Annotated in this window: 59 protein-coding genes and 1 pseudogene (1 of these 60 cut by a window edge); 14 read left to right on the top strand and 46 right to left on the bottom strand. The window is 60.5% G+C overall.

Annotated elements, in window-relative coordinates:
- Window positions 1-310, top strand: partial view of an alcohol dehydrogenase catalytic domain-containing protein gene (locus tag QQS38_RS23835; RefSeq protein ID WP_479647815.1) — the 3' portion only. 800 nt of this gene lie to the left of the window's left edge; the window shows 310 of its 1,110 coding nt (coding positions 801-1,110); its start codon lies off the left edge, out of view; its stop codon occupies window positions 308-310.
- A gap of 315 nt (window positions 311-625) precedes the next feature.
- Window positions 626-970: a DUF4148 domain-containing protein gene (locus QQS38_RS23830; protein ID WP_479647814.1), complete on the top strand. Its 345-nt coding sequence runs from the start codon at window positions 626-628 to the stop codon at window positions 968-970.
- A gap of 45 nt (window positions 971-1,015) precedes the next feature.
- Here the strand turns inward: QQS38_RS23830 and QQS38_RS23825 are convergent, their stop codons facing one another.
- From QQS38_RS23825 to QQS38_RS23815, 3 genes are all read right to left on the bottom strand, one after another.
- Window positions 1,016-1,966 (bottom strand): LysR family transcriptional regulator, encoded by a 951-nt coding sequence (locus QQS38_RS23825; RefSeq protein ID WP_479647813.1) that lies wholly within the window; start codon window positions 1,964-1,966, stop codon window positions 1,016-1,018.
- A 70-nt stretch (window positions 1,967-2,036) separates the two neighbouring features.
- Window positions 2,037-2,597 (bottom strand): NADPH-dependent FMN reductase, encoded by a 561-nt coding sequence (locus QQS38_RS23820; protein WP_479647812.1) that lies wholly within the window; start codon window positions 2,595-2,597, stop codon window positions 2,037-2,039.
- A gap of 109 nt (window positions 2,598-2,706) precedes the next feature.
- Entirely contained in the window at window positions 2,707-3,693 is a 987-nt protein-coding gene (locus QQS38_RS23815; protein ID WP_479647811.1) for a glycerophosphodiester phosphodiesterase family protein, read from the bottom strand.
- A 97-nt stretch (window positions 3,694-3,790) separates the two neighbouring features.
- Between QQS38_RS23815 and QQS38_RS23810 the strand changes: the two genes are divergently transcribed.
- Entirely contained in the window at window positions 3,791-4,621 is an 831-nt protein-coding gene (locus QQS38_RS23810) for a helix-turn-helix domain-containing protein (RefSeq protein ID WP_479647810.1), read from the top strand.
- A gap of 206 nt (window positions 4,622-4,827) precedes the next feature.
- A complete protein-coding gene (locus QQS38_RS23805) occupies window positions 4,828-5,352 on the top strand; it encodes a P-loop nucleotide/nucleoside kinase family protein (RefSeq protein WP_479647809.1) in 525 nt (174 codons plus the stop codon).
- 124 nt (window positions 5,353-5,476) lie between these two features.
- On the opposite strand, the pseudogene QQS38_RS23800 reads toward QQS38_RS23805, so the two are convergent.
- The 9 genes and pseudogenes from QQS38_RS23800 to QQS38_RS23760 form a co-directional block, all read right to left on the bottom strand.
- A pseudogene (locus tag QQS38_RS23800) lies at window positions 5,477-6,100 on the bottom strand (transposase); the annotation flags it as partial.
- Window positions 6,101-6,369: 269 nt separating this feature from the next.
- On the bottom strand, window positions 6,370-7,158 hold the full coding sequence (locus tag QQS38_RS23795) for a cytochrome b561 domain-containing protein (RefSeq protein WP_479647808.1): 789 nt from the start codon (window positions 7,156-7,158) through the stop codon (window positions 6,370-6,372).
- A complete protein-coding gene (locus QQS38_RS23790; protein WP_479647807.1) occupies window positions 7,155-8,093 on the bottom strand; it encodes a YncE family protein in 939 nt (312 codons plus the stop codon). The genes QQS38_RS23795 and QQS38_RS23790 overlap by 4 nt, the downstream gene beginning before the upstream one ends.
- Complete coding sequence (locus QQS38_RS23785; RefSeq protein WP_479647806.1) at window positions 8,090-9,022, bottom strand: SMP-30/gluconolactonase/LRE family protein; 933 nt, start codon at window positions 9,020-9,022, stop codon at window positions 8,090-8,092. Before QQS38_RS23785 ends, QQS38_RS23790 begins: the two co-directional genes overlap by 4 nt.
- A 53-nt stretch (window positions 9,023-9,075) precedes the next feature.
- On the bottom strand, window positions 9,076-10,206 hold the full coding sequence (locus QQS38_RS23780) for an ABC transporter substrate-binding protein (RefSeq protein ID WP_479647805.1): 1,131 nt from the start codon (window positions 10,204-10,206) through the stop codon (window positions 9,076-9,078).
- A gap of 60 nt (window positions 10,207-10,266) precedes the next feature.
- On the bottom strand, window positions 10,267-11,331 hold the full coding sequence (locus tag QQS38_RS23775) for an ABC transporter permease (RefSeq protein WP_479647804.1): 1,065 nt from the start codon (window positions 11,329-11,331) through the stop codon (window positions 10,267-10,269).
- A 27-nt stretch (window positions 11,332-11,358) separates the two neighbouring features.
- A complete protein-coding gene (locus tag QQS38_RS23770; RefSeq protein WP_479647803.1) occupies window positions 11,359-12,846 on the bottom strand; it encodes a sugar ABC transporter ATP-binding protein in 1,488 nt (495 codons plus the stop codon).
- A gap of 39 nt (window positions 12,847-12,885) precedes the next feature.
- Window positions 12,886-13,989 (bottom strand): porin, encoded by a 1,104-nt coding sequence (locus tag QQS38_RS23765; RefSeq protein WP_479647802.1) that lies wholly within the window; start codon window positions 13,987-13,989, stop codon window positions 12,886-12,888.
- Window positions 13,990-14,178: 189 nt separating this feature from the next.
- Window positions 14,179-15,120: a LysR family transcriptional regulator gene (locus QQS38_RS23760; protein ID WP_479647801.1), complete on the bottom strand. Its 942-nt coding sequence runs from the start codon at window positions 15,118-15,120 to the stop codon at window positions 14,179-14,181.
- Window positions 15,121-15,292: 172 nt separating this feature from the next.
- Between QQS38_RS23760 and QQS38_RS23755 the strand changes: the two genes are divergently transcribed.
- From QQS38_RS23755 to QQS38_RS23730, 6 genes are all read left to right on the top strand, one after another.
- On the top strand, window positions 15,293-16,345 hold the full coding sequence (locus QQS38_RS23755; RefSeq protein WP_479647800.1) for a 4-hydroxythreonine-4-phosphate dehydrogenase PdxA: 1,053 nt from the start codon (window positions 15,293-15,295) through the stop codon (window positions 16,343-16,345).
- A 49-nt stretch (window positions 16,346-16,394) separates the two neighbouring features.
- Window positions 16,395-17,567, top strand: a complete 1,173-nt coding sequence (locus QQS38_RS23750; RefSeq protein ID WP_479647799.1) for an L-rhamnonate dehydratase — start codon at window positions 16,395-16,397, stop codon at window positions 17,565-17,567.
- Window positions 17,568-17,569: 2 nt separating this feature from the next.
- Window positions 17,570-18,487: a dihydrodipicolinate synthase family protein gene (locus QQS38_RS23745; protein WP_479647798.1), complete on the top strand. Its 918-nt coding sequence runs from the start codon at window positions 17,570-17,572 to the stop codon at window positions 18,485-18,487.
- Window positions 18,488-18,574: 87 nt separating this feature from the next.
- Window positions 18,575-19,867, top strand: a complete 1,293-nt coding sequence (locus QQS38_RS23740; RefSeq protein ID WP_479647797.1) for an MFS transporter — start codon at window positions 18,575-18,577, stop codon at window positions 19,865-19,867.
- Between the two features lie 93 nt (window positions 19,868-19,960).
- Window positions 19,961-20,908 carry a YncE family protein gene (locus tag QQS38_RS23735; RefSeq protein WP_479647796.1) on the top strand — a complete coding sequence of 316 codons (948 nt, stop codon included), beginning with the start codon at window positions 19,961-19,963 and terminating at the stop codon, window positions 20,906-20,908.
- Window positions 20,886-21,887 (top strand): amidohydrolase family protein, encoded by a 1,002-nt coding sequence (locus QQS38_RS23730; protein WP_479647795.1) that lies wholly within the window; start codon window positions 20,886-20,888, stop codon window positions 21,885-21,887. Before QQS38_RS23735 ends, QQS38_RS23730 begins: the two co-directional genes overlap by 23 nt.
- Window position 21,888: 1 nt before the next feature.
- Here QQS38_RS23730 and QQS38_RS23725 read toward each other — a convergent pair whose 3' ends face one another.
- The 12 genes from QQS38_RS23725 to QQS38_RS23670 form a co-directional block, all read right to left on the bottom strand.
- A complete protein-coding gene (locus QQS38_RS23725) occupies window positions 21,889-22,383 on the bottom strand; it encodes an Ohr family peroxiredoxin (protein WP_479647794.1) in 495 nt (164 codons plus the stop codon).
- Window positions 22,384-22,533: 150 nt separating this feature from the next.
- Window positions 22,534-23,613 (bottom strand): porin, encoded by a 1,080-nt coding sequence (locus QQS38_RS23720; RefSeq protein ID WP_479647793.1) that lies wholly within the window; start codon window positions 23,611-23,613, stop codon window positions 22,534-22,536.
- Window positions 23,614-23,708: 95 nt separating this feature from the next.
- The gene (locus QQS38_RS23715; protein WP_479647792.1) at window positions 23,709-24,533 is read right to left on the bottom strand and encodes a carbohydrate ABC transporter permease; all 825 of its coding nucleotides are present in this window, start codon (window positions 24,531-24,533) and stop codon (window positions 23,709-23,711) included.
- Window positions 24,533-25,411 (bottom strand): carbohydrate ABC transporter permease, encoded by an 879-nt coding sequence (locus QQS38_RS23710; protein ID WP_479647791.1) that lies wholly within the window; start codon window positions 25,409-25,411, stop codon window positions 24,533-24,535. Before QQS38_RS23710 ends, QQS38_RS23715 begins: the two co-directional genes overlap by 1 nt.
- 74 nt (window positions 25,412-25,485) lie before the next feature.
- Window positions 25,486-26,826, bottom strand: a complete 1,341-nt coding sequence (locus QQS38_RS23705; protein WP_479647790.1) for an ABC transporter substrate-binding protein — start codon at window positions 26,824-26,826, stop codon at window positions 25,486-25,488.
- Window positions 26,827-26,855: 29 nt separating this feature from the next.
- On the bottom strand, window positions 26,856-27,953 hold the full coding sequence (locus tag QQS38_RS23700) for an ABC transporter ATP-binding protein (protein WP_479647789.1): 1,098 nt from the start codon (window positions 27,951-27,953) through the stop codon (window positions 26,856-26,858).
- A 402-nt stretch (window positions 27,954-28,355) separates the two neighbouring features.
- On the bottom strand, window positions 28,356-28,592 hold the full coding sequence (locus QQS38_RS23695; RefSeq protein ID WP_479647788.1) for a helix-turn-helix transcriptional regulator: 237 nt from the start codon (window positions 28,590-28,592) through the stop codon (window positions 28,356-28,358).
- Entirely contained in the window at window positions 28,589-28,726 is a 138-nt protein-coding gene (locus tag QQS38_RS23690; protein ID WP_479647787.1) for a hypothetical protein, read from the bottom strand. Before QQS38_RS23690 ends, QQS38_RS23695 begins: the two co-directional genes overlap by 4 nt.
- Window positions 28,669-28,956 (bottom strand): Arm DNA-binding domain-containing protein, encoded by a 288-nt coding sequence (locus tag QQS38_RS23685; protein WP_479647786.1) that lies wholly within the window; start codon window positions 28,954-28,956, stop codon window positions 28,669-28,671. Before QQS38_RS23685 ends, QQS38_RS23690 begins: the two co-directional genes overlap by 58 nt.
- Before the next feature lie 470 nt (window positions 28,957-29,426).
- Window positions 29,427-30,056 (bottom strand): hypothetical protein, encoded by a 630-nt coding sequence (locus QQS38_RS23680; RefSeq protein ID WP_479647785.1) that lies wholly within the window; start codon window positions 30,054-30,056, stop codon window positions 29,427-29,429.
- A gap of 143 nt (window positions 30,057-30,199) precedes the next feature.
- On the bottom strand, window positions 30,200-30,724 hold the full coding sequence (locus QQS38_RS23675) for a hypothetical protein (protein ID WP_479647784.1): 525 nt from the start codon (window positions 30,722-30,724) through the stop codon (window positions 30,200-30,202).
- Window positions 30,721-33,438: a glycoside hydrolase family 19 protein gene (locus QQS38_RS23670; protein ID WP_479647783.1), complete on the bottom strand. Its 2,718-nt coding sequence runs from the start codon at window positions 33,436-33,438 to the stop codon at window positions 30,721-30,723. Before QQS38_RS23670 ends, QQS38_RS23675 begins: the two co-directional genes overlap by 4 nt.
- Before the next feature lie 287 nt (window positions 33,439-33,725).
- On the opposite strand from QQS38_RS23670, the gene QQS38_RS23665 reads away from it, so the two are divergent.
- On the top strand, window positions 33,726-34,829 hold the full coding sequence (locus QQS38_RS23665; protein WP_479647782.1) for a hypothetical protein: 1,104 nt from the start codon (window positions 33,726-33,728) through the stop codon (window positions 34,827-34,829).
- 128 nt (window positions 34,830-34,957) lie between these two features.
- Here the strand turns inward: QQS38_RS23665 and QQS38_RS23660 are convergent, their stop codons facing one another.
- Both QQS38_RS23660 and QQS38_RS23655 read right to left on the bottom strand, forming a co-directional pair.
- Entirely contained in the window at window positions 34,958-35,194 is a 237-nt protein-coding gene (locus QQS38_RS23660) for a helix-turn-helix transcriptional regulator (RefSeq protein ID WP_479647781.1), read from the bottom strand.
- Window positions 35,191-35,721 carry a DUF1643 domain-containing protein gene (locus QQS38_RS23655; protein ID WP_479647780.1) on the bottom strand — a complete coding sequence of 177 codons (531 nt, stop codon included), beginning with the start codon at window positions 35,719-35,721 and terminating at the stop codon, window positions 35,191-35,193. Before QQS38_RS23655 ends, QQS38_RS23660 begins: the two co-directional genes overlap by 4 nt.
- 98 nt (window positions 35,722-35,819) lie before the next feature.
- Here QQS38_RS23655 and QQS38_RS23650 point away from each other — a divergent pair, with 98 nt between their 5' ends.
- On the top strand, window positions 35,820-36,029 hold the full coding sequence (locus tag QQS38_RS23650) for a hypothetical protein (RefSeq protein ID WP_479647779.1): 210 nt from the start codon (window positions 35,820-35,822) through the stop codon (window positions 36,027-36,029).
- Between the two features lie 86 nt (window positions 36,030-36,115).
- Here the strand turns inward: QQS38_RS23650 and QQS38_RS23645 are convergent, their stop codons facing one another.
- The 10 genes from QQS38_RS23645 to QQS38_RS23600 form a co-directional block, all read right to left on the bottom strand.
- A complete protein-coding gene (locus QQS38_RS23645) occupies window positions 36,116-36,628 on the bottom strand; it encodes a hypothetical protein (RefSeq protein WP_479647778.1) in 513 nt (170 codons plus the stop codon).
- Between the two features lie 9 nt (window positions 36,629-36,637).
- Window positions 36,638-36,898 (bottom strand): hypothetical protein, encoded by a 261-nt coding sequence (locus tag QQS38_RS23640; RefSeq protein ID WP_479647777.1) that lies wholly within the window; start codon window positions 36,896-36,898, stop codon window positions 36,638-36,640.
- A gap of 128 nt (window positions 36,899-37,026) precedes the next feature.
- The gene (locus tag QQS38_RS23635; protein WP_479647776.1) at window positions 37,027-37,548 is read right to left on the bottom strand and encodes a single-stranded DNA-binding protein; all 522 of its coding nucleotides are present in this window, start codon (window positions 37,546-37,548) and stop codon (window positions 37,027-37,029) included.
- A gap of 1,024 nt (window positions 37,549-38,572) precedes the next feature.
- On the bottom strand, window positions 38,573-39,607 hold the full coding sequence (locus tag QQS38_RS23630) for a PFL_4669 family integrating conjugative element protein (RefSeq protein WP_479647775.1): 1,035 nt from the start codon (window positions 39,605-39,607) through the stop codon (window positions 38,573-38,575).
- Between the two features lie 16 nt (window positions 39,608-39,623).
- Window positions 39,624-41,483 carry a hypothetical protein gene (locus tag QQS38_RS23625; protein ID WP_479647774.1) on the bottom strand — a complete coding sequence of 620 codons (1,860 nt, stop codon included), beginning with the start codon at window positions 41,481-41,483 and terminating at the stop codon, window positions 39,624-39,626.
- Between the two features lie 34 nt (window positions 41,484-41,517).
- Window positions 41,518-41,979 (bottom strand): hypothetical protein, encoded by a 462-nt coding sequence (locus QQS38_RS23620; RefSeq protein WP_479647773.1) that lies wholly within the window; start codon window positions 41,977-41,979, stop codon window positions 41,518-41,520.
- Between the two features lie 329 nt (window positions 41,980-42,308).
- Window positions 42,309-42,929 carry a hypothetical protein gene (locus QQS38_RS23615; RefSeq protein WP_479647772.1) on the bottom strand — a complete coding sequence of 207 codons (621 nt, stop codon included), beginning with the start codon at window positions 42,927-42,929 and terminating at the stop codon, window positions 42,309-42,311.
- Between the two features lies 1 nt (window position 42,930).
- The gene (locus tag QQS38_RS23610; protein WP_479647771.1) at window positions 42,931-44,739 is read right to left on the bottom strand and encodes a chromosome partitioning protein ParB; all 1,809 of its coding nucleotides are present in this window, start codon (window positions 44,737-44,739) and stop codon (window positions 42,931-42,933) included.
- Between the two features lie 20 nt (window positions 44,740-44,759).
- Window positions 44,760-45,662 (bottom strand): ParA family protein, encoded by a 903-nt coding sequence (locus tag QQS38_RS23605; RefSeq protein WP_479647770.1) that lies wholly within the window; start codon window positions 45,660-45,662, stop codon window positions 44,760-44,762.
- A 243-nt stretch (window positions 45,663-45,905) separates the two neighbouring features.
- A complete protein-coding gene (locus QQS38_RS23600) occupies window positions 45,906-46,100 on the bottom strand; it encodes a hypothetical protein (protein ID WP_479647769.1) in 195 nt (64 codons plus the stop codon).
- Window positions 46,101-46,177: 77 nt separating this feature from the next.
- Between QQS38_RS23600 and QQS38_RS23595 the strand changes: the two genes are divergently transcribed.
- On the top strand, window positions 46,178-46,450 hold the full coding sequence (locus QQS38_RS23595; protein ID WP_479647768.1) for an Arc family DNA-binding protein: 273 nt from the start codon (window positions 46,178-46,180) through the stop codon (window positions 46,448-46,450).
- A gap of 486 nt (window positions 46,451-46,936) precedes the next feature.
- Here the strand turns inward: QQS38_RS23595 and QQS38_RS23590 are convergent, their stop codons facing one another.
- Complete coding sequence (locus QQS38_RS23590; protein WP_479647767.1) at window positions 46,937-48,454, bottom strand: M81 family metallopeptidase; 1,518 nt, start codon at window positions 48,452-48,454, stop codon at window positions 46,937-46,939.
- Window positions 48,451-49,755: an MFS transporter gene (locus QQS38_RS23585; protein WP_479647841.1), complete on the bottom strand. Its 1,305-nt coding sequence runs from the start codon at window positions 49,753-49,755 to the stop codon at window positions 48,451-48,453. Before QQS38_RS23585 ends, QQS38_RS23590 begins: the two co-directional genes overlap by 4 nt.
- Window positions 49,756-49,909: 154 nt before the next feature.
- On the opposite strand from QQS38_RS23585, the gene QQS38_RS23580 reads away from it, so the two are divergent.
- Window positions 49,910-50,839: a LysR family transcriptional regulator gene (locus tag QQS38_RS23580; RefSeq protein WP_479647766.1), complete on the top strand. Its 930-nt coding sequence runs from the start codon at window positions 49,910-49,912 to the stop codon at window positions 50,837-50,839.
- Between the two features lie 209 nt (window positions 50,840-51,048).
- On the opposite strand, the gene QQS38_RS23575 is transcribed toward QQS38_RS23580, so the two are convergent.
- The 8 genes from QQS38_RS23575 to QQS38_RS23540 all read right to left on the bottom strand — a co-directional run bounded on the left by QQS38_RS23575 (window position 51,049) and on the right by QQS38_RS23540 (window position 55,843).
- On the bottom strand, window positions 51,049-51,258 hold the full coding sequence (locus tag QQS38_RS23575; RefSeq protein WP_479647765.1) for a hypothetical protein: 210 nt from the start codon (window positions 51,256-51,258) through the stop codon (window positions 51,049-51,051).
- 14 nt (window positions 51,259-51,272) lie between these two features.
- Window positions 51,273-51,707 carry a hypothetical protein gene (locus QQS38_RS23570; RefSeq protein WP_479647764.1) on the bottom strand — a complete coding sequence of 145 codons (435 nt, stop codon included), beginning with the start codon at window positions 51,705-51,707 and terminating at the stop codon, window positions 51,273-51,275.
- Window positions 51,697-52,272 carry a hypothetical protein gene (locus tag QQS38_RS23565; RefSeq protein ID WP_479647763.1) on the bottom strand — a complete coding sequence of 192 codons (576 nt, stop codon included), beginning with the start codon at window positions 52,270-52,272 and terminating at the stop codon, window positions 51,697-51,699. The genes QQS38_RS23570 and QQS38_RS23565 overlap by 11 nt, the downstream gene beginning before the upstream one ends.
- Before the next feature lie 12 nt (window positions 52,273-52,284).
- A complete protein-coding gene (locus tag QQS38_RS23560; protein ID WP_479647762.1) occupies window positions 52,285-52,872 on the bottom strand; it encodes a hypothetical protein in 588 nt (195 codons plus the stop codon).
- 214 nt (window positions 52,873-53,086) lie between these two features.
- Complete coding sequence (locus QQS38_RS23555; RefSeq protein WP_479647761.1) at window positions 53,087-53,344, bottom strand: hypothetical protein; 258 nt, start codon at window positions 53,342-53,344, stop codon at window positions 53,087-53,089.
- A gap of 326 nt (window positions 53,345-53,670) precedes the next feature.
- Entirely contained in the window at window positions 53,671-54,399 is a 729-nt protein-coding gene (locus tag QQS38_RS23550; RefSeq protein WP_479647760.1) for a DUF6602 domain-containing protein, read from the bottom strand.
- Entirely contained in the window at window positions 54,396-55,331 is a 936-nt protein-coding gene (locus QQS38_RS23545) for an AAA family ATPase (RefSeq protein ID WP_479647759.1), read from the bottom strand. The genes QQS38_RS23550 and QQS38_RS23545 overlap by 4 nt, the downstream gene beginning before the upstream one ends.
- A complete protein-coding gene (locus QQS38_RS23540; protein ID WP_479647758.1) occupies window positions 55,331-55,843 on the bottom strand; it encodes an HORMA-1 domain-containing protein in 513 nt (170 codons plus the stop codon). The genes QQS38_RS23545 and QQS38_RS23540 overlap by 1 nt, the downstream gene beginning before the upstream one ends.
- Window positions 55,844-56,020 lie beyond the last annotated feature (177 nt).

Genomic DNA, 56,020 nt, shown 5'->3' with positions numbered 1-56,020 from the left:
GGCCCCGGCGGCCACCATGCTCGATTCGATGAAAGGCGTGCGTCGCGGCGGCAAAGTCGTGAACGTAGGCGGCGTTGCGGAGGATCTGCCCATCGACGTCAAGTGGCTGATGGACGAGCAGGTTCACTTGATCGGCTCGAACTGGTTCACGACCGCGCAAGGGCAAGAGATGGCCGACATGGTCGGCACGGGTGCGCTCGATTTGTCCTACCTCGAGCATCGCCGATTCCCGCTGGCGCGCGTCAACGAAGCAATCTCCGGCCTCAAGGATCGTGATGGCGGCTTCAGCAACTATGTCGTCATGCCCTGATTGAATCCGGCGTGCGCTACGCACGGGCGCAGCGACTTTGCTCCGGGTGTCCATGCCCCTGTTGGCCAGCCGCACGGCTGGCTTTTTTTATGTTCCGGAGCGATGCGCCTCGTTCATGCAACATCGACACCGACATCGATAGGCGCTGTTGCATCGAATGGAACGCGATTACCGCTGCGGCCTGCAACAGTGCGTTCCCTGACATAGGTATTCACCCTGATCACTCGCCTCAGTACACTGCAGACATCGGCTCGGCAAATGGGCCGACAACGATAACGCGACAATGAATGTCGCAGTCAAACGCAGAGGCTGGTTATGAAGAAATCGCTGATCCAGGGCATCGTCGTCGCAGCCGTCGTGATGGCGCCTGTCGTCTCGTTTGCGCAAAAAAACGCGCCAGTCACGCGGGCTCAGCTCAAGAGCGAAATCGTCCGGCTCGAAAAATCCGGCTACTCTCCCGCCGGCAGCGACATCGACTATCCCGCCAATCTGCAGGCTGCCGAAGCGCGCACGGATGACGACGAGCGCACCGCCGTAAAGACGACCTACGGCGGCGAGGTCGTGGGAGCGACCGAAGCGGGTTCGCGGGCCTCGGCTTCGCATCGCGCAGCGTCGCCCTACCTCGACAACGCCGCCAACGCGCTTTATGTCGGCGACTGAACTGCGCGCCGACCCTATGCGCTCGACGCGCGGATCAACCAGGCGTCATCCTCGCGGTGCAGCCCCTTCGATGCCGGCTAGCGCTTGGCGATCCGCCTCGAAGGTCGCGGTCAAGTCCTCGCGAAGAAACGAGATCCAGGTGCGAATCTTCGCGTCGACGAATTGCCGCGATTGGTACAGCGCGTGAACCACAACGGGCTGTACATCGTAGCCACACAGAACCCGGGCGAGCGATCGCGAAGTCAGTCCCGGCAAGGCAATACCAGCGGGCAGAATGCCGATTCCAAGACCGGTTCTGATCGCAGGCTCGAGCGCTTCGATGACATTCACGGCATAGCGAGGTGCACCGATGTCAACGGCGAACGGCACCTCTGCACCATCGAACATCCATTTGTTGAACGGAAACACCGGGGTCGCAAGTTGAAGACAACGGTGATCGCGCAAATCCTCGGGTTTCTTCGGCTCGCCGTGCTTCGCCAGGTATTGCGGAGACGCGCAGACGATGCCCGGAATGCTGCCGAGCCTGACGCTGATCAGTCCCGAGTCGGGCAACGTGGGGGCAACAACGATCGACACGTCATACCCGTCCTCCAAGATGTCCGGCACCGCCCCCGATAACGTCAGCTCGACTCTGAGGGCAGTGAACTGCTCTTGGTATCGCAGCACAGCCGGCACGACGAGGTGATGGCCGAAGCTCGACAGCGCATGCACGCGCAAGCAGCCAGTCGGATGTTGTCGCGCTGAACCGGCCTCCGCTTCCGCCTCGTCGATGCTGGCTAAAATCTGGCGGCATCGATGCAGATAACGCTCGCCCGCTTCGGTCAGAGCAATGTTCCTCGTAGTTCTGTATAGCAGGCGGGACCCCAGGTGATTTTCAAGCGCCGATACGGCACGCGATGTCACGGATGTCGTCAGATTGAGCTTGCGCGCAGCCGCCGCGAAGCCGCCCTCCGCAACGACCTTCGCAAAAACGCGCATACAGTGAAGTGTATCCATAACCATTTGCTGGCAGCGTTCGGCGAGTGACGCCATAGCTCTCGCCGGCGCCGCAACGCAGCGGCATCCTCTAGTGCGCCGAAAGTCTTTCAATCCAAGTGGAGAACGCGATTGCGAACCGCGTCAAAAATTCGATCGTGCCCGCATGAGTCAAGGCGCCGGCATGGTCAAACAGCGCAGCCACGTTGCCGACATAGACTTCTGGACTCGACATGACGTTGACGCCCATCGACACCAACGATTGCCTGAGGTGATGACTCGCTCCGAATCCACCCATCGCGCCGGGCGATGCGCTCACGATCGCGGCCGGCTTTCCGCTGAGAACGCTGGCACCGAACGGCCTCGAGAGAACGTCCACTGCGTTCTTCAGGACGGCGGGGACCGAGCGGTTGTATTCAGGCGTGACGAATAGAACCGCATCGGCGGTAACGATGCACTGACGAACCTCGCGCCAAGCATCAGGCGCATGTGCTTCCAAGTCATCGTTGTAGAAAGGCAGCGCGCCGATCTCCACGATCTCAAGCGAGACCGCGGGGGGCGCGAGTTCCGAGAGCGCATGAGCCAGCATGCGACTGAACGAGTTCTGACGCAGGCTGCCGACCAATACAGCGACCTGATACGGCGGGGGCATAGAGGCTCCTTTTCACGAATCGAATGCTATCGTTAGCATAGCATAAACGATCCTTAGGACGAGACCCTGGCACGCAGGCCGCTCCCTCAAGGGAAGGAAAGCCGGGGTGTTACCGACCTCGACGGTTGAGCGCGTGAGCGACTATCCCGATCTCATTTGTCAATACGCCACCGGAGTAACCACTTGGGAGGCGGGAAAGTTCCGCTGGCGTGTCGATGCCCGTTGAGAAATCACCGCCGTAATAGGGACCGATAACAAAGACGCCGCTATTGACCGATCCCATACGATTCAGGAAACGATCCGGCCATCCCCATAGCCACGGAGCGAAGTTGATCGGCACAAAAACAACCATGTTAGAGCAACCATGCGGAACACTGCCAATCCAGCCATACGCGAGATAGCGGACGAGACAGGCCTCTAGCGACGCGCGCGACATCGTCCTGAGGTCCGGTACCAGGCGCCTCAAGGTGCCGATGGGCTTATCGCCTCCATAGACCATGAGTTGGGCGCGTGCTTTTGGCGTGAGATGACCAAGGGCAACGGCTAGCTTTGCCCCTTCCGAAGAGTCGTTGCTCTTGACGTTGATCAGAAAGGCGCGGTCAGGAAAGGTCTGCAGCACGTCCTCCAGCGAGGGCATCAGGCCGATGCCTTTTCCACGAAACGGAAAAGTCTTCCCTCCGTCAGCCGTGTAGCCATAGCCGATGTCTAGCTGCCTCAGTTCCGCCATCGAATGCTCGCGCGTAACGCCATGTCCATCGGTGCGGCAATCGAGCGTCCAGTCGTGAAAGACCGCGAATTGGCCATCGGTAGTCGGATGGACGTCGAACTCGACTATGTCGGCGCCCGCAGCGAAGGCAGCCCGCATGGAGGCAATCGTGTTTTCCAGGTAGGTATGCGTTGGCGGTAATATACGGGAGGCGGTACACGTATCGTTCTTGATTCCATTTGCGTAAAAACGCTTCGCAATACCGCGGTGGGCGAGCAATATTGGTCGGCTTGGCGACCGCTTCTCGAACAGGTTAGCATTATTCAAATAGATGAAGGCTGCAAGCAACAACACAGTGAAAGCGGCTGAATGCCGCAGCAATCTTCGCATTGTCCCTCCATGACTAAACGTACGCGTTGTCCATCGATATAGGTCTTAACAACCTGGTGAGGCCCAGGCGCGCGAAATAATGATAGGAAACGAGAGCATGACTGGCTTGGAAAAACGCGACCGGACACACTCCATAGATCGTCTGCCCAGGGGGATCATTGACCCGCGCAAATCGGCAACGCGCGTTCGCGTCAACTACTACACGCCCTCAGCAGCCGTTGCCCCATTCATTGACCGTCACTGGATTGTCGAATGGGATCTGACCGGACGACTACCGGAGCAGCAGCGTGCCCTCCTATCTCCGAATGCACACCTGGTGATCTGCCCCGGCCAGTCTGGCCTGTTCGGAGTCGTGCGTGGCGCCTATTGTCGCACTTTGGCTGGTTCGGGCTGTGTGCTGGGGCTACGTTTTCGTACGGGCGGTTTACGCCCGTTCCTGGACGGTCCCGTAGCAAAGCTGACTGATAGGACACTTCCCGTCTCCGTTATTACGGGAGTTGATGGCACGTCTTTGGAACGCCAGGTACTAGGTGCGTGCGGAAACGAAGCGATGATCCATGCGGCCAACTCGCTTCTCGAGCATCGGCTGCCCCCGCCCGATCCGACGATAGACGAGGTGTGTGTCATCGTCGCATGTGCGCGCCGCGACGGGGGTCCTCTGCGGGTTGAAGCACTCGCCGACGAGGCCCGCCTGAGCGTCAGGACACTTCAGCGATTGTTTCACGAGTATGTAGGCATCTCGCCGAAATGGGTGATCCGCCGCTATCGTCTGCAGGAGGTGGCCCAACGGCTCACGACCGGACACAATGTTAAGCTCGCCGACCTCGCTGCCGAGCTCGGCTATTTTGATCAAGCCCATCTCGCGCGCGATTTCACCCGGCTGTTCGGCTGCTCGCCGTCGAATTACCGCCGAACGCAGATCAATTAATTCTGAGTGATCGCATCGTTAGTTAGTAGATGTATTGCGTTTCGAACGCTCTGTCGCTGTCTGTTCAGCAGGGCCAAACAGTGCGGTCGACGCGCTCACTACCGCAGGACAATAGAACGACCGCGCGGATATCAGTGAGTGCGATCGTCTGGTCGTAATGCGACACCAACGGGTGTATCTTCGCTTATTTTCGACCTCGCTGAAATATGTCACGAAAACCCTTTGTCATCGTCAGCGGCCTACCTGCCAGTGGAAAATCAACTTTGGCTCGCAAAATCGCGAGCGTGTTGGACCTACCTTGCATCGACAAGGATGATCTTCTCGAAAGGCTTTTCTTGACCAATGCAGTCAGTGAGCCGGCTCAACGCAGATCGCTTAGCCGGTTGGCTGATATCGAGTTAATGGAAAGTGCAAGACGATCAAGAGCAGCAGTCCTTGTGTCTTGGTGGCGGCATCCCAAGTCGAATGCAGATTCGGGTACGTCCGTTAGGTGGCTGAGCGAGCTTCATGAGCCAGTGGTCGAGGTTCACTGCGTTTGCACGCCTGAGGTAGCGGTGGAGCGCTTTCTCGCGCGCGAGCGACATCCTGGCCATTTAGACTCGCGATGGTCCCGCGGCCAACTGCTGGATATGTTTCACGATGAGGCAGCATACGGGCCCATATACGCGGACAGAGCAATCTGCATTCCAACCGATCATCAGATGGACGTCGGTCCAATGACCGACGAGTGATTGCTGTGCGTGATAGCGCGCTACGCGCGCTGCCGCAATTCAGGCCGCTTGCCGCGGTTCGTCGGACGACACCGCAAGGGTGCCCTTGTGTCGAGGCGCCGTTTCGGTTGGGGCGTTAGTGGCAGATGCGCCACGCCCGTTCCAGCCACACTCGCAACGACGTTTGCTGCTCATGCGACAGATCAGACATCTTGCGTTCGATGTCGCGCAGCACTCGGCTCAGCACCGTGCGCTGGCGTTTGAGCGTGCGACGCAGACGTTTGAACTGCTTGGCGTGCGCGTAACCACCAGCGCGGCGGCGTAGCCGCTTACCTTCGCGTTCATAGGATTGCTTCAGCGCCAAGCCCGCGCGCTGCGGTAAACCCACCAGTTTGATCCGCGCCACCTCGAGCAACCGGCTGTCGGTCGGATAGGCGATGGCCTTCTCGTGAACCGTGCTGTCGACGATCTCGCACTCGAATTCGGCCGGTGTGATCCCCTTCATCTGCATCGCCGCGGCAATCGTCGTCGCCAGCAACTCCTCGACGCCGGCCTCGCCCAATGCTTGTCGAAAGCGCACAAGGTTGGTCGGATCGCACGGCATGCGCGCCTGAAAATACTCCTCGCCACAGAAGAACTGGAAGTACACGTCTTGCGCCCAGCGCTCACACACCGACTCGTCGCTTTCGTTGTACGCGTGCTTCAGATACAGCAGCCCCGCCATTAAGCGGTTCGGCAACCGAGGGCGGCCCGCAGCGCTCGCACCGGCGCCGGCCAGCACTGCCGTCGTACCGAACAGATCGATGCCTTCCCCTCAGTACACAAACCTGAACACCATTTTTCAGCGATTGCTCCCCATCAACTGCGCGGGGTCACCCGCACGCATATCCAACGCGTGGGCCGTAGCGCAAGCGCGGGTATGTATATAACTCGCTCATGGGTGCAGTCGTGTCCGTCTGACCATCACCAATAGTGGCTGGCCCCTTTGCGTTAAGGATTCGATCGAAGACAATCGGGCAGGAGTGCTTCGACTCGTACTTAACGTCGCACGGTGCGCGGTTTGTGCTTTCGATCGGTGCGCCGCAACCAGCTCTCGCGCGAATAGCGGCGTATTCCCCACCCGACTGCGGAAATACGATTTCCGGGGTGCGAGAGATCCGGCCCCCAGATAGCTTGATAGGTGTCGATGCATCGTCCTGCCCGTTGCCAGTGTCGCGTCAGCAAAGCGAGGGCAATCCACCATAAAGCGAGGACGATAGCCATCCATCGTGGTGCGTCGGCGAGCACAAGGCCCATACCGATAGCGACGATTGCTAGCAAGATCGCAACCGTGCCGACGACTTTGTGGACCCACTCGAACAGCCGCCGTCGTCGCGTCATATCGTAGTGATCGCCGCGCACCGCATCCCTGTTATCCGCATGCACCGCGGCCGTTGCACCGCCTTTGCTGCCTCCTCTCCATATGCCGCCGATCACTTGGAGCCAGCCGGCGGCCACCAGCGACCACCCGAGCCAACGGTGAACCTCCGCCAGTGCGCGGACGCCATGCACGCGGCCCATGGCGAGCCAACAGCCCACGGTCATCAACAGCACGCCGGCCGTCTGAAGAAAGCGATGCCAATGCCACCATGTCTTATTGTCGAGTTCGTCGGGCCACGCCTGCGCAGACATCACCTTGAAGTAGCGAGCCACCAAGACGCCGATCGGCAGCGAGATGGCCCATGCGGCCACCATGAGTCTGCCATGCCATGCCGTCCACAACGGCAGTTCATGGTGCGCACTGCCCGACAGCGGCGTAAGCAGCCACCTTTCGAGAGCCCCTGTCATCCGCGCGCCCCGATCACCTTCGAAACGTCCGGCTCGCGCTGCGTGGCGATGTAGCTTTCAAATCGGCGCGTTCGAACATCGAAGACCCCGACGCGATCGTCGTCTTGCGATACGAACGCAACACCACGCTCACGATCGAAAGACAGCGCGATTGCGCGGGCCTGCATCGCAATGTGATCGATTTCCTCGAGCGTATGCGGATCGACGAGCGACACACTGCGTTCGCCATAATTGGTGACGAACAGCAGGTCGTCGCTCCAGCGATAAATGCGCGTGGGATCGTCGCGCGAGGGCGCGCGCTTGCGCACCGTCATGCTTTCCGTGTCGATCGCGGCCAGCGTCCCGCTCCAGCGGTTGCTCACGAACAGCGTGCGCTCATCGCCGCTCAAACAATATCCCTCCGGCTTGTCACCGGGATGGCAAGCGACCGGCGCCGCCAGCGGATCCCACGGTTTGACTTTCGTCACGGTGTGGGAAAGCAGATTCATGCAGAAGGCGGTGCGACCGTCCCGCGTCAAAGCGAACAAATGGCTCTTGATGCCGCCCGAGGGCACCGCGCGGCGCGGCGCGTCGTCGCTCGACGGCCGATCGAGCACGAGCAGCGTGGCCTTTTCCTCGCTCAGCGCATAGAGACGATCCTGCTCGTCCATCTGCAAGCCATGGATCCGATTGAACGGCGCGAGGTCGATCGTTCTCACCAATACGCCTGCCGCGATGTCGATCTGCAATAGCGAGTGTCCGCCCGCGCCCGCATGGCCCGACGTCTCCACGCCGTAGTGTCCAACCCAGGCGTATCGATCCGCACGGTCCGTCACAAACTCGTGCGGGTACGACGGCAAGGCGACGCTATGAACGCGCTTGCCCGATTCGACGTCGTACCAGCTGATGCAATGGCTGCATTTTTCCACCAGCAGCAGCGTGCCGCGCGCGCTCATGTTGCACCTCGCGTGTTGAGTCGGATGCGATAGAGGGAAGTCGACGCACAGATATAAAGCTCATCGCCGTCTCGCCCGCCGAACGTGAGGTTGGCCACCGTCTCCGGCACGCCGATTCGTGCGAGGCGCGTTCCGTCAGGGTGATACACCTGCACGCTATCGGCGCTGCTCGTGAAAATCCAGCCTTCGCGGTCCACGCGGAAGCCATCCGCCAAACCCGGTTCGATCACCGCGAAGACGCGCGGGTTCGTCAGCTCCCTCCCAGCGACAACGTCAAACGCGACGATGTGGTGATGACCGCCGCCGTCGGAGCGCAGCGCGGCCGACGTATCGGACACGTAAAGCACCGATTCGTCCGGCGAAAACGCGAGGCCGTTGGGCTCTTCCACGAAATCCGATACGACAGTCAGCGTACGCGTGCGCGGATCGTAGCGAAATACGTAGTTGTCGCCCAGTTCTGATTCGGCGGCATGGCCTTCCCGATCCGACACGATCCCATAGGGCGGATCGGTAAACCATATCGTGTCGTCGCTTTTGACGATGATGTCGTTGGGCGAATTGAGACGCTTGCCTTCGATACGGTCCACGACGACCTCGTCCTGCGTCGAGTCCAGCCCATCGCGCAACCGCGTTCGAACGATCGCGCGCTGTCCATGCGAGCAATGAAGAATCGATCCGTCTCGCTCTCGGGTGTGGCCGTTCGTGAACTCCACGCCGTCACGCCAAACCGTCATGCCGTCGTGTTCGGACCAGCGCAGCATCCGGTTGTTCGGAATGTCGCTCCATAGCAGCGCCGCCTCTTCGTCGATCCACACGGGACCCTCGCCCCATTGCGCACCCGCACACAGCCGCTCGAGCGCCGCGCCGGCGGGGAACAACGCACTTGCCCGCGGGTGGTAGACGGTGATTTGTGTTTCGACGGTATCCATGTCGCTCAGCATGTTCCCTATTCACCCATGACGTCGTTTAACGTTCGGTTCATTCATTTGCCCCAAATATGCCGGTACGCCTCGCGGTAATGATTGGCCGGGTCGTAGATATTGTTCGCCCCAACATCGGACGCGATGTTTTCGGGCGTCACGAGATGCACAGGCGTGCTGTAGCCGCTCGCCGGAGCGCCCGCGAACGCACGATTCAGTTCGTCGACGAGCTGCCAGCCGTGCAGCATGAGTGGCTCGGGAATCGTGCCCACCTGATAGCGGTTGCCGCGAATGCGCTCGTACGCCGATTGACTACCGTCCCCTGCCGATACGTTGAAAGGGGGGCCGGCCGGCTTTTCACCCGCGCTCGCGAGCGAAGGACCCATGAAATCGAAGTACAGATCGTTGATGCCGAGCGAGTAATTCCATTTGCTGCCGTAGCGCTGCAGCAGCGCGGTGGACAGTTGCGGAATTCTCGTCGATGTCTCCGACAGCGGCGTATCTTCGACCGCCAGCAACGCGCAGCCCTTGCATTGCTTGATGACATTCGCCATGGCGCTCGACTTCGCCACAGCCACTTTGTAGAGGGAATCGGTAAACACCACGACGCCGGCCGTGCCGTTGGACTTCACGACGGCGTAGTCGGCCGCCACCCTCGCCACGGCGATCGGATCTGTGCTCACGTTGGTGAAGAGCCCGGTCGCCGGATCGGGGCCCGCCTTCGAGCCGGCATGCCAGCCCACGACGGGGATTTTCAAGCTGTGAGCCTTCTGAATGACGACCGCCTGTTCGGCGGGATCGAAACCGCCGAGGATGATGCCTGCAGGGTTCAGCGCCATCGCCTGGTTCATCGCCGCCGTGCGGCCGGAAACAGTGCCCTGCCCGTCGAGAATACGCACCTTCCAACCGATCACATGGACAGCCTGGGCAACGCCGTCGCTGACCCCGAGCACGCCGCCGTTGCGCAAATCGGAGGCCACGTAGACGATCGTCTTGTCGGCCTGGGCAGTCGGCCCCGTAGTCGGTCCGTCCCAGGGCGGAGAGGGTTGAACCGCGGCCGCAACGACCTTTTGCGCCTTGGCAAGATACTCGTCCGCTGCCGCGGCGTGGGTCGCGAAAGTCGTCAATGTCGCCGCGGCAAGGGTCGCCGCGATCAGATTGAACGGACGGCAAATCGACTGCATGTGCTTCATGGTCCTGTCTCCATGGTTATGCATTGTTCGTGCCGATGAGGCACGCAGTGATGATCACGGCTACCGCTTCGCGGCGGCGGCATTCGCACTCGTATTCGAGGTCGTGCTCGAAGCGGGGCGCCTAGGGCCACGCGAGCGCCGGCGGCTTCCGTAACCGGCGATACCGATGGCGATCAGCAACGTCGCGCCGTTGAACAGCGGCTCGACGAAGAACGCGCCGCCCAATTGCTGAATGCCCGAAATTCCCACGGCGAGGACGCCCACGCCGACGAGCGTGCCCCATACGTTCACGCGGCCGGGCCGGATCGTCGTCGAACCGAGGAACGCACCAACGAGCGCAGGCAGCAGGTATTCCAAGCCCACGCTGGCCTGCCCGATGCCGAGCTTCGAGGCGAGCACGACGCCGGCGAACGCGGTCAGCAGCCCCGACGACATGAACGCGCCGACGACATAGCGCCGGACCGGAATGCCGTTGAGCTGCGCCGCGCGAGGATTGGCGCCGATCGCGTACAAGAAACGCCCGACGGGCAGGTATTCGGTGGCGACCCAGAGCAGCAGCGCGATCGCGACCACGTACCACGTCGAGATCGGCAGCCCCAGCAGCATGGCGCCGTTGATCCGATAAAAGGCGTCCGGCAGCGTGCCGACCACCTGCCGCCCACCGGTATGCCAAAGCGCGATCGCATAGACGATCGTGCCGCTGCCGAGCGTCGCAATGAACGAATCGATCTTCGCCATTTCCACGAGCAGCCCGTTGAGCAGGCCGAACCCGAGCCCGAGCAGCAGCACGATCGCAACCGCCGCCGGCCAAGGCAGGCCGAACCGCGTTTGCAACGTGATGACCAAGATGTGCCAGAGCACGATGCCGTACCCGACCGTCAAATCGATCTTGTTGGTCAGCATCGGAATCATCGCGGCCAATGCCAGCATCGCGATGATCGCCTTGTCCGACAGAATCGAATTCAGGTTCATTCGCGTCGGAAACGTCTCGGGCAGGACGATCGAAAACAGCACGATCAGCGCCACCATCAAAATCGGCAACCCATACACGGGCAGGATCGTCGAAAGGCCCTGCGAGAGCACGCGGGGCGACGGCCTTTCGTTGATTTGGGGAACGGAACTCATGATGTGTCCTTTCAAAATACGTATCGATCAGGCGAGTGCGCATTCGTTGGCGGATGCGCGCTGTAGCAGCGTTTCGATCGTCAACGCCGCGCGTGGGACGCTGTCGATCACGCGTCCGCGATTGAAAATCAAGGCGCGGTGAGCGATGTTCGCGACCTCCTCGAAATCGGTCGAGACGAGCAGCACGGCAAGACCGCGTTCGAGCGCCCCGTTGACCAGTGCGTAGATATCCGCCCGCGCCCCCACGTCGACGCCCGCGGTCGGCTCCTCGAGGATGAGCAGCTTCGTGGCGATCTGAAGCCAGCGCGCCATGACGACCTTCTGCTGATTGCCGCCGCTCAGGTTTTCGATGGCCTTGGCCGGGTCGTTCGGGCGCACGCCGAATTGCGTCGTCAAGGCGTACGCGTCCCGATGTTCCCGGCGCGCGCTCATCAAGTCGAAGAAACCGCGCCCCGACGCGAGCGGGTTGAGGAACATGTTCTCGCGCACGGAGAGCGGCATCGCAAGCGATTCGCCGGTCCGGTCTCCCGCAACGAAACCGATGCCCTGCTTGATCGCCTCTCGAGCGCTGCGTACGTCGAGCGCCGCACCGCCGAGCCGGATTTCCCCCGCATCGAGGTCGGTCTGCCCGAACAACGCGCGCCCCACCGTATCCTGTCCGGCGCCGCGCAGCCCCGCGAGCGCCACCATTTCGCCCGCGGCCAGCTCGAACGACACGGGGCCCACGTCGCCAAACACTGCTTCGCGCAGTTCGAGCACGATGTCCTTGCGGCCGCACGCCTGCGGCACGCGGATGGGCTGCGGCTTGCGCCCGACGATCATGGCAACGAGATCCTCGGGGTTCGTTTCTTCGATACTTTTTTGCCCGACGAGCCGGCCGTCGCGCATCACGGCCACGCGATCCGCGATTCGGAAAATCTCGTCGAGCCGATGCGAGACATAGATCATCCCCACACCGCGCGCACGCAGCGAGGACAGCACCGTGAACAAGCGCTCGACGTCGTCCTGCGGCAAGCTGGCCGTCGGCTCGTCCAGCACGATCAGCCGCGCATCGGTGGCGAGCGCGCGCGCGATCGCCAAGAGCGACTTCTCGGTGCGCGTCAGTTTGCTGACCGGGGCGTCGGGGTCGATGTCGGCGTCGACCGACGCCAGCGCCTCGACGGCTCGCCGGCGCACGGCGCGCCAATCGATGAGCCCGGCCCGCCGGGCGAACCCGCAGCCGAACGCGACGTTCTCGGCGGCGCTCATCCAATCGATGAGGCCCAGGTCCTGGTGAATGAACGCTATCGCGTCGCGCGACCGCTCGCCGGACAGCGACACGCCGCGAAACGTGATCGATCCCGAATCGATGGGGTAAACACCGGCAAGCAGCTTGATGAGCGTCGACTTGCCGGCGCCGTTCTCGCCGAGCAGCGCGACCACGGAACCTTCATCGATATCGAGACTGACGTGGTCGACGGCGAGCGTGCCGCCGAAGCGCTTCGTCACATTGTCGAAGGACAATAGGGATGACATCCATACCTCCGTGTCTTGCGTCGATCGATCTCGACGCGCTTAGAACGTATGGCGCAGGCCAGCACGAACGCCAAGCTGATTGCGCCCGCTCGATGCGGTAAATCCCGTGATCTGCGCTTGCGTCGCGTCGCCCGCGGCATGCTGATAGACAGTCATCACGTAGGTGTCGGTGCGCTTTGAGAGGAAGTAGTCGGCGATCAGATTGAACTGGTGGTACTTCGGCTTAGCTCCGTTCGCATCGTCCTTGCCGGTCAGAAAATCATAGGAGCCCGACAGAAAGAATGCGGGCGAAAACTGGTAGCTCGCACCGAGTTCGACATTGTTGAACGACACGTTCCGGCCTGCGTCGCCCGAGGCGAAGACCGTATGCGAAAGATTGAGCAACGCTTTCAGATTGCCGAACGCATACGAGCCGGCCAGAGCCGCCACGCGTTGGCTAGATGCCTGAGCGAGGTAGTTGCCGTAGATGACGTTCGTGAATGTCGCCGTATTCGTGTAGCCATCGACTGCGACGGCCGGATTCTTCACATTCAAATAGGCGGCCGCGAGTTGAAGCGGGTCGCGCGCGTAGCCCGCGCCAATGCTCCACACGCTGTTTTGCGAAAACTTTCCGGGCACGCCGCCGAAGCTGGAAAGGCCGCCGAACGTGAAGCCGCCGTAGTTCGCGCTCGAATACTTCACGCTGTTGTTCACACGGAAGCCGCTGCCGGTGTTGTCGATGTCTTCCGGGTGCGAGAAATACCAGCCGCCCCAGCGGCCGTTGGAAGAAATCGGCTGAATATAGTCCACGACGAGGTCGTACTGACGGCCCATCGTTAACGTGCCGTACGGCGTCGAAAGGCCGGCGAAGGCCTGCCGTCCGAATTCGCGCCCGCCGGGACCGGCTTGCCCGGAAAATCCGTCGAAGCCGTTTTCGAGGGTGAAGATCGCTTTCATCCCGCCGCCGAGATCCTCGGCTCCAGTGAAGCCCCAGCGGCTGCCGGCCACGACGCCGCTGACCGCCTGCCAACTATGGGCACCACCTTGATTGGTGGCGTATGTCACGCCGTTGTCGATGATGCCGTACAGCGTGACGCTGCTTTGCGCCATTGCCAGCGGTGCGAAAAGCGAAACGGGAATGGCGAACAGGGCAGCACTTCTCATGACGTCTCCTTGCTTCTTGTCGGTGAATCGAAATTTTTTGCAAGTGTGGACGCCCGACAGTTGCCGCGCTAATCAAAAGATTTCAGCGAACGATAACCTCCGTTTATCAATTGCCCGGTATGGCGATGTCCTGCATCGGCGCGAGCGACGAGCCTAGCCCGGCTGCGACAGGACAAATTCGCTCCGGCTTCACTGCGCATCGCCCTCGCCGTGAAACAGCTCGAGGAAGTGCCGGGCGGGCGTGCTCAGCGGGCGGTCGCGCCGCACGATGCTGCCGTACGACGGCAGCTTGTGACGGAACGCGTAATCGATCATGGCGACGAGTTCGTGCTCGGCATTGCACCGCGCGACAGTGGCCGGGATGGCGCCGATCATTTGCGACCGCGCGACCAGACTCATCGTGGTCAGGATTGAGCCGGTCTCGATCAGCCCGCGGGGCATCGGCCGGTGGTGTTCGCCGAATTCGCGTTCGACCACGTCGCGCGCCGGACTGCCGGTGGGCTGCAAGATCCACGGGTACTCGGCCAACATGCCGAAATCGACCTCGCGCCGTTGCGCAAGCGGATGATCACGGCCCGCGACGATGGCGAGCGATTCGTCGTCAACGGTGCGAAACAGGCATTCGCTCAGTTCGTGCGAGTCGCGGCCGATGACCACTTCGAGCACGCCCTCGTGTAACTGCGGCATCAGTTGATCGCTCGTATCCACGGCGATCTCGATCGATAGCAGCGGGAAGCGCTCCTTCAATTGTACGAGCGCCTCAGTCAGCCGTCCCGGCGTGGCGGCCATGATGCTCCCGATCGCCAGCCGCCCGGCGCTGCCCAGCTGCAACTCCGAGAGCTCGCGGTTCAGCGCTTCCATGCTGCCGCGAATGCCGCGGAAGTAGCCCATCACGCGCTCGCCCGCCGGATTCAAACGCAGACTGCGTCCCGTGCGCTCGAACAGCGGTTGCCCGAGCGCGCTTTCGAGTTCGTGAAGCATCTTGGTCGCGGCCGGCTGCGTGAGGCCGAGCTGTGCCGCGGCGCCGCGCAGCGTCGAACAATCCTCCACGGCGAGCAGTAATGCGATCTGCCGCATCCGTAGCCGGTTGAGCAACTGCGGCGTGGAATCCCTTCTGTCTATTGAGCCCAAGCTGATTACCTACGGTTATCGATTCATCAAGAGTTTTCAATTTACGGAAGCAGTGCGTCTACCTAGGATCAACCCTGAATCACGTCGGCCGATGAACGGCCGCTTCAAGGAGATCACAGATGACCATCGAACGTCAGGCCGCGCTGCATCGGTCGAATTTCGCGGAGGCTGCATGACCAGCGCATCGTCCCTTCCCGTCGTCGCGCTTACGCTGGGCGACCCGGCCGGCGTCGGCCCCGAGCTGATTGCGAAGTTGCTCGCGCGGCCGGATGCGACGACGCACGCGAATATCGTGTTGATCGGGGACCCCTGGCTTTGGGAAGAAGGTCAGCGGCTCGCGAACGTATCCATCGAAGTCGAGCCGATCGGTTCGCTCGCCGATGCGCGCCACCGCCGCTGGACGGCCCGCCCGGCCTTCTTCGCCGTCGACACGGTCGAACAGACCGACGTCGTGTACGGTGAAGCGCGCGCGGCCGGCGGCAGATCGGTGCTGCAAGTGCTCGACCGCTGCATGGATGCGACGATCGAAGGCGACGTCGACGCGATCTGCTTCGCCCCTCTCAACAAGCACGCCATGAAGCTGGCGGGCCTTGCTCACGAAGACGAGCTGCATCATTTCGCCGAATATCTTGGCGTGAAGCACTACTTCTGCGAGTTCAACACGCTGGGGGACCTCTGGACGGCGCGCATTTCGTCGCACGTTCCGCTGAAAGAAGCCGCCGGCTACTTGAACGTCGAGCGGATCGTGCAGGCCGCCGAATTGATCTACCGCTCGCTGCTCGATAACGGCGTCGAAGCCCCGAAAGTCGCGATCGCCGCGTTCAACCCCCACGGCGGCGACGGCGGCATGTGCGGCCGCGAGGAGATCGAGGTCATCGCGCCGGCCGTGGCCGCACTGCAAGCGCGCGAGTGGCCGACCGCCGCGCCGTTCCACGGTCCCTTCCCCGCCGACACCATCTTTCTGAAGGCGCAGGCCGGCGAGTATCAAGCAATCGTCACCATGTATCACGACCAAGGACAAATCGCGATCAAACTCATGGGCTTTTCGCGCGGCGTAACCGTGCAAGGCGGGCTGCCTGTGCCGATCACCACGCCCGCGCACGGCACCGCTTACGACATCGCGGGGCTCGGCCATGCCGATGTTGGGGCAACTTGGCAAGCGTTCCGGATCGCGTGCCGCATGGGCGCCGCACACCGGCGCGCCCTCGCTGCGATTCGCGCATGACGGCGCCGTTCCTTCATCCCATCGATCACGAAACAACGGAGACATCCGAATGAAAATCAAGTCCGTGCGCGCACGCCTGTTTCAATGGAAAGGCAAGACCGTGCCGCCGCAAGGCAACTTCTGCTCGAATGCGATGGACTTGCTCTACGCTCCGCAAGAGACGATGAGCACGTTCCGCTTCCACTCATGGACCGTGGTCGAGGTCGAAACCGACTCGGGCATCGTCGGCCTGGGCAACGTCGCGCTCGCGCCGCAAGTCGCGAAGGTCATCATCGACGAATACCTCGCCCCACTCGTCGTCGGCCAGGATCCCTGGGACTACGAGTATCTGAACCAGCGCATGTACCGCGCCACCCACGCATGGGGGCGCAAGGGTATCGGCATGGCCGCGATCTCAGCCGTCGACATCGCGATCTGGGACATTCTCGGCAAGAGCGTCGGCAAGCCCGTATTCAAGCTGCTCGGCGGACGCACGAAGGAAAAGATTCCCTGCTATTACTCGAAGCTCTACCGCACCGATCTGAACGAGATGCAGGCCGAGGCGCGGAAGTATCTCGACCAAGGCTTCCGCGCGTTCAAGATGCGCTTCGGCTACGGGCCGGCGCACGGCCAGCAGGGCGTGGTCGAAAACTTGAAATCGGTCGAAGCCGTGCGTGAGGTGATCGGCTACGACAACGATCTGATGCTCGAGTGCTACATGGGCTGGAACGTCGAGTACGCGAAGCGGATTCTGCCCAAGCTGGAAAAATTCCAGCCGCGCTGGCTCGAGGAGCCGGTCATCGCCGACGACATCGACGGCTATGCGGAGCTGAACCAGCTCACGAGCATCCCCATCTCGGGCGGCGAGCATGAGTTCACGCTATATGGCTTCAAGCAACTGCTCGACCGAAAGGCTGTGTCGGTCGTGCAGTACGACACGAACCGAGTCGGCGGCATCACGATGGCGCACAAGATCAACGCTTTGTGCGAGGCGTACAGCGTGCCGGTGATTCCGCATGCGGGGCAAATGCACAACTACCACCTGACGATGAGCACGCTCGCCTCGCCGATGAGCGAGTACTTCCCCATGTTCGACGTCGAGGTCGGCAACGAGTTGTTCTATTACATCTTCAGTGGCGAGCCCGTAGCCGAAAACGGCTTCCTGCAACTGCGCGACGACGTTCCGGGTCTCGGCCTCTCGCTGAAGACGGAATTCCTCGACCAATTCGAGATCGTGGAGTAACCATGGGCGCACGTTACCACGGTGTTTTTCCCGTCGCGCCGACGATCTTCAACGAACAGGGCGAACTCGATCTCGACGGTCAGCGCCGCTGCCTCGATTTCATGATCGATGCGGGCTCTAACGGCATCTGCATCCATGCGAACTATTCCGAGCAGTTCGCACTGGCCGACGAGGAACGGGAGCTGCTCACACGGACGACGCTCGAGCATGTCGCCGGTCGCGTACCAGTAGTCGTGACGACATCGCACTTCAGCGCGCGCGTGTGCGCACAGCGCAATCGCCGCGCGCAAGCCATGGGCGCGGCGATGGTCATGGTCATGCCTCCCTATCACGGTGCGACGTTTCGCGTGTCGGAGCCGCAAATTCAAGCGTTCTTCCGCGAAGCCGCCGAGGGCCTTGATATTCCACTGATGATTCAAGATGCCCCGGCAAGCGGCACGACCCTGTCGGCGCCGTTTCTCGTCAAGCTCGCGCGCGAAATCGAAGCCGTGTCGTACTTCAAGATCGAGACGGCCGGCGCAGCCTCGAAGCTGCGCGAGTTGATTGCACTAGGCGGCGATGCGATCGAAGGGCCGTGGGACGGCGAGGAAGGCATCACGCTGCTCGCCGATCTCGACGCGGGCGCGACAGGCGCCATGACGGGTGCGGGCTATCCCGACGGAATCCGCCGTATCACCGACACGTATTTCGCGTGCCGGCGCGACGAAGCCGTCGAGCAGTACGCGCAGTGGCTGCCGCTCATCAATTACGAAAACCGCCAAGCGGGCTTCTTGGCTGCAAAGGCGTTGATGCTGGAAGGCGGCGTCATCGCATGCGACAAGCCGCGTGCGCCGTGGCCCGAGCTGGCCGCGCCGGTTCGCGCGGGCCTTCTCGACGCCGCACGCCGACTCGACCCGCTCGTGTTGCGCTGGGGCCGCTGACGTTCCGAACCCCGACACCGCTGGATCGCCAAACCCGGACAGGCGGCTCGTCAGAGGCCGCCGCCGATCAAGAGACTGGAGACGCCAATGAGACTGCCGAATACTGCCACCCCATTATGCGCGGACGTAGGCGCCGTGCCTGGCCGCCGCTGGATACGCGTGATTCCGCCCCTGCTGCTCGCGTGCGTGATCTCGTACATGGACCGGGTGAACATCGCGTTCGCAATGCCGGGCGGCATGAACGCCGACCTCGGAATGGACGCCACGATGGCGGGTCTGGCCGGCGGCATATTCTTTTTCGGCTATCTTTTTCTGCAGATTCCGGGCGGCCGACGCGCGGCTCTCGGCAGCGGCAAGACTTTCATCGCCTGGTCCCTCGCAAGCTGGGCTGTGCTGTCGGTTCTGACCGGCCTGGTCACTCATACATGGCAGTTGCTCACGCTGCGGTTTTTGCTGGGCGTTGCGGAAGGCGGCATGCTGCCCGTCGTCTTGACGATGGTGAGCCGCTGGTTTCCCGATCGCGAGCGTGGACGTGCCAACGCGATGGTGATCATGTTCGTTCCGCTGGCGGGCATGATCACCGCACCGCTGTCGGGCTTCATCCTCGCCGCCTACGATTGGCGTCATCTCTTCTTCGGCACGGCGCTGCTTTCCGTGCTGTTTCTGGGCGTCTGGCTCGCATTTGCCGACGACGGCCCGGAAACCGCGCGATGGGTGTCGCCGGTTGAAAAGGCCTTCATTCTCGATGCGCTGCGCGCCGAGCAGGCGCACAAGCGCGCGGCGGATACGCCCGCCGCGGCGTCGTTCGGTGCCCTGCTGCGCAACCCGACGATCTGGCTGCTGATCGCGATCAACTTCTGCTACCAGGCAGGCATCTACGGCTACACGATGTGGCTGCCTTCGCTGCTTAAAGACCTCACGCACGCGGGCATGGATAAAGTGGGCATGCTCGCGATGCTGCCTTACGTCGCGATGATCGTCGGCATGCTCGCGACTTCCTACCTGTCCGATTCCACGGGAAAGCGCCGCGTATTCGTGCTGCTGCCGCTCGCGTGCTTCGCGGCATGCCTCGCGCTGTCGGTGTTGACGCGTTCGACGATGCTCATGTCGTTCGCGTTCCTGACCGGTTGCGGCTTCTTTCTGCAGGCTGCAGCCGGCGTGTTTTGGGCGATCTTGCCGAAGCTGTGCAGCGCACAGACCGCCGGCAGCGCGCGCGGGCTCATCAATGCGCTGGGCAACCTCGGCGGCTTCGTCGGGCCCTATGCCGTAGGCGTCCTCACGCAATACGTGGGATCGACGGCCGGGGTGTACTGCCTCGCGATCGTCCTTGCCGTCGCGGCGGGCCTCGCGTCGTTCCTGCCGAGGCGCTGTGAGGACTGACCGCTTCAACCTCTTCCGCAACGACACCGGCCACGGTTGCCAACTACGTCACCGCGCAGCCGGGCCAAAACATTCGAAAGACGGAGAATGCCGATGAGCGACATCTTACTGCTCGTACAAAAGTGCGCCCATACCTTCAGTCTCTACGATATCGAGACGAAGCTCGCGCTCAAGCACATCGTTCTGCCCAACTTCCCACACGAATTCACGGTCGATGCGACCCGCCACTTCGCCTACGTCGGCATCTTCGGCATCGAAACCGCATGGACACTTGGTAAAGACGGCGATCACCGAATCGCCGAGATCGATCTGCGGGAACGCAAGCTCACGCGCATGCTCGATCTCTGGCCGTATTACCGGCCGCACGGCATGGCGAGCGACGACACGGGCCGCCTCTACGCGATGAGCGAAGCGAGCGACATCCTCCTCGTCTTCGATCAGCCGCGCACGCAAGACGTGCCGAACCTGGCCGTGCCGTCCGGCGGCGTGAAAACGCATCTCGTGACGCTGACGCGCGACGCCGGCCGCGCATACGGCATTCACTTGCTATCCAATACGGTGACGCAGTTTCATCCCCGCGATGCGACCGTTGCGCCGCGTGCGGTGATGCCGGGCCCGCGGCCGGAGGGCAACGCGTTGTCGAGCGACGAGTTCACGCTCTACGTCGCCAACCGGGGCGATGACACGCTGGTCGCGATCGACACCGAAACGATGACGTGCGGTCGCAGGGTAAAAACGCGCCGCGATCCCAACCGCATCTACCGAACGACCGGCGCCGATCGCCGTGATCTGCTGTTGTTGACCAACTCCGGAGAACAGTCTCTTTCGGTGTTCGACGCCGCCCAGCTCGAGGAAATCGAGCGCATCGCGTTGCCCGCCAACCCGACCGCGCTCTCGTTCCATCCCTCCCGATCGATCGCCTATGTCTCGTTCCAAGACGACCGCGTACGCGAACTCGACTTGACGACGTGGCGCTTCGTCGGCGAACTCGCGACGCTGCGCGAGCCGGACGCTTCATATGTTCTCACCGGCAATGCTTGACCCGCGCGCCGACGAGGCACCGTATGACACCCCCGATGCGATCGTCGACGCGCACCACCACCTTTGGCGTCTAGACGGCGCCATTCGTTATCCGTGGCTGCAAGACGCCTATGATCCGGCGCACTTCATCTTGGGCGACTACGACGTTTTGCGCCGCGACTTCGACGTTCCGGCTTTCCGGCGTGCAATGGCACCTTGCTCGCCGGTCGTCGCGAGCGTCCACGTGGAAGCCGAGTGCACACGTACCGACGCGCTTGCCGAAACACGGTGGCTGCACCAAGCGGCAGCGGCTGATCGACTGCCTTCGGCCGTGGTCGCGTGGGTCGATTTGCTCGCGGACGACGCGTGCGAGCACATCGCGGAACAAGCGGCGTATCCGCTCGTACGCGGGGTTCGCTTCAAGCCGCATACGTCGTGTTCGCCAAACGAGACAGCCGACGGCGCGGGCTCGCTGAGCGATCCGCGCTGGGCTTGCGCACTCGAGCGGCTGGCGTCGTTCGGATTGTGCTGGGATTTGCGCTTGCCGTTTTGGCATCTCGAAGAAGCGGCGTCGCTGCTGTCGCGCGCACCGGCCGTCGACGTCGTGCTCGAACACGCGGGGTTGCCGTGGGATCGATCGCCGGCCGGCCTCGCGTGTTGGCAACGCGGCATGCAGGCGCTGGCGGCCAACCCGCGCGTGACCGTGAAGCTCTCGGAATTCGGGCTGCGCGACGCTGGTTGGAACGAAACGGAAAATCGCCGAATCATCGGCGACACCATCGCAATCTTCGGCGCGCAACGCTGCATGTTCGCCAGCAATTTCCCCGTGGCGGGATTGCGGGTCACGTATCCGGCGCTGGTCCGGACGATGTCCGCCGCGATGACGGACGTCGATCTGAGCGAAACCGCGCGCCGTGCGATATGGCATGACAACGCGGTTCGGATCTATCGGATCGACATCGACGCGACCGCTGACGCCGATACCGATCCCTTGCGCTAGCTCACGGCACCACGTCGATCGCGCTCTTGAACCCCACCTTCGACATCTTTGCGTAAGGACACACCGCTTCGGCCTCGCGGACGAGACTAGCGGCCGTCTCGTTGTCCAAGCCGGGCAGCCGAACGGCGAGATCCGCAGTGATCACGAAGAATCCGTCCGCCGGATCGCGCCCGAGCGTGGCCTTTGCACTGACGTTCACGTCGTTCAACTTGATTTTACGTTTCGCCGCGACCAGGCTGAGCGCCCCATGAAAACACGCCGCGTAGGCTGCCGCGAAGAGCTGCTCCGGGTTGGTGGCGCCGCCCGGGCCGCCCAGCTCCGCGGGCAAACGCAGTTGAACGTCGAGTGCGCCGTCGGACGATTTCGCTTCCCCGGAAGCCCGTCCATGCTGCACGGCGCCTCCGGAAACGCGAACCTCGGCGGTGTAGAGTTGCAGGATTGCGCTGCCCTCGTATTTGTCGAGCAGCGATGTCGGCGGGGCTTTGAGTTCGGTCATAGTGGACGTTCTCCAATGGAAGGCGGCCTAGCCTTGCGCTCGGCCCTTCTGGCGGCCAGCGCAAGTCTGGAATGAGCGTGAACAGGCCCTAGTGTGACACCAAGGATTTTTTCGCGCCGCGAAAGGCCCCACTGGGGCCCAAAATCACGATTAGAAGCGATGCCGGATGCCGATGACCGCGCCCGTCTGATCGGCTCCGGGCGCCGGCGCCAAGGCGTCCGCGCCGCCCGTCACCGCGGCGTCCGACGACACGGCGCCGTCCGTGCGATTCTTCGCGAAGCTTACACTTGCGTAAACATCCGTCCGCTTCGACAGAAAGTAATCGGCATTGAGAACGAGCGTCGTCGGATGCGCACTCGTGCCGACGATTTCGTTGTCGTATGCCGCACCGGTCAGCTTCATGAACGGCGTGACCTGATATGAAAGTCCACCCCAATACAAGTTCGAAATCACGCCGGCCGTACCCGCCACCGTGCTGTCCAGCCGGCGGTACCCCAGATAGCCCTTCAGTCCACCGTATGCGTAGCTTCCCGCGAGCGCGAACCGCTTGTCCACGTTGCCCGCATTGGTCAAAGCGATCGTCGTCGGGTAAGCCTGGTCATAAACGGCCGCAACTCCGACGGGCCCAGCAGCGTATTGAAGCGACAAGCCGAAAGCGCGGCCCACCTTCGCATTGCCCGGTACCTGGCCCTGTCCGTTCACGGTATCCGAGCCGAACGTGTAGTAACCCGACGCGCTGATGCCGTTGATCGTCGCGGTGACGTACTTGATCGAGTTGTCGACGCGACCAAAGAATTTGCCGTCCAGCGTAGCCAGCCCGTACAACGCGAAGGCCATCGGGTCGTAGTTGAACATGACGTCGTTCAGCACGATGGCCTGGCGACCGATCGTCAGGACGCCGAAGCGCCCTTGAAGACCCACCGTCGCAACGCGGCCGAAATACCGGCCGCTTTGCCCGCCGATCTCCGACGCCCCGGTGCCCGGACGAAAACCGGCTTCAAGGGTGAAGATCGCGGATGTGCCCCCACCGAGGTCTTCACTGCCGCGCAGCCCCCATCGGCTTCCCGCCATGTTGCCGCCGATCATTCTCGTCACGCTGGAGTTGGTCGGGCCGGCGTGATTCAAGGACTCCATGCCGACATCGATCAATCCATAAAGCTGAACGCTCGATTGCGCGTGCGCCACCGAAGCCAAAGCCGACAAACCTAGTATCGAAACGATCTTTTTCATTGATTAGGTCTCCTAAATAACCGATTTGCTGTTGTTGAATTGATGCTTCGAGATTCGTTAAGGACCGGCAGGTTAAGTCAAGGCGATTACGACGGTTATCCCTTAACTGCGCCCGCGGTCAATCCGGTGATGATTTGACGTGCCGCGATGAGCGTGAGAATCAGCGGCGGAATGGCGATCAGGCTGCCCAGCGCCATGATCTTTCCCCAATCGACGCCGATGTCGGTGATGTAGAGTGAGGTCGCCACCGGCAATGTCCGCGTCCCGCGATCCGTCAATACGAGCGCGAGAATGAATTCGTTCCAGGCGATCCGGAACGTGAAGATCGCCGCGGCGGCAAGGCCAGGCCGGATCAGCGGAAGAAACACCTTCGCGAACACCCCGACCGGCCCACAGCCGTCGATCGCGGCAGCCTCTTCGAGCTCGATCGGAATTTGTACGACGAAGCCGTACAAGAGCCAAATCGTGAAAGGAAGGTTGACCGCGACGTACAACACGATCAACCCCGAAAGGCTGTTGACCATGTTCCACCGGCTCCAAATCATGAAGACCGGCAGCGCCAGCACGGCGAGCGGGACCGTGCGCAGGATCAACGTCGTATACGCGATCGCCGTCCTGCCCGGAAATCGGAAGCGGGCGAGACCGTAAGCGGCCATGCACCCGAGCAACAGCGTCACGGCGGTGGAGACGCCGCCGACGATCAGACTGTTCAGCAAGTACCGGCCGAAGTTGTCTTCGCCGAGCACCGCTCGATAGTTTTCCAGCGTCGGCGTGAACAACAACTTCAGCGGTTCGCCGAAAATTTGCGTCTGGTTGCGCACCGACGTGACGAAGACGAGCGCAATCGGCGCCACGCAGATGCCGGCGAGCGTCACCAGCGCGGCATAGTGTAGAAAGACGAGCAGCGGTGGCCGGCGCATTACACCTTCTCCTGCTTCAGCGGATTGGAAAAGCGTAGCGCCACGCATGAAAGGAGCGCCACGACGACGAGCAGCAACACGGAAATCGCCGCCGCCGAGCCTAGGTTCTGACTCACGAAAGCCGCCTTGTAGATATGGAGCGAAAGGATTTCGGTGGAGTCGCCCGGCCCGCCGAAGGTCAAGATGTAGATGACCTCCAACACGCGGAATGCGTCGATCAAGCGCATCAGCAGCGTGATCGCGATCACGTGGGCCACCATCGGCAGTTTCACGCGCCACGTCATCTGCCACCACGTTGCGCCGTCGATGCGCGACGCTTCGAGAACCGATCCGTCCACGCTGGCCAACGCGGCAAGCATCATCACCAAGACGAACGGCGTCCATTGCCAGATGTCGGAGATGACGATCGCGAAGAACGCCAGCGTCGGATCGGCCAGCCACGCGTGCGGCGCCATGCCGAGCTTTTGGAGAAGCGCATTGACGAGGCCGAACTGAGCGTCGAACAGGTACCGCCACGTCAAACCCACGGCGATCGGCGCGATCATCATGGGGAGAATGAACGTGCTGCGAAAAAACGCGATGCCGCGAACGGGCGCTTCCAGCAGCAACGCCAGTGCAATGCCGAGACACATCTCGGCGACGACGCACACGAAGGCGAACAGCAGCGTGATCCGCAATGAACTCCACACTGCGGGATCGGAGAACGCCGTTTCGAAGTGGCGCAGGCCTACCCAGTGCGCGTCGGCCCAGGGCATGCCAATCGACCAATCGAAGAACCCGAGCTGAATGCCCGAGATGAGCGGATAGAGGCAGGCAGCGGCCATGAAGGCCACTGCCGGGCCCACGTACAGGACGGGGACCCAGGAGGGTGTTCTCATGAAAGATTTCCAAAGAGTGGAGGCGGTCCGAGGAACGATCGGACCGCCCACGTCATGAGCCGGTGTCGCTTGTATCAGGCCTTGTAACCGGCGTGCCGCATGAGCTCCAACACCTTGGGCACCTCGCCGCTCAGCGCGACGCTGGGCGAAGCCGCGCCGATGAGCGCGTTCGATATGCCCACGCCTAGGGCCTGGTCGACAATTTCGTCCCAGATCGGAATCATTGGGCGCCAATCGGGGTTGATGTATTTGATTTGCTCGCGCAGCACCGTGAATTCCGGAAACTGCTTCACCATCGCAGGATCGACGATCGTCGACACGCGGCTCGGGCTGCCGCCGGCCCGGCAAACGGCCTTGTCCTGCTCTTTCGACGTCAGCCATTGCAACAGCAGAAACGCGGCCTCGGCGTTCTTCGAATTACGCGGAATCGCCAGGCCCAGCCCGCCGGCTTCGCTCGAATAGCGCGTGCCCTTGGGGTGCACCGCATAGCCCACCTTGTCGCTCACCCTAGAACGCGTCTTATCGCGCACCGGCCCGAAGATCGCGGTGGCGTCGAGATACATGGCCGCCTGTCCTTCTAGGAAGGCGGTCATCATTTCGCCCTGGCCATAGCTCGGGATACCGACCGGGCCGGTTTCCACGACGTCCTTGAGGAACGCAAGCGCTTTGACGCCGGTATCGTCGTTGAAGACCGGCGAGAACACGCCCGACTTGTAATCGAAGACGTTCCCGCCCATCGGATTCAGATGCAGAAGCCACGCTTGCAAGCATTGATGCCCCGCCTGGCCACGCGAGGTCAGCGCGCCGATCTTCGCCTTGTCCTTGCACTGGTACAGCAGCTTGTGCAGATCGTCGTAGGTTTGGGGGACCTTCAGGTCATACTTGGCGAACAAGTCGCGACGGTATGCGAATATCGACGTTTCCGCGCCGTACGGCACGCCGTACAGCTTGGCGCCAGGCCCCGCCAAATACCCTTTGACGCCGCCCACGAGCCCGATGTTTTCGACGTAGGCCGGCACCATGTCCGCCATGTCGTAGCCGGGGTCGGCCAATTGCGAATCCTTGAAGTACGGACCGAGATCGCGCACCAGGTTCTTGTTGACGTAGTCCGTCTTCCACGTGGCGATATAGCTGACGAGATCATAGTCGCCCTGGGGCTTGGACATCTCCAGCAGCTGCTTGTCCCGCATGCGCAGCATCTGCATCTTGTCGAGTTCGACCTTGATGCCCGTCAGCGCCGTGAATTGCGGCAACAAGCTGATCATCGCATCGTAATGAGGATGCGACGGGACGCTGATGACGAGCGACGTCCCCTTGTACTTTGCAAAGCGGCTCTGCGCGTAACCGCTCGTCGAGGAAAAACCTGCCGCGAGCAGGGAGAGCCCTGCGAGCTTCACGAATTCTCTGCGTTGCATCGTTGTCTCCTTAGGTGTTTTTCGAACGCTTACCGGCAGGTCCCCAACCGTAGCGTGGTGCCGGTATCGAATAGGTGCAGCGTCTCCGGATCGAAGCCGACGGCTACCGTCTGATGCACGAGCGCGTGGCAATCGCCGGGCGCGACGACCGTGAGGCGCACACGCGGGTCGGTCGCCAAACGGCCGACGAGTACGCTTTCGGTACCCAGGTATTCGACGACGTCGACGATCAAACGCATCGAATAGGGCCCCTCGCCTAGCGTCAGCGCTTGCGGCCTGAGGCCGAGCGTGATCTCCTGCCCGTCGGGCAGCGCGGCTTGCAGTCGGTTGTTCGCTACCGGAAACCGGAACCCCGTTCCGGTCAACGCGATGGCGTTCATCGACATCTCGATGCGCGCCGGAATCAGATTCATCGTCGGCGTGCCGATGAAGCTCGCCACGAACAGGTTCGCCGGTTCGGCAAACACCTCGGCCGGCGTGCCGATCTGCTGAATGCGTCCCTTGTCGAAGATGACGATGCGCGAGGCGAGCGTCATGGCTTCGATCTGGTCATGCGTCACGTAGACGGTCGTCTTACCGAGGCGCTCGTGCAGCAATGCGAGTTCGGCGCGCATATGGCCGCGCAATTTGGCGTCGAGATTCGAGAGCGGTTCATCGAAGAGAAACACCTCGGGTTCGCGCACGATCGCCCGGCCGATCGCCACGCGCTGCCGCTGGCCGCCGGACAGTTCTTTCGGCTTGCGCGACAGCAGCTTTTCGATATTGAGCGTTTTGGCCGCGGCGTTGACCCGTTGTTCGATATCGACCTCCGGCAATCCGGCCAGACGCAACGCAAACGACAGGTTTTGCGCCACGTTCATGTGCGGATACAGCGCATAGCTTTGAAACACCATGGCGATATCGCGTTTGGCCGGCGCGAGCCGTGTCACATCGCGGCCTCCGATGTGAATCTGACCTTCGGTCACGGACTCGAGGCCTGCGATCATACGCAATGTCGTAGATTTCCCGCACCCCGATTCGCCGAGTAAAACGATGAATTCGCCTTCTTCGATCTGCAGATCCAAATGCTCGACGACCGTGGTTGTACCGAAGCGCTTGACGACACTTCGCAATTCGAGTCCCGACATGAAGTCTCCTACGAGAATGTTGTTCTATTCAGTGTCGCCCGCCGCATGGCGAAGCGCGCACGCAGGCGGCCGCGCACGCGCCGCCGGCGTGCGCGCGGCGGCGTGAGCGAAGACCCTCAAAGCTTTTGGTTATCAGGTGCGGAGAGGAACGTCTTGATGGGCTGCGCATCGCTAAAACATCTTACGAAGCGTTGATTATGCGTATGCGACCGACGCCGAACTATTGAATTCTGTTGATAAGCTGATTGCCGCTGGTTATTGATGCTGCGGCGAGCAACGGATCGTCATAGCCGAGAGACGAAGGATCCCCTTTGGTGCCGTCCGTCGGCCGGCGCGGCGACCGGCCAAAGGCCGACGGCTGCTACCGGCATGGGCATGCTGCGGGCTAATCGACGGACGACCCTAGGCGGCACCTTCCTGAGCAACACGTTTATCAGCAACACGGGTATCGTCGCTTGATGGTCTGGGTTTTCCCGCTCTGTCCGCCAACCAATCGTCGATGTCGCGCTCAATCCATGTCGTACGATTAGCTCCGCGCGAAAACGACTTCGGAAACGGTCCTTTGCTAATCATGCGATAGATGGTCGATTGGCCCAGGTTAACCTGCTCCGCGACCTGCTTGATTCCGATGGCCTTCATCGCGCACTCCATTCAAAGCGCCCGGGTTGCACGCCTGCGGCAACGTAAAGCGGATGCTTCGGGCTACCGTCCTTGTTCAGTCCGAGATGAAAGAGCTTGCCTTGCGCCGCGGTGCCGCGCATGGGCTCCGCCACCGCCTGAGCCCGCTTGAGCGCGGAGGGACGAGCGCCCCACGCGCAGATGACAGCCGCCGCGCAGCTTCGGCGCGCGCCTCAGCGAGCGATATTGACGACAACGCCCAAAGGCCCATCTCACGAGAGCGCTTGGCAAGTTGATATCGGAAAACCCACGAGCGAGAACCGCTCAGGGTGATCTGTAAGTGAAGACCGCCGCCATCGGCGGTAATAACCTGGATCGACTTCACGCGCCACCTGCAATGCGCTCAGCCGATAGAGCTTCCCAGATGCGCCCATTTTCTACCCCCAACTGATGGTGCGATTGTGCGAGTAGCGCTGAGAGGACGCAAGAGGATCTACACCCCCAACTTCCCCGCCAGATAAGGCTGAGCGAGATTTCCTGAGAACCGGCGAGACCGCCTGAGAAGCTTGACTGGCGGAGAGAGGGTGAGACAAATGTCGGCCGGAAAGCCGCGCTGGGTATGGATTCCATCTTTGTGGCTGTGGCCTACCCACAACTCTACCCCCAAACCGACGCCTCCGTTACCTCTGCCTAGTCCGCGCGCCTACCCACTGCTCGCCGGCGTTGTTGCGATCGGTCTAGACAGGCCTTCCCCGCCCCTCCGCACTCCTTTCGCTACGGCATACATCCGTCCCTTGACGACCGTGCTGATTTGAACGGGTCACGCGCCAACATGCACCGCTCCGAGATGAACCACTACTTGCACTTCAGCTGACCGCACTTGAAATAAGATTTCACGGCACCTGCGGTCTTGTACGGAAACGCGCTCTCCTTTCCTTCTTGATACCCGTCCATTCCCGTCATTGCGACGTCGTCGACCACGCTCCTATTTTCGATCAATCGACCTTTCTTATCCATGGTATATGCATATATCTGATAGTATTTTCCATACGTTCCGATTCCGCGAGAATTTATATCCCAATGAACAATGGTAAAAATATTGGGTTTTCCCTTGAGACTCAAGAAAAAGAGAGAATCGACATTCGGCGCCCCACCTTCTATTGAGTATTTTGCGAATGTTGTCTTTTCGCAGCCACTCGAATCTGGTCTGTAAATAGACAAACTTATCGCCTGATCCGGGTCATTTCTTTCAATGGAGACGACTGAGCCTTGATATATTCTTCCAGCAGAAAACAGGCCGGTGGATGGCGATACAGTCGGACAGGCAACGGAGTCCGCCGCGCTCGCGTACGCGACCGAGGCTGATGAAAGTAGAAGGTAGCATGCAAGATACGAAAAAGAGCATTCGGTTGGACTCTTGCGGAAGCCCCAAAAGCGGCAGCGGCGTAACTCTATTGCACGCGCCCAATCTTTCTGGATGTCCATGTTGCACCCGTTGATCCGTTGTGTCACTACCGCAGCATCTCTAGTGTCCTCTACCGAATTCACGCTGCGAGTCACTTGGCCGGCCAGCCTTCGTAAGCATCCCGCGGCGGCCAGCGCGTAATCGCGCAAAGCTATAGATCGAGTCACAGACCGAGTGCCGCCAACCGGGCGCGGATCGACGCAGCATTCTTGTAGGGAAACGTCACGCGCTTTCCGTTGAGCACGCCATCGTAGCCATCACCAAACGCCTTGGTGATAGCCGGCACCGCCCGGAACGTCGTCTGATTGTTCGCATTTTCGAGATGAAATGCTTTAACTTGGTAAAAATCCCCTTGAAAATCGGCTGCGGCCGAACCTGATGTCCAACGCGCCAAGACGACTATTTCATTTCGTCGGTAAAAGACCGTGACGATTTCTGGGCCGCTACCTTCCGCCTCGATCGTTCCTACCGGGATAGCCTCGGCACCGGTACATTTCCAGAAAAGTTGTTCGTCAAACACAGTCGCATTCACGTTCGGATCGATGCCGGAGGGATAGGCCTTGTGCATTACCACGGAGCAACCTGGACGAATTTGCCTTGCCGGCAACGACGCGTCGCTTTCGGCGAAAATATCCCCGGAAAACGCGGACAGAAAAATTGCAAGGACTAGAAGAATCCTGTTTCTCATGGTGTCCATCCGTTTGCGACCGTTAATGCGTTTCGCCAGTTTTCTGCGCATGGATTGTTACCCCCATTCAGTAGCGTGAAAGCGCGCTTGGCCATGTTTCCACGATCGTGCATTCTGAGCAATGCCTTGTTGATGATATGCGTGACATCGTGTAAGGAGTTCCTGTCAGCAGGAGAACTAATGCCGTTTTTCTCCCAGAACCATGCGGACGAATCGCACCCGATCGCACTGTCGGTGGCGAACAGCCGGGGATTCGGCATGACGGTAGTCCCAGATTCGGTCTGGTAGGCGCTGTAGGTGGTATCCCAGGTTACCGCTAAGGGGCCACGCCCACGGTAGTCAACATCCGGGTACTGTGAGTTGCCGAATAGCACCTTCCCGAGTTCCACGTCATTGTTGGCCAGATGCGTCTCCGTGTAGGTACGCATTTGCGCTTCGGTCCATGTCGGATTCAATCGACGCAACCCAGCGACTAGCGCGCTGTGGTAAACGCCCCAGAGACGATGCCCGTCACGGTAGATCAGGCTTTCTTCGAAAGACGTAAAGTCGGTACACTCCACGCTGGCCTGCCCGAGGAAATGAGAAACCCGAGCGCAAGTATTGACATTGTGCTTCTTGAACGCCTTCGTCAAATCGGTGGAGTATTTTTCGGCATTCGAGGTCGTAATGTTGGGGAACAAAGTGGTCAAGACTTGACGCGTCATGGTGAGGTCTGCGCCGCAAGTCACGCATTTCAATCCGGCTGACTGGAAGTTGCCGACGAGCCCTATCGGATGCAGGTGATACACGACGGGCGGTGCCGGGAAATCAGTCACGCTCGCGACATCGCTCCAAAACCGCAACGCCTCGATGCGCGTCTTTTCGGCTTGCCAAACAGGTAAGCCTGCCTGCATATGCGAATCGAGGGCGTCCCACTTGCTCATATCGCCACCCCATTCGCTCTCGTATTTCACGATCAAATGGTCGATGCGATCTGCGAGCCACGGTTTGCCGAGTGCCGCTTTGAGTTCTTGCGCAGTGATCTTTCCATCGTGTTGCCCCGCCTTGTCAATGGCGTCCTCCAACTTCTTGACGGTAGCGTCCGACTGGACGCCATTGAAGGCTTCCTCGAAACTCGCGATCTCGTCTGGCGTGCCATCCTGGGCGATGAAGAGTGCGCGCTGGAACATGTCCGAGACCGGCGCACTCAAGGTGGCGAGATCGAAGCCAGGCCAATCCCAGGGACTCTTCAACTCGACAAGCGGATGCCCGTGGTCGCATACCCAGCCATCGATTTGCGCATCGTTTGCATCGGCCACGCTAACGCGATACCACGTCTTGTTCCCGCTTTCGGCACACTTTTCGGTCGCATCAGTGTGAATGACGCGCGCCCAAGCAGCGGCCTCGCCGCCAGCAGCCGACACGTTCAGCGGGAAGTTTCTCCATGCCTGCCGTACACCAGTACCATGCAGATCCGCGCGCGAAATCCAGCATGCTTGCCCTGGGAGTGTGTGGCCCGCCGCGTCGACAGCATTGACTTTGCACCAGGGACCGCTACTTGGCGAATCACTGGCCGCCTTAACCGAACCGCTGACGGACGTGTCCTGTGGCGCAGGCTGAACCAGCTTGGCGCCCGCCGAAATCAGCAGCAGCGTACGGGACTTTGGATCGAGTTGTTGAGCCCGGGCTCGGCTTCGCGAAATATATTGCGCAAGGTCGTCTCCGGTGAACACCTCTACGTGCAGCAAAGGGCGTTCTCCGAGTTGAGGCGGGAGCGTATGGTGCGCGCGCGCTTCTGCAAAGCGTTGGTATTCGCCGAGATAGGCGACGGTCTCGCCGGTGCGGATCCGTCGCGGCTTGGGCAAAACGTAGACCTTATCCACTGCAAGGGGTTGCGATTCGTGGTGTGCCTGCGCCAAAAAAATCCAGCCCGACGCAGCATTGGCAGACAGCGTATCGCCTTCCTTATACGACGAGATATCGCCCGTGACGACGCCGGCTAATTGCCCCCATGCACCATGTCGCTGACCGATCCTAACTTTCGCCCCACGCGCTAGCCATCCCACGGGATTACCGTGCGCCGAAGGCGAGGACCGCACGCGTAGTCCGAGAGTCGAGTGGTCCGGGTGCCCGTCAGCGTCGAGCCGCGGATCTGACGCACTTGTCCCGATGCTGTACACGTCGTCTGTGCCATAGTAGGCCGGCAGTGTTTTGGCGTGACCTTGTTGAGCGGCAGGATCTGCGTCGTAGCCTTGCTGCGGCAACGTGTGCATATACAGACTGAAGAACGTCAGTATGTCTTGCGCAGGCGGTGTCGCGTTCTGAGGGGCCGGGGCCGGCGCGGCAGGTGAAGGACCATTGGGGCCGGCCGGTTGCGTAGGAACTGGCGGCAAGACCAACCGGTGGCGCACCAGCGTGAATCCCTTCGAATAGCCGGCCTTGATCCCCCCCGGATAGCTCAATCGCTGGAGTTCGGAATCGAGTCGAAATGCGACGACTTCCCCGTCGGCAATACACTTCACCCCGCCATCCTGATTGAACCTATCGGCAGTTTCGGCACCGAAATGAATGCCTCCATGCCATAGTCCGTTTGTGCCAATCGGATAGAAGCCGTCTTGAGCCGCCGCGAGGGCCGCGAGATAGGCTTCGGGCGTAGACGGGCCGTTTGTGCGCTGGAGTGGAAAGGGATAGGCCCAGCTTTCCACTTTCGATGGCTGCTCTGGTTGTTGTGACACACGCAATCCTTATTCTTTTTGCTCTCTACTCTCATAGATAGCCGACCCGCTACCCCGAAGAGGCCAGGGAACGGATCGGCGTGTCGCTATTGTATGATGAGAAGCCCTCGTCGAGTCGAGCCGTATTCGAATCACAGCCTCCCGCACCTAAAGTAAGGAAATCCTCGGTGTCATGCCCTCCTGACGCCCAGCACACCGCCCCCCGCGGCTGAGCTTCACGGGCGAAAGGTCGGGGCCGGTCGTAGATGGATCTTCTAGGAAAACACTTGTTGACTGAGAGCCGCGAAATGAAGTCCACCCGACGTCAATATGTGTCCGAGGGCGCGGTACACATCTACTCCAGCCTTCCGACCGTAGTCACTCCCGCAGACCTGTATCTAGTTCGGGACAATCCCGCGGTGCGCGAGGCCATTGCCAACTGCAACATCTACGTGATCGCCGGCCGCCGACGTATCCTGATCGATCCGTCGCGGTTCTCGCTCAACGGCAACGTCTTATCAGGAAATTTTATCGTTCGGAGCTCAAACGGCGTGGCGCGCTTCCCTTTTGCATTCGAGATCACACCGGACCGCATCGGAAACAGGACCATCGATGATGTCGCCGTCGCAGAATGTGGAACGCACGTGTGGATTGTCACCGAAAGTGGGCACCTACCACTGGCTGCACATGTCATCGTCGCGTCAGCACACACTGATTTGCCCCAAGAGAATCGCGATTTGGAAGTACTGTATGTCGGTCAGGGTATCGGCAAGACAGGAAACCGCACCGCAGTGGATCGGCTATTGAACCATTCGACGTTACAGCGCATCTTGGCGGAAGGAGCGACATTCCATCCCGACCGCGAGATCTTACTGTTACTGTATCGCTTCGAGCATCTTCGAATTATTGGAAGTACGGGAGGCGACATGAACGCCATCCCGACTGCGACAGCCGAAGAAGAGCATCAGCACATGGAACGGCTAGGCAGGATCAAATTGAATCGCCACGCAATCGTCTCACTGGTAGAGGCGGGACTGATTCGTCACTTCCAGCCGTTATATAACGTACTGGTGAAGGCCAGCGACTTCTCGGCAAAACGCAAGTTGACCATCCTGAAAAATCTCTTAACGCAAGACATCACGGGGCTAATCGTTGAGATCGCATCTAGCAACGTCCGCTCCCGACTATGCTCACCCTATGCTGCACCGCTTGAGCTCTCGGATTTTTTCGCTCCTGATGCGCTGCGCGGCGATCGACTTGAAACCGACGAGCTAAAGCGCAAATGGGCCGATGAGCTGCATTTGATGGCGCATACTCAATATGCACGGTTCCCGCTAACCAATGCGCACGAGCGGGATACATTCTTGCACGGAACAATTTGGAACGGCCAATCCGAACGAACGCCGTGGTGACGCCATGGATTGGAACATCCCGACTGCAAACAAAGAAGTTGCAGCCGCATACGATGCGTTTAGAGCTCGTGTGTCGACACCCGATTGCCATCGAGGCGCCGCGGGAACAGACGCGCCCGTCTCCAATTTTAGACAACATCTTCCCGCACGACCTCGTCATCGGGCGAGAGCGAATCACCTGGTGATGGTCTTGGCTTCCCGGCCTTATCCGCAAGCCAGTCATCGATGTCGCTCTCGATCCACGCCGTCCGATTACTTCCGAGCGAAAACGGCCTAGGAAACCGGCCTTTGCTGATCATGCGATAGATGGTCGATTGGCCCAGGTTAACCTTCTCCGCGACCTGCTTGATTCCGATAGCCTTCATCGCACACTCCATTCAAAAGGCTCGGGTTGCACCCCTGCGGCAACGTAAAGCGGATGCTTCGGGCTACCGTCCTTGTTCAGTCCGAGATGAAAGAGCTTGCCTTGCTCCGCGGCGCCGCGCATGAGCGCCGCCACTGCCTCAGCCCGCTTGTGCGCGGATGGATGAGCGCCCCACGCGCAGATGACAGCGTCCGCGCAGCTCGTTGACTCGCGGATCGCACGATCGGCCTCTTCGCGCACGCCGATCGGATTCGAATGTGTGAGTAGTTCATTAGGCTTCATGGTCCGGAGAGCAAAGAGATTGACTACCTCGAGCCGCCCGAACTTCCCGCAGCATGCACGCGATATGCAGCGCCTGACCGTCGGGTCGTCCGTCAGATGATCAGCCGTCGAGGGATTGAGCATGACAAAAGCCAGCGTCGGAAGCGATGTGTCCCAGACGCGCCAAAGGCGATACCGGTAGACCCCGTCGGCGCTCAAAATGCATCCACGCTCCTCCGTAAGCTCGCGGGTAATCAGCTGTTGCATGGCATCCTCCCAGATCCACACACTGAAAGTAGCCCAACCGTGAGTCGATGCTGGTGCGCCGTGCTACGATCTCGCCGTCTGACACACTTGACGATGCAATGAAAGCTGTATTCATGCTGCGCGGCTACGAAGCGAACTGCGCCCCCCGCCTGACTGAGCAAGGCAAATTCGCCGCTCGAGTCGTTTTCACGAAGGTCGGCTTTTACCCCGAGGCGTCGTACCGGACTCTGGGGGATTTCGAGACAGAGGACGCGGCGATCGCGCACGCGAAGAAGTTCGCCGAGGACTGGCTGTCGCGCAAAGCCTGACCTGCGCGCGTCCAGCGCACGCAGCGTGTTGTTGCACCAGCTGGCGCGCCGCTTGACACTCGGCTCGTCGCTTCGGTTCCTTGATCTCATAGCGGCGCCCTCCGAGGCTCCTGCCGCCCGCGCGGCACCTGCTTGAACCATGCGCTCGCACGCGTTTCGCGGTCGGCGCGAGGAAAGCTACATGGCGTATAGAGCATGCTGGCAGGCCCAACGTCGCGAATAAAGCCCCACTCCTTGGCATCAACCGCACGATGTACGAACAGTGTCCAGACGCAGGCGCGCCCATCGGCCTGCCGAGCCGGCGGCGCCGGTAATTCCACACGATGGAACGTATCGCCCGTCAGAACGTTTACCCATCGAACAGCATGCGCCCGGCCTCGTCTGCGCTCCCAATACCACCCCGCGAGCACGATCGATATGGCCCACGGCCACGGGTGATCGTGATATCCGCGGTCGGGATCGCTGGCGAGAAACCGATGCAGATAGACCCGAACTCCTAAAGCCGTGAGGACGTAGTAGCGCTCAAGGTAAGGCTTGCCGTCCTCCCCAATGATTCGGCACGGCAAAAATCCGGTCAGCCAGTACAAGATCCGTCTCATGTCGTCACCTCAATGCAAGGTGCCGCTCGAGCGCGGCCAATCCAAAATCCAATCGGATTGCTGCCACAAAGCGTTGCGATACAAAATGCGCAGGTGCGCGCGCCGCATGAGACGGCTCTCGCTGGTCCATACCTGCACCTCCCAGCCGAGAAAATGTTCGCGTGCGCTGCCGATCGCGACAGCCGTGGACACCGTATCGGCCACGAGCGTATGTAGCGTTTGCAGCTCGTTCGATGTCGGACAAGGCAACAACGACTTCATTTCTTGCATGACGAACTCCTTGCAGGCGGGCGATCATCGACGCCGCGCCTGCAGACTATTACCGTGGGCTCCTACCACTTACCAGCAAGTGCCCCATTGACGCGCTCCCCGCGTTACTGGCTTGCCTCGGCTTTGACCTAACTCGATACCGCTTCCGAAAGCTCGTCACCCTGTGATCCTGCAGGCGGACGCCGCCGTGCCCTGTCGGGGCGAGAAGCGTGAGACCCAGCCGTAATAGCCGCCGGCTCCCCACGAGAATCGGCGTCGACGTCCGTCGGGCCAACTGCTTCATTTGGCTCCGAAGCCGTTTCGACGGAATCCTCCCCACGATGCTGCCGAGCCTGAAAGACAACCTGCTCAACACGTACGAGATTGAGTGCAATCGAGTCCGCATCGATATGTATGCCTGACTGTGGTTCGTTTTCCCGAGTGATCCACGGATTCACGTACAGATCTCCCTTCACGACGACACTCGCCCCGGTCTTGATGTGCTGCATCACACGCTCGGTGTGCGGTTCGTTCCATACGGTCACATCGACAGGAAACGTCTTGTCGTCTTTCTGTTCGAGCGTGCCATCTTCGAGTTTTCGGTACATCGCCGACATGACGCGTAGTTCGACAATGCGCTTGGCGCCGCTCGGCGTATTGACCTGCTTCATCGTCGGCGACGACAAAACGTTGCCGACGAGCTCTGCGTAGATACCCATATTCAGTCACCCCACCTCAATCTCGCGACCGGGCTGCTCATCGGAATGTAAGCAGCACCACGACCGCAGTTGGCCCTGGAGTCGGTCCGCGCTGGGTCGCCGTCCACAGCGGACGGCTTTCTCTCTTCTAATGACTGTTCAGAGTCTGAACAGTCCCTCGCAGTTGGCATCGTGAGTTAAGCTGGGCCACGCACGCGTTTCGTAGGCCGCGCCAGCCCGGCATTCTCGACCGGCCTAACTGAACCACGGCTTAGGAACGACTCAATTTGCGTCGCGGCATAGCGAAAGATCGCCTCGGTCGCGTTCAGCTCCAATGCTCTCGCTTGGCATTTCTCGACGTACTGGACGACCGACGGTGGCGTACCTTCCATGAATTGGCGCACGCGCTCAAACGATGCCACGCGCGCGTCGCCCCGCACACGCCAGAAAAGCCGTAGACGCAACGCCCCGCTTCCCAATCGCATCTTCCTCACTTGCAAAGTAGCGGGCAACGCTGCCGCGTCGACATCGTTTGCGAGCAGCCTCATTTCGGTTCCGGCTTGGTTAGCCATTGCGCGATAACGCATCAGTAGCAACCGAAATGCGGCGCGACCTGTGAGTTGCCGGATGTCCCACAAAACCGCATCCCCCGGTTCCGCCCCCGTATCGCCTATCGGTGCCATGCCGCTTCGCTCCATCAGCCCACGCATACCTTCGAGCACAGTCTTTAAGCCGTCCAGCCTGTGACCGCCGTTGCATTGGGTGCCACGCATGCCCCTTACCCTTAAGGCCTTTGAGACACCCGCCAAGGTGTCCGCCGTCCTGACCAACGAATTGCCGCAGGTGCGGAGACATTGCCGCGCCCCTGTCGTCTCAGTCGCCGCATCATCGCGATCGAAGATTGACGCACGAGCAACGAGCCACCGATTCCCGGCATGTGATGCCTTCCCGGATACATTGAAGGACTTGCCTGCAGCGGATGCGTCATACGCCCGAGTCATTGCACAAGCGCCACGAGCGCCCCCGCTGTTTCCGAGAGTGGCACGCCCGACAACAGTTTCAGTTCCGCGTCTGACACTTGCGGCAGGCGTCGCTTGCTATGTCGCGGTTGTTTCTCCAACGACAAGATTTCTTGCGGCACAGGTCCCAACAGCGCAGATAGCGCTTCCGCTCGCTGCGTCGATTGGCCGGCCGCGTTCGGCAGCAAATCCAAACGGGAAAGCTTCGCGAACTCAGGCCGGCTCAAGACGTTCTGCCAGCGAACGGCAAAATGAAAGACTGACAAACACTTATGCTTCACGCGCTGAACGCGCTCGCGCCCGTTCTCCGAACCGATCAAATCTCTAAGCACCGCTGACTTGATGACGCGAACGAGGAAGTCGACCTCGACAAGCAGCCCCGCAATCATGTAGCCATACGGCGAAGCAAAGCCGAGAGCCACTTCAGCCGGATCGCGCGACTGCAAGATGGTGTAATCGAGTCCTTTCTGCCGCATTGCATCGAGCCCTGCGAGCGCGTGGCGCTGCTCGGACTCTATCGTCTGGCGTAGTGCAGAGATCCGATCGCCCACTTCTACCAATGCCCAGTCTGCGTATGGATTGTCGTTCGCCGAGAGCGACCACAACGCTCGCAGCGCCGCTGCGACCCGCTTACCGCCGGCCATCGCATAGCCCTTCTCGCCCGGCTTCGGCACCCGTCCGAGAAAGAGCCGCATCGCATCCCGAGTGTGTAACCGCATGCGATCGCCGCCGTCGCTCGAAAGCTGACCCATCCGAGACAGCTTCGCCGCGTCCGACAGCGCCACGGACACGTCGGCCTCTTGACGCAGCAGGTGTAGCCCCCGCTCTCGCTCAAGCGCCTCGCATCGTTCCATATATCGCTGGTAGCGCGAAAAGAGCGGGTGCGCCGGATCGGGATTGTCGGATTCGATAAGTTCGGAAAGAACCATGCGTTCGGCGTCTAGATCGACAACATCGTCCGGTGTGACGCCGTTGCGAGAAACGCCGGCAACGGCGTCCGTAGAGTCAGCCAAACGTTTAACGTCGGCGCTATCGAGTTTCGGGCGGGACAGAGCAGCCATCTTGGCCTCCGGGTCCATGAACGAGTCGGCTTGGTGAAGCGTCGACCGTCGAGGGGTTAACGTGGATAGGTGGTCGGGATGGACCCTGAGACCGCGCATGAATTGTTGGGCTGTGGGTGGGCAACCAGCGTCGGCGGAGATCTTCGAGCACGCTCGATAGTGCCGCCCTTCCCTCGCATGGTTCCGTACCAGAGGAACTGCACTTGGCGTGCGACGTGTCGAGGCGCGCCTCGCCCGTAGTGTCGTGTACGTGTGCGAGCCCCGCCATGAAACGCGCTTCTTGTTCGAGCGCCTGCTCTGCAGTCAATCTCGCGCGCTCGCGGCGTTCGCGCTCACGAAATGCCTTGCTAGGGACAAATGTGTCCGTGCGGTAGCGCAACAGCAGTGCGGCTATGTAGGCCACCGGATGACGAACTACCCGGTCACGATGGCTACCAGCCATCTCGTCGACTAAAAGCTGGCGATCGACTAGGGGCACGTGGTCAAGCTGGCGCATGATCGCCATGCGTTCAGCTGCGGTAACGAACTCGGGCCACTCGAGCGACACGTGCTCAGATTCCGGCTCGAACCGCGATCTGAGCGAACCGTCCCCGACCCCGGCCGTGTTCAGCATCTGAACAGGCGAATGCTCATGCAGCCTTGGCCCCGCTCGGAGCGTGTCGATTCCCCCAAGCGCCGCCCTGCTCTCCTCGTCCGTCCGTTTTTCGTCCGCAGTCCACCTCGCCGTAGGCGTTCCAGCGCCTCGGCTCCGTGCGAGCCCCTCGGTAGTAGTCGTAGGGGTTTTCGTACTCGTAGTCGTATACGTGCGCGCGTTGGGAATGCACGAAAGTCGCCTACCGCCATGTACGAAACCCGCCGACTGACGTGTATCTTTTCCGCCAACAGCCGGCTGGCCGAGGGGTGTTCCGGTTGGCGGGTTTTGCGCACTGCTCTTGCTGAATTCTCGCCGTGATCCGCCGTCGTCACGTGTGTTCAGACGCCGAACAGTGTCGGTCTCGACTATCGATGACTCGTTACACGCAGGCTTATAGGGAGCCGCGACGTCGCGCACTCCTTTCACGACGCTCCGCGCTCCGCCGCCCAAATGGCGGCCGATCGCAGGCTCGAGGGACACTAGCAAGCAATGCGGTTCTATCTGGCTATATAGGCGCTTGCAGCGACGGTGAACTTGAATCTCCTTGATGACACCAAGCTCGCGGAGCCTATGTTTCGCGTTTTCGAGCTGTCGACGATTGAGCCCCAAGTCGCGTTTCCACTCTCGCGCTGTCACGGTGAACCAGAGCTCGTCCGACTCCAACGCATAGCGCTGGAGCTGAATCATTCGCGAAAGCAACAGCGCGGCATTGACGCCACCGGTGACGTCGACCAACACCCGGTGAAAAGCCATCGTTGGACCCAGCACCTCGCGCATCGCGAAGTCGTGGTTTCGCATGAACTCGAGCGACAGCTGAATTGGCATGCGCCCTGCGGTTACCCTGTCGAGCTCGGCAGACAACGTCACCGTATCGAGGCGATAAAAGAGCCTAGCGGGCTGGCCGCCTCGGTGCTCCTCGATCAGCCGCATCCGGCGTAGCCGTCGACGGGCGTTTTCTTGCTCTTCACGCGTGAGCGCCGTTTCGACCTGCCAGGCCGTGCGGGTCTTGTGAATCCAGCCGAGCGTCTTTTCGACGTCGCGCCCGCGGCGGGTCCAATACACAAGTTGCGAGAGCAGCAGCGCGTCCTTCGGGTGGCCGGTGATCTGGCTAAGCCGAAGGGCAAATGCAATCGGGCGATGCGCCTTAAGTAAGGCAATCGCTCGATTGAACGCGTCGCGATATCCACCGCTCATCGCTGGTCACCTCTCCGATGACGGACAACAGCTACTAGTGATTGCTCACGCCTTGATGCGTAATGCGCTCCTTGGATTGGCGCCTGAGCGCTGCGTCCAACGCCGCCCAAACGAGGCGAAAATGAACCCGAGCGACGGTGCCAAATCGCTTTTCTTCGAGGAAGCCAAGCCGCACCAACTTTCGCCGGGTTGTATGTTGCTGCGCCGGCGAAAGACCTAGCCGCTGCGTCCACTCCGCTTCGTCCACGTCGAGCCAGTCGCATCCGCGCTCCTGCTCAAGCGCGGACAGCTCAGTCAACATCGCCCCGGCGGATAGATCACCGGCCACCTCTGCGAGGCAGCGATGAATCGCGATCGGCCGATCAATGACTGCGAGCAAATATTCCTGTTCGCCGGGGTCCATTCCGGGCGGGTCATCCCACGACTTACCCGGCAGCAGATTTCCGAACGGATCCAAGCGCATATCCCAAGCCATTTCGGTCACCTCAGTCGTCATAACGGGCATCCACACCGTCAAACTCGTCGCCGTCGAGCCAAGTACGAATCGCGTTCGCGACCTCGTCTCCGTGGCCCTGCTCACATGCCTTCGCCCACCGCTCGAGCAGCCCTCGCCCGATTTGCTGTTCCGGTCGCCGAGCGACCAACTGCCGATAGGCCAGAGCGAATCGCTGCAATGCGTCACAAGAGCCCGTGACACTCTCGTATCGCTCCCTACCGATGCACGCATCGAGCGTCACGGTCATACCGCAGTCCCGTGCTAGCTCGAGCAGATCCTTATGTGGCTCCGCGCGGCCGCACTCGGACCGCGGATTACGCTGCGCGTCCCTACGTTGATTGCGTTGCATCTGCGCACCTCCAGTGCGTGGCCTCTTCGTCTCCGATTCGTATGGCTGCGAATAACGTCGCAAGCGTATGACGCCCTTCACAGCCGCGATGAAGCTCGACATAGCGCTCGCGCTCATCAAGGTGCCGCCGACTGAGCTCGCTCCAGATATCGAATACTTTGGCAAGGTCCGAATTACTCAACGCCGACGGCTTTGCCGGTGGCGTGACTCCCAGCTCGCGACGCAGTCTCTCGACGCGCGTGCGCGAGACATGCCGAAAATAGATTTGGACCATTGCCGAGCTGGCTCGCGCGCAGACGAAGTAATTCAAAAGCGAGTCTTCCCACCACTGGCGCTTGATGCCGGCGCACGCCTGCGCGAGCGAGTTGAGGTCCAGTTGCAGGCGGACCGCGTTGATAGCCAGGAGCCGATGGATCACTGTCTCGGCACGCGCGTCCGCGAGCACGTCCCGGACCGCTTCAGGGATGTCGAGCACCGCATGGTTTGCTGCAGGTCGCCCGGTCACCCGTTCAGGCGGCTTATCCCGCGCGGACTCCATCAACTCGTGCAGCACCGCGCGTTGCAAGCCCACGCCAATCAATGAATTGAGATTCGTGCTCATGTCATTCCTCTACCGCTTTGGAGTGCAGCTGCAGGACGTCGTCACCGACGCCTTGCTCCCGCCAGAATTGATCCACAAACCTCGATCGGTGCCGATCGCGGAATGCCCGCGCCGCGGCAAGTACCTCAAAGAAGAGCCCCCCAGGAATGTGATCGGGATTCAGTAGCGCGCTCACAAGGAGATCGAATCGGTCACGCAGCAACGGCTCGCCGATATGGGTCTCGCAGGCACGAGCCCACGATTCGTCCGTTTCGATGATCCGGGCGAAACTCCCATCGGGAACCACGGCCAAGCCTGCGGGCGTGTTCTGTTGCGATAGGTTCGCAAGCCACCACCAGCCGTGATAACGGTGGCGCGCCTTGTCGTCCCGCGTCGCCGCCAGGTCGAGCGGCGCGCCCTCGGGCAAGTCCGGAGGTTCGACCATGAACCCATACGGAAGCGGTGGCGCGGCACGCAGAGATCTGGTAAGCCCGCAGTGCTCGACAAATCGCGAGAGGGCTGCCCACAGGCGCTCCTGCACCGACTCCATGGTTCCGGACCGAGGCCCAGCATGTGTAGGCGACTCATCAAGCGGCCGCTCTGTGGCGGGATGCATCGGCGTGTGCGCGTGCTCGAGGCCGCCATCGCCAGATACCGACTGTGGTTGGTCAATGTCGTGCTGCTCATCGTGACCTGCATCTGTGTCGGGAGCGGCGGCCCCTTGCCCTGGCGCCTCTGGGAGCATCGGCCGGTCACGTTCCGCTTCCCGCGATACCCGCGAACTTGAGCCAATGGCAGCAGCACCTCTTTGCGTGAAGCGTTCCGGCTCGGTGCCGCTACCCGATGGCTGCGTCGAAAACAACTTGCTCTGCTTTTGCGGCACCGCCGTAGCGCGCAGCTCAACACCACTGGCCTGCGGGACTTTGTCGGCAACGCCAAGCATGGTTTCAAGGCCCGCCCGTGTAACCAGCAGCTCCTCCGCTAGGCGCTGGTGAATCGCTTCAACGATTCGGTCAACATCAAGCGTCCCTTTCCGCTCCCAAGCTGTTCTCGCAAGTTCGAGCTCGGGCTCTATTAGACGATCCTGCACCCACGCATCGTCTCGCCCGAACTTAACAGCCAGACGCGTAATTGCGCCGATTCTGGGCTGAATGCGCGCGGCGACATCACGACCGGTCAACACGACTGCAGCCGGTCCCAGACTATCCAGCCGATCAACTGCGAATTTGAACGTCGAAAGCAGGACGTGCCCGATTGATGTCCCTCCATCGGAGAGCATCCTTGAGAACTCTCGGAGCGAAAGCGGCGCACCGGCTTCGCGTTCGAGCTCGGCCTTAAGCTCGAGGTAGCCCTTCGCCTTGTCCCAGAAGCAAAGGTCGGCGCGCTGATCGTTTTCCCGCAGGTGCGCGGCGAGCAGCGTCGCCTCACCCGGATAATCGATGACGAGAAAATCGCGGTACAAGAACGCCGGATCCTTCGTCTCATCGTACAAGGCTTGTGCCGCCAAGAGCCGCGTGTTGCCCCCCTTCGCCACCACGTAGCGAGCTGTGTTCGGGCGCTTGGTCACCGTGACGATCTGCTCGATTCCGTTCAGGCGAATCGATTCTTTGAGCTCGACAATTCGCTCGTGTGTTGCCTGCCGAGGATTGCGCTCGTACGTAGCGACGTCGGTAACTTTCAATCGAATAGTCGACGTAAGCACTGGCGATGAACCCGTCGACTGATTAGCACCGGCCTCGCTCGCGTTCCATCCAGGCGCTTTGGCCTCGAGCCGCGCCGAAGCGTGATCAAGCCGCTTCTTGGTTAGCTCCTGAATATCCGCGGCAGTCATCTTGGTACGCGAGGGAGCCGTCATCGCGCACCTCTCGCGGCAGACACGTCGTCGTTCGCGTTCACCTGCGCGTCTTCAGGCTCCGTCACGCTGTCCGCGCATACGTCGTCGACGTAGATGTCGTTAAGCGTCGGGAATAGTTCCCATACGAGCCGATGCATGACATGCCACGCGCAGTTCGCGATCGACAGCCTTCGGTCGTGCCGATGGACCGGTACTTGTGCTGTCGCCGCTGCAGCGTATGCGGCCGCTGAAGGCACGACCGTTTCCAGCACACGCACTTTCTTGTGGCCGGCAAATTTCTGGCGGATCACGGTCGTCAGCGCGCGGGCGTTGTTGTTTCGCTCTTGCGCGTTGATCAGGGCAAACAGATCTCCCGATTGGAACGACTCGCCAAAATCTGCGAGCCGATTGAGGTCATCTAGCATTGCGAGCGTTCCGCTCGAAAACTCGCCAGCCGACAAGGTGTCGGGTTTGATGGGGGAAATCATGTAATCGGCCGCCATCGCCGCAGTCTTCTGCAATTCGCCCACGGCGCCCTGCGTGTCGATGACGACGACGTTGTAGGGCTGTACAACCGGGCTAGCCATGGCGCGACGCAGGATCATCAGCCGATCTTCCCGGTCCTTCAGCCAGGTCTGCAGCGAACCATCTGGCGTGTCCGAATAGACCAAGTCGAGGTTCGGCAGAACCGTTCGGCTGATGCAGTCCTCCAGCACGTTTCCCCCCCGCATAACGACAGCGCGAAGACCGTTTGGCGCCTGCTCGAGAAGCGGATAGAACTTCGAGAGACTCGGCTGAATGTCCGCGTCGATCGCCAGCACGCGCATCCCGTAGTCGGCAAGGATGCCGGCGAGATTCGCTGCTAGGGTGGTCTTTCCAACCCCACCCTTGGTCGATACGAAAGAAATGACAGTTGGCATGCGCGTCTCCATTGCCGGTCGCTCCCGATGCGCAAAGTCACCAGGAGAAAAACCTGCATGCTGTCCGCAGAGGGTCTAACCGCTCACAGACGGCATGCCGAAGAGATCACGCTTTCGTATAATGGGTTTAGCCATGTGAGTGCCTCCTAAGGGTCGACTTCATGGTTAGGCTGGTATCGGTGTTCGCAGCACCGATATCGGCCACTCTTCCCAGCTACCGCTCTTGCGCCCCAAAAGGGGCCATCAACTTTCGACCGTTTTCTCGTTATGGCTGTGCGGTTGCACGCTCGGCCGATCTTTAACCTCGGCCAACATGAGCGATCGCAATTCGGCAACCAGCTGCCCGTTCTTGGAACGGATGCACTTCTTCGCCCGTTCGCAAAGCCAGTCGTCGATCTCACGGGGTAGCCGATATTGGGACCGCACCGTTGGTTTCATTCACCCTCCGTTTGTCACTATTTAGTGACATGCTAGTCACTATACGGCAGTGACGGGACAGTGTCAAATACCGATCCATGGAAGATCTCTACCGCTCACAGTTCCGTCTACCGCAGGCGCTCTACTTGAAACTCAAGCAGGCGGCCGAGCTCCAGCATCGCTCTCTCAACACCGAACTGGTGATGCGGCTTGAATCAACCTTTGCGGAAGCTCCGGCCGAAGCGCAGCAGCCGCTGCAAGACATCCGCAGTGTCCTATCGAGCACCAAGCTCGGCGACGTACTGACGCAGAAGGAGATCGATGCAATCGCCGAGCGCATGGTGAAGCTGACGCAGCCGCGCAAGCGATGAAATGCTTGTACAGCGCGAGCAGCGACCACTAAGGCTCGTGACTTGCAACAGTAGGCACCGCCGCATTTCCGCGGTCGATCGAACAAAAGCTCGCGAGCAACACCATCACTACGCTCGCTCGTTGCCTTGAGAACTGGCTGCCATCGGTTGATCCGATGTCGCCTAGCAGATCGGTGAGAGCTGACGCCCCACTAGAACACTCCGGGTCGTTTAGACCTGCGGCCGCCAAAACGCCAAGAAGACGTTGGACGGAGCCGAACCGCATTACGTGTCTGGCACTGCCGGAACACTCGCGGTGCTCCGACTGCTGCCATGCCTGCATAGCATAGACGGATCACCTTGGAAATCAAGTGCGAGCCGCCGCCGAGCAATGTCACTGCAATGGTGTCAACGCGGACCACCTGACGATCGCCGCGGTGTTTAGCGGACACGAAGCAAACGCCTCGTCGTGGGCTCCCACCGCGAACTTCCGCCGTCAACATGCCATCAACCACCTCCTCGTGAGTCTGTTGATTCGCTACGCATGGCCCTTGTGAATGCCATGCCGCCAGGTCTCACACGCATTCCTTCCGCGAGCGATGTCCAAGGCAGGTCGCCTGGATCCGCCTTTACCGCCCCCGGCGACTTTGCGACAAGGACAGCTTCAGCAATGGGCTGGAAATCGGCCCGGAAATGAACGGAGCTCTTGTTGACCAAAATCTTCATCGCTTCGGGTTCAATGCCGACGATCCGATACAGGTTCCGATCGATCATTTGCGCCGCGGCCGAGCTGACGACGATTCGAATGTCATCGATGCGCAGGCATGCGACGGGGCCAAGCTCAATCGTTACGCCGTTCAACATTGGACCATCGAGTACGCAGCGTCCCTCGGATAGCGCCTCGATGACGAACACGCCTCCGAATGGATCGCCTGACGCCGCACCCAACTCGCAGGTTATCGTTCTCCCAACTCCGGCATCGTGAGCCAAGCGCGCCGCTTGCGGATCGTGGATCAGACCTATTGCCACACCAGTCGCCCGGTTACTCACGAGCGCTCGCAGCATCCCTGTCGTGTTGGACTCGCCGCCTGCTCCAGGATTGTCTTGCGTGTCGGCGATCACCACCGGCCGCTTCGCAAAGGCAGCGATGCGCATGGCTTCCTTAACCGCCTCGTCGGCCTGCAGGAATGCCACAGACCACTCGTGCTCACGCGAGATCGCGAGTTCGTAGAGATCCGCGACCGAGCGCTCAACCAGATTCTTTTCGTCCCCGTAGCCCCATACCATGGGGCCGCAGCCGGGGAAGTCAGCCGCAGGGAAACCAGGGGCGAATGAAAGCGATACCTTCCTCTCCGCTTCTATCCCCTTGAGGCGTTCGAACACCGAACGTGCCGGCTCGAACAGCGTACACATCGCGTTGATCGGAATGAGGAACGGCAGCCGGCGGGCCTCACAATGCGGGCGCCGATTCGTGCTCATCAGTTCGCACAGAACTCGCGCCGCTCGATATCCCGTTTCGGCCATGTCGACGTGCGGATATGTCCGGTAGGCAAGCAACTCGTCCGCCCCCCTCAACATGTTTTCTGTGACATTGGCGTGGAGGTCGAGCGATGCGACAACCGGCACGCTTTCGCCCACCTGCGTTCGAATTCGCTGCAGCAGCTCTCCCTCGCCGTCTTCGCAATGCTCGGCAACCATGGCGCCGTGCAGGTCAAGGTAGATCCCATCGGGGCGTTCGCAACGTGCGGCGTCAATGATCTCCGTCACAATCCGCTCGTATGCGTCTTTGGTCACGCACGCGGAGGGGATCGCCTCCGCCCAAACCACGGGAACCACGTTGTGACCGCATTCCTTCACTGCGCAGATAGCGCCGCCGGCCGGGATGTTCATTTCGCAAAGCTCGAACAGCTGCACGCCCCTCTTCATCGGCAGGCCACCGTCGCCGCGAACAAACCGCTCATATGTCGCGCGCGAAAGTGCGAACGTGTTGGTCTCGTGCCGGAAACCGGCAACCATGACCCTCATGACGCACTCGCCGGTAGTGTCGTCGGTCGACGCTCGATCGCGACTATCGCGGTGCCTGTCAGGAGAATCGCCACCATCACCAGCAAGCCGCCTCGGAGATTGCCCGTGGCGGTGCTCACCCAACCAATGATCGTCGGGCTCAGGAAACCGCCGAACAGACCGATGCTATTGACGAGGGCAATACCTCCAGCCGCAACGTCGCCTCGGAGATATTCGGACGCCAGCGCCCAAAATACTGCGTAAGCGGCATAGACGAGGCCTGTCGCAAACGTGATTGCGATAAGCGATATCGCAAAGCGCCCCTGCGCGAAAGCGACGGCAGCGAACGCCAATGCACCGAAGAACAACGACGTCGCGCTATGTAAGCGCCGCTCGCGACGATGATCCGAGCGGCGCCCCAGCCAGTACATCGACACGATCGCCGCCGCGTACGGAATCGCCGACAAGAGGCCAATCGCAAGGACGTCTGTTCGTCCGGCGGCCTTCAAGATGCTGGGCAACCAAAATCCAACTGCGTAAAGGCCGCAGATCATGCAGAAGTACGCCGCGGCCATGCCGTATATCTTCGAATCGACGAGTACCTTACGAAATGAAGGGTGGGACGTACTGCCCGCTCGACTCAGGTCCGCCGCTAGGATGGTCCTCTGTTCTTCGGTTAGCCAATGCGCATCGCTCGGGCGATCCGAGAGGAAGAACCACGTGATCACGCCAAGAACGATGGTCGGCACGCCCTCCACGAGAAAAAGCCATTGCCAGCCTTGCAGGCCGGCTGTCCCTCCGAGGGCCGTCATAGCCCATCCGGAAAGCGGACCGCCGATCAGCCCGGCGATCGGAGACGCGCACAGCACTATCGCCATTGTTCTCGCGCGAAGCGCCGGCGGGTACCAACGGGAAAGGTAGAAGATCAGGCCCGGAGCGAATCCAGCTTCGAATATTCCTAGCAGTAACCGAAGCGCATAAAAGCTTTGCCGATCGTGGACGAAAATCATCGATGCGGCCGCAAGCCCCCAAAGCACCATGATCCGGCTGAAGGTTTTACGTGCCCCAAGCCGAGGAAGCAGCAAGTTCGACGGGATTTCGAAAGCGACATATCCGAGAAAGAAAATGCCGGCGCCGAGGCCGTACACCGCATCCGTGAAGCCTAAGTCCGACTGCATCTGCAGCTTGGCAAAACCTATGTTGATGCGATCTAGGTATGCGAATCCGTATGCAACGGTCAGCAACGCCAAGACTCGAATGTCGATTCTGCGGTACAGGGTCCGCCTCACTCGCTCAAGCTCGCTTGGATCGGCATTCAGCATGATCGCGCCCTCCTCTCCAATCAACGTTGATAGGCTGTAGCGCAAAGCGCATGGGCACATTATTGTCTGCACTTTTGCCGGACTGGTACTAAATTTGGTCTGGTCGCGTTGACCAAACGAGCAACACCTCCCTTCAAGCGGAGCGCAGCTTTCTATGCGGAATATCAACTGGAAACGGATGCGCTATTTCTCGGAAGTGCTCAAGCACGAGTCTCTGAGGAGCGCAGCCGCGGAGCTCAATACATCCCCCTCTGTCGTTTCGCGGCAGGTTCGCTTGCTTGAGGAGGATCTAGGCGCTGCGCTCTTCGAGCGGACCGCGCGAGGCATCGCCCCTACGGAAGCAGCACGACATCTTTCCGCATATGTGCAAGCCTGCGAGTTGCAGCGAGAGCATCTACGCGATCGCCTACATGGAGCCGTTCAAGGAAGCGTGCGCGTTGCCGTAACCGAAGGCTTCATCGAAACGCTAATGGACGAAGTGATGATCGACTTCCTGGCAACGTTTCCGAGCGTGGATGTCAGCTTGCACGTTTGTCCGGCGAATGAAGTCGTCACGCAGGTCGTCGAAGAAATCGCGCATATCGGGCTGACGTATAACCCGCCGATCACGGCGGATATCCGGTTCTGTGCAAGTACGCGGCAGCCGGTGATGCTTGCCGTGCAGCCAGGTCATCCGCTCGCGGACATCAAGCGCCCCATCGAGATGCGTGAGGCGATCGCGTATCCATTTTCGATCATGCCTGACGCGTTTGGCCTCGGCCAGTTGGTGAGGACCGCGGCGCACGCGGAGAACGTCAGGCTCGAGCCGACGTTCGTTGCGAATTCGTTGTTTGCGCTTACACGTTTCGCCAGAGCCGGTACTGGTATTGCGTTTTTGACGGAGTTCGCGATGGTTCATGAGCTTCGCGCCGGCGAACTCGTTGCGCTGCCGATCGCGCAGCCGCTGCTTCAGAACGCCTTTGCGAGAGCGCTGGTGAAAGCTGACAGGCCTATGACCCGGGCGACGAATGCGTGCCTATCGCATGTTGTATCTGGGATGTCTGTGTTCAAAAGCGGGGCCGACTCCGAGGGTTTGCGTGCTTAACGTGCGATCGCGCACGTACCGAAATCGCTCGCGCCGCTGACGGCCGAGCGCGCACCTAATCCCGAGACGTCATCGTTGGGAACATTGGAAGAGCCAGTATGCTCCACGACGTAATGTTTAGCCCCGATGTAAATCGATGGGGCGGGTTCTGCAACCCTTGCGCGAGCAAGCGTGATCGATCGCCAACGTTATGCTCTCCATTTTCCGAGTTACGGTGCTAGTTCGAGGCTGAGTTCGACAAACGATTTTTGCATCGTTCTTCCGCGCTTGTTGGTCCAAGCGCAAATCACCATGCCGGGGGATGCGGCATAGTAACCTCCGCTCATCGAAGATGTGCCTACGCCCGCTTCCCCCTTTACCGTCATCACTTGCTTCTTACCTCTTTGCCGCACTTTGTCACCGACTTGAAATTTATTCATCCGCGTTTTCCGAACTATGGCGCCACAACGAAGCCGCTAACCGATCGAACGATAATGTCCCCATAGCCCCATATCACCGTGCCGGCGACCGTTAGCGTCGATGCCGCATAAATCCCAAGTTGATGACTACGCCTGTACGCTTTCCGTAACGCCTCCATCTCCGGGCTGGTAAACGAACCCGGCGTGATTAGAGCCCCCAAGTGCTGGGCTTTATTTTGTGCGAGAAACGCGAAAATAGCGATCGGCGCACCGGCCCTTTGCCACCAGGTTCCCAACGTCTCGCCGACTGGACGGAGCGGTTCCAGGAAGGGCAAAACACCAAGCAACGCCGCAACCAACAAAAGCGCCAACATCGAGCCTCGCGTGCCCCGTATCCGTTTCTCGTGGTCTACCCACACTTGACCAGTCATTGCCGCCCCCCCTTTTTCTGCAAGCTCGTCATAAGTCACCTCTCTTCACGCGTTCCCACTCGTGCTTCAGGATCGTCTGAAGGTGCGCTATGACGTTGTCCCTTGCCGCGCCAAATTGCTTTAGAGCTTCGCGCTTCTGCTCCTCGGTTTCGTTTCGCGGTGGGTCTTTGCAGACAGTGGCCAGAACGCCCAGCAAGCGCACGAACTCGTTGTGCTCATCCTCTTTCGGGTTGAGCCGTAACTTGATTCGAATGCCCAGTTCTGTCGCGCGTTTGTTGGCGTCAGCGAACTCTTCAAAAAGCAACTTTTGATCTTCCTGTGAAAGATCCGCTGCCGGTCGACGCAGTTCTTCCAGCCTAGCAAAAAGCGTAAGGTATTCGGCCACCTCTTTGCGAAGCTCATCGATCCACATCTGTCGCTTCGACGAAATATTGTCGGCTGCCTGCCGCTTCGCGATTTGATCCTGCAAGAGCGCTTGCTTCTTCGCAATCCGCCACTGCATACACGGGCCGACAATGACACCGACGAGAGCGACGACTCCGAGAACAACTTTATTGAATTCGTCCGCAGTGACCGATTTGAGAATCGTGACTAAAGCGTCCACGTCGCTGTTTTCCTATCGAATCAATGCTTGAACCGCTTCATACCGATACTGAGGCGGGCCCTGGTCAAAGTACCGATCAATCGCATCATCGTCTACTGCTATTTGGCGCATCTGTTCAGACACTGCGAGCCGGCGTCGCCCGTCATCACCATCCCGTCGCAGGATCGCCAATATTTCGTCTGTAGTTTCAGGATGGTAGTTATAGGAGATCTGCCCAGGCTGGGCGATTCGGTCAAGAATCACGAGATCTCCGGGCGGAGCTACTCGCACGTCCGACGTTTGTGTCAACGAGAGATCGATTCGCTTGCCGGAAAACTCTGCCCATGCGTGACCGAATAAAGCATGGTTGTTGGAAGCCCACCCGACGATCGGCAATACGGAGACTCCCTTCTCTTCACGAAGATACTTCCTTAGCAGAAACGCGAAGAAGTAGCATGCGCGAACGTATCCTGCTCCCCTTGTAAGGCGCTTGTGCAACAAACGCGAGGCGTCGGCGATGATTCGCTCCGAATCGCTCAACGTCGCATACCACGCTTCCCACTCGGCCAGTCGTTGCTTAGCTTGCCCCATAACCCCGTCCCCAACCGTTTTCCTACTCATCGAGCGGCGCCAGTATCCAGGCACCCCGTTTATCAAGATAGATCTGTACGCCATCACATGCCAACTCATCACGTAGCCACCCAGGGACCACATCGCTGAACACCGCGGTTACCGCGTCGTTTGGGTTGAGCAAATCCAACAGCGAAACCTCTGTCGCTTCTCGTCGTGCCGTTCGCACGAGTTCCGCACGCACTGGCATCGGTTTTCCTCTGCCTCAGCCGATCCGTTCGCCGTGCTGCTGAATTAGTCCGATCAACCTCTCGCGATCGATCGTCCAGCGCGCTTTCGACTCGCTTCTCGGACCTTTATATTGGTCGGTTGCGTCTGTGAATACGTCCATCTCGACCGATTTCCCGTGGCCTGGCAGCAGCTTTACGGTCCTGCTTTTATCGTAGTGGCCGCTAGACGACTCATGGAAATAGTCGACAAGCATCATCTCGCCACTCGGATCGGGATCTCTCTTCGTCGACACGGCTTCTCCTTTTCCCATTTAGCTCACAAGTTCGCCGCGCTCCCATTTCTTCCAGAGTTCAGCGGTCATATGGCAGTCGAGCCGATTCCCCGCCTCTTGCAAGCAATTCGGATGACCGAAATATTCTCAATTCCATGGAGGGAAGCCGAGCCTGCATTTTAAGGATATCTGCATTTGTTGGTTGATGCGCCCGCAAAATGCTGCGTCGCAAGTCGAGCACCCGTGGGAACAGGAGGACCGACCGTCGAAGGGTCCACGTCGGGTGGTAGCGCTCACGTACCTCAAGCCGACGTAGCGCGTCGAGGTAGGACGGTCGGCTGCGTCGGCTACTTCGTCAGCCACTCCGCATAAGCATTCACGTCGATCATCGGAACGGTGCCGCTGAACTGCAGCATTGAGATCAGCTTGAACAGGAACGCGGTAGCCGGCTTGCCCTCTTTCGTGAACTCGTACTTGCGAGCGTCGTTCTCCCAAACGAAGTGGCCGTGCGCTGCTACGCAACCGATGTTCAGCCGATCTTCATCGACGCTGCCGTCTCCGAGCGCCTTCCACAGCGGATCGCCACAGCAGGGCGACCAGTCGCTCTCGAAGGTCAAGATGCCACCCAGGATCGGGATCAAGGGCTTGGGCGGATATGTTCCGCCAGCGTGAGGGATAGGCAGGCTCGTGCGATGCAGCGTGCGCACCGACGCGACCTTCTTGCGCGCATAGGCCACGTAATTGGCATTGATCGTTTGCTTCGCCTCGAAGATCGCGTAAACGCTTTCGGCCGGCACGATCGTCTCGCCCTGGTAGTGGAAGATAAAGGGCGAATACTGCCGGTCGTAGACCACGACATCGATCTGGTCGCTGAAGGCGCCCTTGCTGTCCACCACATATGCCTTGTCGGCGCGGTAGCGCTCCGGCAGATAGGTCTTAAGCAGCTCGAGCCAAACCACCTCGCTCGCGTCGCCTTTGGCGTCGGGGTGCCCAAACGACTTCCTCGTGGTCTGCAAACGGTGCTGAATATCGTCGTGCAAACTTGCCAGCAAAACAGGCAGTGACCAACCGCTCATGACTTCTTCTCCTCGAAGGGCGGCGTCGGCTGCATCTGCCTTGCGATCTCGAGCGCGCGGGCGGCCTCGACGCCTTGCGACGGGTATGCATCGATTACGATGGCGGGAAGCAAGCGCTGCGTCAGGTCCGAGAATGTGAACCCGTAGTACCCCTTCCCTTTTCCGGTTGCGGCGACCAGTTCCTCGATGTGCATCGCGCTCAGGCCAAGCCCATGCAGCGCTCCGTCAAGCACGGCATGACGCTGCGCGTCGTTCGGCCGCTCGAACGCCAGAATTTCGGCGGCCCGCCGCTTAACAGCCGGGTCAAGCGCACTCAGCCGGTTCGTGCATATGATCACGGCCGCCGGAAGCCGGTCGTTCGCCAGGCGGTCGATGCCTCGGATAAAGGCGTTTACGCCGGCACGATCCTCGTGGTGCATCTGCGCCGATTCACGCGACTGAGCAAGCGCGTCAGCTTCGTCGACGAGGAGAATGATGGCCCCGCGCGAACGGCCGGTCGACCCCTTCAGCTTGGTTGCTGCCTCGACCGTGTAGTCGAAGGCCGCCGACAGGAGCTGCGTCATTTCCCCGACCCTCCCTTGGCCGCGACTCGAGAGGCTCAACGGGTATAGCGTGATCTCGATCTTCTCCTGTCGCGCGACGGCGTCCCCGATAGTTTCGGCCAGCTCGGTCTTGCCGGAACCAACATCGCCCGCCAGTACTACGAGCGGCGGACGACGAAGCACATGCTTCAGAAGCCCTTTCGCGTTGGGGTGATGCTTCTGGGCCCAAGCCTCGAGGCCTGCGGGATTCACTAGCAGACCGAGGATCTTGCTCAGGCGCTCTTTGTGGTCGTCAAGGCCAACCAGTCGGGCAAGCCGCTCCTGCGGTTCAAAATCTGGGAACGTCAGGCGACGCTCAAACAACTCATCGAGTGATGGTCTGGTTTGCATCAATAGGTCCTCACACTTGCGCGGTTGAGTGCCCGGCCGCCGGCCGAGTAGGTCTTGTCGTCCACCAAATAGCCGTTCACTGTCGGCTGGACCCTTCCTGTACGATAGAACGGCATCTGGCGCTTGAAAGCGTCCTTCTGGCTCTCCGACAACGCGTCCCAAGCCGCCGAGTACGTCACGTAGTTGTAGAAGGTCGCGCCTGAAATGTCGCGCCCCGGAAGCACCCGCCCCGGGTCATCGTCATTCGCGGCCATGCCTGCGAGGTCGCGCGCAGAATAACGCAGCGTCGGCTCGATCCACTGGCCGTCACGCAGGAAGCCGACCGTGAGCGTTCCGAAATATCCCGCCTTCAGCAGCTCGATCGCCTCGCTCTCGTAGTTGACAATGTCGCTGTCGCTGGGATAGCCGTAGAAGCGCTGCATGCGCTTGAGATCAGCGGAGATCTTTGCCGCCATATGCCGCGCATGCGTGACGGTGAAAGTTTCGGATTCGGTGAACGTGTAGCTGGACATGGTTCCTCCCTTATCCCTGGAATGCCGAACCGAAGACCTTCTGCCAGTAGTGTAAGCGCTAGATCCGCCACACGTCGTAAGGGGCCCCGTTACCGGGTAACATGTTTCATATCGACGGTTACCGGGTAACGAGGGAGGTGCGAGATGACGCAAACGACGGCGCAGCGGCAAGCGGCT

Source organism: Trinickia sp. Z7, assembly GCF_056498045.1.
The sequence above is the reverse complement of the archived record's forward strand: the minus strand, read 5'-3'. Positions and strand labels throughout refer to the sequence as shown.

Bases quoted from the DNA above. Each gene is read 5' to 3' on its own strand.
- QQS38_RS23830 (WP_479647814.1), top strand. From the start codon at position 626: ATGAAGAAATCGCTGATCCAGGGCATCGTCGTCGCAGCCGTCGTGATG.
- QQS38_RS23825 (WP_479647813.1), bottom strand. From the start codon at position 1,966: ATGGATACACTTCACTGTATGCGCGTTTTTGCGAAGGTCGTTGCGGAG.
- QQS38_RS23820 (WP_479647812.1), bottom strand. From the start codon at position 2,597: ATGCCCCCGCCGTATCAGGTCGCTGTATTGGTCGGCAGCCTGCGTCAG.
- QQS38_RS23815 (WP_479647811.1), bottom strand. From the start codon at position 3,693: ATGCGAAGATTGCTGCGGCATTCAGCCGCTTTCACTGTGTTGTTGCTT.
- QQS38_RS23810 (WP_479647810.1), top strand. From the start codon at position 3,791: ATGACTGGCTTGGAAAAACGCGACCGGACACACTCCATAGATCGTCTG.
- QQS38_RS23805 (WP_479647809.1), top strand. From the start codon at position 4,828: ATGTCACGAAAACCCTTTGTCATCGTCAGCGGCCTACCTGCCAGTGGA.
- QQS38_RS23795 (WP_479647808.1), bottom strand. From the start codon at position 7,158: ATGACAGGGGCTCTCGAAAGGTGGCTGCTTACGCCGCTGTCGGGCAGT.
- QQS38_RS23790 (WP_479647807.1), bottom strand. From the start codon at position 8,093: ATGAGCGCGCGCGGCACGCTGCTGCTGGTGGAAAAATGCAGCCATTGC.
- QQS38_RS23785 (WP_479647806.1), bottom strand. From the start codon at position 9,022: ATGGATACCGTCGAAACACAAATCACCGTCTACCACCCGCGGGCAAGT.
- QQS38_RS23780 (WP_479647805.1), bottom strand. From the start codon at position 10,206: ATGAAGCACATGCAGTCGATTTGCCGTCCGTTCAATCTGATCGCGGCG.
- QQS38_RS23775 (WP_479647804.1), bottom strand. From the start codon at position 11,331: ATGAGTTCCGTTCCCCAAATCAACGAAAGGCCGTCGCCCCGCGTGCTC.
- QQS38_RS23770 (WP_479647803.1), bottom strand. From the start codon at position 12,846: ATGTCATCCCTATTGTCCTTCGACAATGTGACGAAGCGCTTCGGCGGC.
- QQS38_RS23765 (WP_479647802.1), bottom strand. From the start codon at position 13,989: ATGAGAAGTGCTGCCCTGTTCGCCATTCCCGTTTCGCTTTTCGCACCG.
- QQS38_RS23755 (WP_479647800.1), top strand. From the start codon at position 15,293: ATGACCAGCGCATCGTCCCTTCCCGTCGTCGCGCTTACGCTGGGCGAC.
- QQS38_RS23750 (WP_479647799.1), top strand. From the start codon at position 16,395: ATGAAAATCAAGTCCGTGCGCGCACGCCTGTTTCAATGGAAAGGCAAG.
- QQS38_RS23745 (WP_479647798.1), top strand. From the start codon at position 17,570: ATGGGCGCACGTTACCACGGTGTTTTTCCCGTCGCGCCGACGATCTTC.
- QQS38_RS23740 (WP_479647797.1), top strand. From the start codon at position 18,575: ATGAGACTGCCGAATACTGCCACCCCATTATGCGCGGACGTAGGCGCC.
- QQS38_RS23735 (WP_479647796.1), top strand. From the start codon at position 19,961: ATGAGCGACATCTTACTGCTCGTACAAAAGTGCGCCCATACCTTCAGT.
- QQS38_RS23730 (WP_479647795.1), top strand. From the start codon at position 20,886: ATGTTCTCACCGGCAATGCTTGACCCGCGCGCCGACGAGGCACCGTAT.
- QQS38_RS23725 (WP_479647794.1), bottom strand. From the start codon at position 22,383: ATGACCGAACTCAAAGCCCCGCCGACATCGCTGCTCGACAAATACGAG.
- QQS38_RS23720 (WP_479647793.1), bottom strand. From the start codon at position 23,613: ATGAAAAAGATCGTTTCGATACTAGGTTTGTCGGCTTTGGCTTCGGTG.
- QQS38_RS23715 (WP_479647792.1), bottom strand. From the start codon at position 24,533: ATGCGCCGGCCACCGCTGCTCGTCTTTCTACACTATGCCGCGCTGGTG.
- QQS38_RS23710 (WP_479647791.1), bottom strand. From the start codon at position 25,411: ATGAGAACACCCTCCTGGGTCCCCGTCCTGTACGTGGGCCCGGCAGTG.
- QQS38_RS23705 (WP_479647790.1), bottom strand. From the start codon at position 26,826: ATGCAACGCAGAGAATTCGTGAAGCTCGCAGGGCTCTCCCTGCTCGCG.
- QQS38_RS23700 (WP_479647789.1), bottom strand. From the start codon at position 27,953: ATGTCGGGACTCGAATTGCGAAGTGTCGTCAAGCGCTTCGGTACAACC.
- QQS38_RS23695 (WP_479647788.1), bottom strand. From the start codon at position 28,592: ATGAAGGCCATCGGAATCAAGCAGGTCGCGGAGCAGGTTAACCTGGGC.
- QQS38_RS23680 (WP_479647785.1), bottom strand. From the start codon at position 30,056: ATGGACATCCAGAAAGATTGGGCGCGTGCAATAGAGTTACGCCGCTGC.
- QQS38_RS23675 (WP_479647784.1), bottom strand. From the start codon at position 30,724: ATGAGAAACAGGATTCTTCTAGTCCTTGCAATTTTTCTGTCCGCGTTT.
- QQS38_RS23665 (WP_479647782.1), top strand. From the start codon at position 33,726: ATGAAGTCCACCCGACGTCAATATGTGTCCGAGGGCGCGGTACACATC.
- QQS38_RS23660 (WP_479647781.1), bottom strand. From the start codon at position 35,194: ATGAAGGCTATCGGAATCAAGCAGGTCGCGGAGAAGGTTAACCTGGGC.
- QQS38_RS23655 (WP_479647780.1), bottom strand. From the start codon at position 35,721: ATGCAACAGCTGATTACCCGCGAGCTTACGGAGGAGCGTGGATGCATT.
- QQS38_RS23650 (WP_479647779.1), top strand. From the start codon at position 35,820: ATGAAAGCTGTATTCATGCTGCGCGGCTACGAAGCGAACTGCGCCCCC.
- QQS38_RS23645 (WP_479647778.1), bottom strand. From the start codon at position 36,628: ATGAGACGGATCTTGTACTGGCTGACCGGATTTTTGCCGTGCCGAATC.
- QQS38_RS23640 (WP_479647777.1), bottom strand. From the start codon at position 36,898: ATGCAAGAAATGAAGTCGTTGTTGCCTTGTCCGACATCGAACGAGCTG.
- QQS38_RS23635 (WP_479647776.1), bottom strand. From the start codon at position 37,548: ATGAAGCAGGTCAATACGCCGAGCGGCGCCAAGCGCATTGTCGAACTA.
- QQS38_RS23625 (WP_479647774.1), bottom strand. From the start codon at position 41,483: ATGAGCGGTGGATATCGCGACGCGTTCAATCGAGCGATTGCCTTACTT.
- QQS38_RS23620 (WP_479647773.1), bottom strand. From the start codon at position 41,979: ATGACGACTGAGGTGACCGAAATGGCTTGGGATATGCGCTTGGATCCG.
- QQS38_RS23615 (WP_479647772.1), bottom strand. From the start codon at position 42,929: ATGAGCACGAATCTCAATTCATTGATTGGCGTGGGCTTGCAACGCGCG.
- QQS38_RS23610 (WP_479647771.1), bottom strand. From the start codon at position 44,739: ATGACTGCCGCGGATATTCAGGAGCTAACCAAGAAGCGGCTTGATCAC.
- QQS38_RS23605 (WP_479647770.1), bottom strand. From the start codon at position 45,662: ATGCCAACTGTCATTTCTTTCGTATCGACCAAGGGTGGGGTTGGAAAG.
- QQS38_RS23600 (WP_479647769.1), bottom strand. From the start codon at position 46,100: ATGAAACCAACGGTGCGGTCCCAATATCGGCTACCCCGTGAGATCGAC.
- QQS38_RS23595 (WP_479647768.1), top strand. From the start codon at position 46,178: ATGGAAGATCTCTACCGCTCACAGTTCCGTCTACCGCAGGCGCTCTAC.
- QQS38_RS23590 (WP_479647767.1), bottom strand. From the start codon at position 48,454: ATGAGGGTCATGGTTGCCGGTTTCCGGCACGAGACCAACACGTTCGCA.
- QQS38_RS23585 (WP_479647841.1), bottom strand. From the start codon at position 49,755: ATGCTGAATGCCGATCCAAGCGAGCTTGAGCGAGTGAGGCGGACCCTG.
- QQS38_RS23580 (WP_479647766.1), top strand. From the start codon at position 49,910: ATGCGGAATATCAACTGGAAACGGATGCGCTATTTCTCGGAAGTGCTC.
- QQS38_RS23575 (WP_479647765.1), bottom strand. From the start codon at position 51,258: ATGAATAAATTTCAAGTCGGTGACAAAGTGCGGCAAAGAGGTAAGAAG.
- QQS38_RS23560 (WP_479647762.1), bottom strand. From the start codon at position 52,872: ATGAGTAGGAAAACGGTTGGGGACGGGGTTATGGGGCAAGCTAAGCAA.
- QQS38_RS23550 (WP_479647760.1), bottom strand. From the start codon at position 54,399: ATGAGCGGTTGGTCACTGCCTGTTTTGCTGGCAAGTTTGCACGACGAT.
- QQS38_RS23545 (WP_479647759.1), bottom strand. From the start codon at position 55,331: ATGCAAACCAGACCATCACTCGATGAGTTGTTTGAGCGTCGCCTGACG.
- QQS38_RS23540 (WP_479647758.1), bottom strand. From the start codon at position 55,843: ATGTCCAGCTACACGTTCACCGAATCCGAAACTTTCACCGTCACGCAT.